The 56,155-nt window shown below is 45.3% G+C and carries 62 protein-coding genes (2 of these 62 only partly in view); 37 read left to right on the top strand and 25 right to left on the bottom strand.

Annotation, left to right across the window (positions count from 1 at the left end; all coding sequences use genetic code 11):
• A protein-coding gene (locus DK423_RS04640) for a WlaTC/HtrL family glycosyltransferase (protein WP_005555472.1) crosses the window boundary here: on the top strand, positions 1-245 show its 3' end. It extends 616 nt beyond the left edge of the window; only the last 245 of its 861 coding nucleotides appear in the window; its start codon lies off the left edge, out of view; its stop codon occupies positions 243-245.
• A 1-nt stretch (position 246) separates the two neighbouring features.
• On the opposite strand, the gene DK423_RS04645 is transcribed toward DK423_RS04640, so the two are convergent.
• Both DK423_RS04645 and DK423_RS04650 read right to left on the bottom strand, forming a co-directional pair.
• The gene (locus tag DK423_RS04645) at positions 247-1,236 is read right to left on the bottom strand and encodes a capsular polysaccharide synthesis protein (RefSeq protein ID WP_005555470.1); all 990 of its coding nucleotides are present in this window, start codon (positions 1,234-1,236) and stop codon (positions 247-249) included.
• Between the two features lie 24 nt (positions 1,237-1,260).
• On the bottom strand, positions 1,261-2,109 hold the full coding sequence (locus DK423_RS04650) for a glycosyltransferase family 25 protein (RefSeq protein ID WP_005555469.1): 849 nt from the start codon (positions 2,107-2,109) through the stop codon (positions 1,261-1,263).
• 258 nt (positions 2,110-2,367) lie between these two features.
• Here DK423_RS04650 and rpmE point away from each other — a divergent pair, with 258 nt between their 5' ends.
• The 4 genes from rpmE to DK423_RS04670 all read left to right on the top strand — a co-directional run bounded on the left by rpmE (position 2,368) and on the right by DK423_RS04670 (position 5,419).
• Positions 2,368-2,580 (top strand): 50S ribosomal protein L31, encoded by a 213-nt coding sequence (gene rpmE, locus DK423_RS04655; RefSeq protein ID WP_005542845.1) that lies wholly within the window; start codon positions 2,368-2,370, stop codon positions 2,578-2,580.
• Positions 2,581-2,641: 61 nt separating this feature from the next.
• Positions 2,642-3,334, top strand: coding sequence for a glycosyltransferase family 25 protein (locus DK423_RS04660; protein ID WP_005555467.1), 693 nt, complete (start codon positions 2,642-2,644; stop codon positions 3,332-3,334).
• Complete coding sequence (locus tag DK423_RS04665) at positions 3,335-4,357, top strand: glycosyltransferase family 9 protein (RefSeq protein WP_005555465.1); 1,023 nt, start codon at positions 3,335-3,337, stop codon at positions 4,355-4,357. It abuts the gene before it with no gap.
• 9 nt (positions 4,358-4,366) lie between these two features.
• The gene (locus tag DK423_RS04670; RefSeq protein WP_061886424.1) at positions 4,367-5,419 is read left to right on the top strand and encodes a glycosyltransferase family 9 protein; all 1,053 of its coding nucleotides are present in this window, start codon (positions 4,367-4,369) and stop codon (positions 5,417-5,419) included.
• Positions 5,420-5,421: 2 nt separating this feature from the next.
• Here the strand turns inward: DK423_RS04670 and mutM are convergent, their stop codons facing one another.
• The 4 genes from mutM to radC all read right to left on the bottom strand — a co-directional run bounded on the left by mutM (position 5,422) and on the right by radC (position 7,606).
• Complete coding sequence (gene mutM / locus DK423_RS04675) at positions 5,422-6,237, bottom strand: bifunctional DNA-formamidopyrimidine glycosylase/DNA-(apurinic or apyrimidinic site) lyase (protein WP_005555461.1); 816 nt, start codon at positions 6,235-6,237, stop codon at positions 5,422-5,424.
• Positions 6,238-6,319: 82 nt separating this feature from the next.
• Positions 6,320-6,490: a 50S ribosomal protein L33 gene (gene rpmG / locus DK423_RS04680; protein WP_005544948.1), complete on the bottom strand. Its 171-nt coding sequence runs from the start codon at positions 6,488-6,490 to the stop codon at positions 6,320-6,322.
• A gap of 11 nt (positions 6,491-6,501) precedes the next feature.
• Positions 6,502-6,738, bottom strand: a complete 237-nt coding sequence (gene rpmB / locus DK423_RS04685) for a 50S ribosomal protein L28 (protein ID WP_005542826.1) — start codon at positions 6,736-6,738, stop codon at positions 6,502-6,504.
• A 208-nt stretch (positions 6,739-6,946) separates the two neighbouring features.
• Positions 6,947-7,606: a RadC family protein gene (radC, locus tag DK423_RS04690; protein ID WP_005555458.1), complete on the bottom strand. Its 660-nt coding sequence runs from the start codon at positions 7,604-7,606 to the stop codon at positions 6,947-6,949.
• A gap of 177 nt (positions 7,607-7,783) precedes the next feature.
• Here radC and coaBC point away from each other — a divergent pair, with 177 nt between their 5' ends.
• The 5 genes from coaBC (at position 7,784) to crp (ending at position 11,030) form a co-directional block, all read left to right on the top strand.
• A complete protein-coding gene (coaBC, locus tag DK423_RS04695) occupies positions 7,784-8,983 on the top strand; it encodes a bifunctional phosphopantothenoylcysteine decarboxylase/phosphopantothenate--cysteine ligase CoaBC (protein ID WP_005555454.1) in 1,200 nt (399 codons plus the stop codon).
• A 68-nt stretch (positions 8,984-9,051) separates the two neighbouring features.
• Positions 9,052-9,507, top strand: a complete 456-nt coding sequence (gene dut / locus DK423_RS04700; protein WP_005555453.1) for a dUTP diphosphatase — start codon at positions 9,052-9,054, stop codon at positions 9,505-9,507.
• Positions 9,507-10,106: a nucleoid occlusion factor SlmA gene (gene slmA, locus DK423_RS04705; RefSeq protein WP_005555451.1), complete on the top strand. Its 600-nt coding sequence runs from the start codon at positions 9,507-9,509 to the stop codon at positions 10,104-10,106. The genes dut and slmA overlap by 1 nt, the downstream gene beginning before the upstream one ends.
• Positions 10,107-10,129: 23 nt before the next feature.
• Positions 10,130-10,348 (top strand): YheU family protein, encoded by a 219-nt coding sequence (locus DK423_RS04710; RefSeq protein ID WP_005540236.1) that lies wholly within the window; start codon positions 10,130-10,132, stop codon positions 10,346-10,348.
• A 37-nt stretch (positions 10,349-10,385) separates the two neighbouring features.
• Positions 10,386-11,030 (top strand): cAMP-activated global transcriptional regulator CRP, encoded by a 645-nt coding sequence (gene crp, locus DK423_RS04715; protein ID WP_005555449.1) that lies wholly within the window; start codon positions 10,386-10,388, stop codon positions 11,028-11,030.
• A gap of 132 nt (positions 11,031-11,162) precedes the next feature.
• Here the strand turns inward: crp and gorA are convergent, their stop codons facing one another.
• The 3 genes from gorA to DK423_RS04730 form a co-directional block, all read right to left on the bottom strand.
• Complete coding sequence (gorA, locus tag DK423_RS04720) at positions 11,163-12,533, bottom strand: glutathione-disulfide reductase (protein WP_005555447.1); 1,371 nt, start codon at positions 12,531-12,533, stop codon at positions 11,163-11,165.
• A gap of 94 nt (positions 12,534-12,627) precedes the next feature.
• Positions 12,628-13,473, bottom strand: coding sequence for a 23S rRNA (adenine(2030)-N(6))-methyltransferase RlmJ (locus DK423_RS04725; protein ID WP_005555445.1), 846 nt, complete (start codon positions 13,471-13,473; stop codon positions 12,628-12,630).
• A gap of 96 nt (positions 13,474-13,569) precedes the next feature.
• Entirely contained in the window at positions 13,570-16,134 is a 2,565-nt protein-coding gene (locus tag DK423_RS04730) for a penicillin-binding protein 1A (RefSeq protein ID WP_005555443.1), read from the bottom strand.
• 128 nt (positions 16,135-16,262) lie between these two features.
• On the opposite strand from DK423_RS04730, the gene DK423_RS04735 reads away from it, so the two are divergent.
• The 11 genes from DK423_RS04735 to DK423_RS04780 all read left to right on the top strand — a co-directional run bounded on the left by DK423_RS04735 (position 16,263) and on the right by DK423_RS04780 (position 25,497).
• Positions 16,263-17,072 (top strand): type IV pilus biogenesis protein PilM, encoded by an 810-nt coding sequence (locus DK423_RS04735; protein ID WP_032996478.1) that lies wholly within the window; start codon positions 16,263-16,265, stop codon positions 17,070-17,072.
• Between the two features lie 10 nt (positions 17,073-17,082).
• Positions 17,083-17,601, top strand: a complete 519-nt coding sequence (locus DK423_RS04740) for a PilN domain-containing protein (protein WP_005555440.1) — start codon at positions 17,083-17,085, stop codon at positions 17,599-17,601.
• Positions 17,598-18,122, top strand: a complete 525-nt coding sequence (locus DK423_RS04745) for a hypothetical protein (RefSeq protein ID WP_005555437.1) — start codon at positions 17,598-17,600, stop codon at positions 18,120-18,122. Before DK423_RS04740 ends, DK423_RS04745 begins: the two co-directional genes overlap by 4 nt.
• Positions 18,122-18,514 carry a pilus assembly protein PilP gene (locus DK423_RS04750; protein ID WP_005555435.1) on the top strand — a complete coding sequence of 131 codons (393 nt, stop codon included), beginning with the start codon at positions 18,122-18,124 and terminating at the stop codon, positions 18,512-18,514. The genes DK423_RS04745 and DK423_RS04750 overlap by 1 nt, the downstream gene beginning before the upstream one ends.
• 20 nt (positions 18,515-18,534) lie before the next feature.
• Positions 18,535-19,899 (top strand): type IV pilus secretin PilQ, encoded by a 1,365-nt coding sequence (locus tag DK423_RS04755; RefSeq protein WP_005555434.1) that lies wholly within the window; start codon positions 18,535-18,537, stop codon positions 19,897-19,899.
• A 256-nt stretch (positions 19,900-20,155) separates the two neighbouring features.
• On the top strand, positions 20,156-20,683 hold the full coding sequence (gene aroK, locus DK423_RS04760) for a shikimate kinase AroK (RefSeq protein ID WP_005555432.1): 528 nt from the start codon (positions 20,156-20,158) through the stop codon (positions 20,681-20,683).
• Between the two features lie 26 nt (positions 20,684-20,709).
• Positions 20,710-21,798, top strand: a complete 1,089-nt coding sequence (gene aroB, locus DK423_RS04765; RefSeq protein ID WP_005555430.1) for a 3-dehydroquinate synthase — start codon at positions 20,710-20,712, stop codon at positions 21,796-21,798.
• 2 nt (positions 21,799-21,800) lie between these two features.
• Positions 21,801-22,655: a Dam family site-specific DNA-(adenine-N6)-methyltransferase gene (locus DK423_RS04770; RefSeq protein WP_005555429.1), complete on the top strand. Its 855-nt coding sequence runs from the start codon at positions 21,801-21,803 to the stop codon at positions 22,653-22,655.
• 354 nt (positions 22,656-23,009) lie between these two features.
• Complete coding sequence (locus DK423_RS04775; RefSeq protein WP_196755749.1) at positions 23,010-24,785, top strand: AAA domain-containing protein; 1,776 nt, start codon at positions 23,010-23,012, stop codon at positions 24,783-24,785.
• Positions 24,786-24,787: 2 nt separating this feature from the next.
• The gene (locus tag DK423_RS11500; protein WP_267895856.1) at positions 24,788-24,919 is read left to right on the top strand and encodes a hypothetical protein; all 132 of its coding nucleotides are present in this window, start codon (positions 24,788-24,790) and stop codon (positions 24,917-24,919) included.
• Positions 24,919-25,497, top strand: a complete 579-nt coding sequence (locus DK423_RS04780) for a 4Fe-4S single cluster domain-containing protein (RefSeq protein ID WP_005555423.1) — start codon at positions 24,919-24,921, stop codon at positions 25,495-25,497. Before DK423_RS11500 ends, DK423_RS04780 begins: the two co-directional genes overlap by 1 nt.
• Positions 25,498-25,590: 93 nt before the next feature.
• Here the strand turns inward: DK423_RS04780 and DK423_RS04785 are convergent, their stop codons facing one another.
• A complete protein-coding gene (locus DK423_RS04785) occupies positions 25,591-26,070 on the bottom strand; it encodes a single-stranded DNA-binding protein (protein WP_005555421.1) in 480 nt (159 codons plus the stop codon).
• Between the two features lie 170 nt (positions 26,071-26,240).
• Between DK423_RS04785 and uvrA the strand changes: the two genes are divergently transcribed.
• Complete coding sequence (gene uvrA / locus DK423_RS04790; RefSeq protein WP_005555419.1) at positions 26,241-29,072, top strand: excinuclease ABC subunit UvrA; 2,832 nt, start codon at positions 26,241-26,243, stop codon at positions 29,070-29,072.
• Between the two features lie 67 nt (positions 29,073-29,139).
• Here uvrA and DK423_RS04795 read toward each other — a convergent pair whose 3' ends face one another.
• Together DK423_RS04795 and DK423_RS04800 are read right to left on the bottom strand one after the other, a co-directional pair.
• On the bottom strand, positions 29,140-29,550 hold the full coding sequence (locus tag DK423_RS04795; RefSeq protein WP_005555417.1) for a MerR family transcriptional regulator: 411 nt from the start codon (positions 29,548-29,550) through the stop codon (positions 29,140-29,142).
• A gap of 120 nt (positions 29,551-29,670) precedes the next feature.
• Positions 29,671-29,982 (bottom strand): DciA family protein, encoded by a 312-nt coding sequence (locus tag DK423_RS04800; protein WP_005555415.1) that lies wholly within the window; start codon positions 29,980-29,982, stop codon positions 29,671-29,673.
• A gap of 91 nt (positions 29,983-30,073) precedes the next feature.
• Between DK423_RS04800 and secM the strand changes: the two genes are divergently transcribed.
• The 3 genes from secM (at position 30,074) to mutT (ending at position 33,644) form a co-directional block, all read left to right on the top strand.
• The gene (gene secM, locus DK423_RS04805; protein WP_005555411.1) at positions 30,074-30,391 is read left to right on the top strand and encodes a secA translation cis-regulator SecM; all 318 of its coding nucleotides are present in this window, start codon (positions 30,074-30,076) and stop codon (positions 30,389-30,391) included.
• Positions 30,392-30,463: 72 nt separating this feature from the next.
• The gene (secA, locus tag DK423_RS04810; protein ID WP_109043889.1) at positions 30,464-33,163 is read left to right on the top strand and encodes a preprotein translocase subunit SecA; all 2,700 of its coding nucleotides are present in this window, start codon (positions 30,464-30,466) and stop codon (positions 33,161-33,163) included.
• Between the two features lie 76 nt (positions 33,164-33,239).
• Entirely contained in the window at positions 33,240-33,644 is a 405-nt protein-coding gene (mutT, locus tag DK423_RS04815) for an 8-oxo-dGTP diphosphatase MutT (protein ID WP_005555408.1), read from the top strand.
• 488 nt (positions 33,645-34,132) lie between these two features.
• On the opposite strand, the gene holA is transcribed toward mutT, so the two are convergent.
• The 11 genes from holA to DK423_RS04870 form a co-directional block, all read right to left on the bottom strand.
• Complete coding sequence (gene holA, locus DK423_RS04820) at positions 34,133-35,167, bottom strand: DNA polymerase III subunit delta (protein WP_005555406.1); 1,035 nt, start codon at positions 35,165-35,167, stop codon at positions 34,133-34,135.
• Complete coding sequence (locus tag DK423_RS04825; RefSeq protein WP_005555404.1) at positions 35,167-35,670, bottom strand: LPS-assembly lipoprotein LptE; 504 nt, start codon at positions 35,668-35,670, stop codon at positions 35,167-35,169. The genes holA and DK423_RS04825 overlap by 1 nt, the downstream gene beginning before the upstream one ends.
• A gap of 141 nt (positions 35,671-35,811) precedes the next feature.
• Complete coding sequence (leuS, locus tag DK423_RS04830) at positions 35,812-38,400, bottom strand: leucine--tRNA ligase (protein ID WP_005555400.1); 2,589 nt, start codon at positions 38,398-38,400, stop codon at positions 35,812-35,814.
• Between the two features lie 120 nt (positions 38,401-38,520).
• Positions 38,521-39,162, bottom strand: a complete 642-nt coding sequence (locus DK423_RS04835) for a glucose-6-phosphate 1-dehydrogenase family protein (RefSeq protein WP_005555397.1) — start codon at positions 39,160-39,162, stop codon at positions 38,521-38,523.
• A gap of 18 nt (positions 39,163-39,180) precedes the next feature.
• On the bottom strand, positions 39,181-39,474 hold the full coding sequence (locus tag DK423_RS04840; protein ID WP_005555395.1) for a nucleotidyltransferase family protein: 294 nt from the start codon (positions 39,472-39,474) through the stop codon (positions 39,181-39,183).
• Positions 39,458-39,877 carry a nucleotidyltransferase substrate binding protein gene (locus tag DK423_RS04845; RefSeq protein ID WP_061886075.1) on the bottom strand — a complete coding sequence of 140 codons (420 nt, stop codon included), beginning with the start codon at positions 39,875-39,877 and terminating at the stop codon, positions 39,458-39,460. The genes DK423_RS04840 and DK423_RS04845 overlap by 17 nt, the downstream gene beginning before the upstream one ends.
• 90 nt (positions 39,878-39,967) lie before the next feature.
• Positions 39,968-40,795: a bis(5'-nucleosyl)-tetraphosphatase (symmetrical) ApaH gene (gene apaH / locus DK423_RS04850; RefSeq protein WP_109043890.1), complete on the bottom strand. Its 828-nt coding sequence runs from the start codon at positions 40,793-40,795 to the stop codon at positions 39,968-39,970.
• A 14-nt stretch (positions 40,796-40,809) separates the two neighbouring features.
• Positions 40,810-41,673, bottom strand: coding sequence for a 16S rRNA (adenine(1518)-N(6)/adenine(1519)-N(6))-dimethyltransferase RsmA (rsmA, locus tag DK423_RS04855; protein ID WP_005555389.1), 864 nt, complete (start codon positions 41,671-41,673; stop codon positions 40,810-40,812).
• Positions 41,674-41,751: 78 nt separating this feature from the next.
• Positions 41,752-42,678 (bottom strand): peptidylprolyl isomerase, encoded by a 927-nt coding sequence (locus tag DK423_RS04860; protein WP_005555388.1) that lies wholly within the window; start codon positions 42,676-42,678, stop codon positions 41,752-41,754.
• A 72-nt stretch (positions 42,679-42,750) separates the two neighbouring features.
• Positions 42,751-43,287 carry a bifunctional pyr operon transcriptional regulator/uracil phosphoribosyltransferase PyrR gene (gene pyrR / locus DK423_RS04865; RefSeq protein ID WP_005555386.1) on the bottom strand — a complete coding sequence of 179 codons (537 nt, stop codon included), beginning with the start codon at positions 43,285-43,287 and terminating at the stop codon, positions 42,751-42,753.
• A gap of 137 nt (positions 43,288-43,424) precedes the next feature.
• Positions 43,425-43,835, bottom strand: coding sequence for a copper chaperone PCu(A)C (locus DK423_RS04870; protein WP_005555384.1), 411 nt, complete (start codon positions 43,833-43,835; stop codon positions 43,425-43,427).
• Between the two features lie 112 nt (positions 43,836-43,947).
• Between DK423_RS04870 and hflD the strand changes: the two genes are divergently transcribed.
• From hflD to DK423_RS04895, 4 genes are all read left to right on the top strand, one after another.
• On the top strand, positions 43,948-44,559 hold the full coding sequence (gene hflD, locus DK423_RS04875) for a high frequency lysogenization protein HflD (RefSeq protein ID WP_005555383.1): 612 nt from the start codon (positions 43,948-43,950) through the stop codon (positions 44,557-44,559).
• A gap of 23 nt (positions 44,560-44,582) precedes the next feature.
• Complete coding sequence (gene purB, locus DK423_RS04880; protein ID WP_061886274.1) at positions 44,583-45,950, top strand: adenylosuccinate lyase; 1,368 nt, start codon at positions 44,583-44,585, stop codon at positions 45,948-45,950.
• A 335-nt stretch (positions 45,951-46,285) separates the two neighbouring features.
• Positions 46,286-47,248, top strand: a complete 963-nt coding sequence (locus tag DK423_RS04890) for a carboxymuconolactone decarboxylase family protein (RefSeq protein ID WP_005555380.1) — start codon at positions 46,286-46,288, stop codon at positions 47,246-47,248.
• Between the two features lie 151 nt (positions 47,249-47,399).
• Positions 47,400-48,149 (top strand): SDR family oxidoreductase, encoded by a 750-nt coding sequence (locus DK423_RS04895; protein ID WP_005555379.1) that lies wholly within the window; start codon positions 47,400-47,402, stop codon positions 48,147-48,149.
• 112 nt (positions 48,150-48,261) lie between these two features.
• Here the strand turns inward: DK423_RS04895 and DK423_RS04900 are convergent, their stop codons facing one another.
• Positions 48,262-48,669, bottom strand: coding sequence for a MerR family transcriptional regulator (locus tag DK423_RS04900; RefSeq protein ID WP_005555378.1), 408 nt, complete (start codon positions 48,667-48,669; stop codon positions 48,262-48,264).
• 138 nt (positions 48,670-48,807) lie between these two features.
• On the opposite strand from DK423_RS04900, the gene DK423_RS04905 reads away from it, so the two are divergent.
• From DK423_RS04905 to DK423_RS11020, 3 genes are all read left to right on the top strand, one after another.
• Positions 48,808-49,932 (top strand): S-(hydroxymethyl)glutathione dehydrogenase/class III alcohol dehydrogenase, encoded by a 1,125-nt coding sequence (locus tag DK423_RS04905; protein WP_061886074.1) that lies wholly within the window; start codon positions 48,808-48,810, stop codon positions 49,930-49,932.
• 30 nt (positions 49,933-49,962) lie between these two features.
• Positions 49,963-50,793, top strand: coding sequence for an S-formylglutathione hydrolase (gene fghA, locus DK423_RS04910; protein ID WP_061886073.1), 831 nt, complete (start codon positions 49,963-49,965; stop codon positions 50,791-50,793).
• A gap of 258 nt (positions 50,794-51,051) precedes the next feature.
• Complete coding sequence (locus DK423_RS11020) at positions 51,052-51,219, top strand: hypothetical protein (RefSeq protein ID WP_155719834.1); 168 nt, start codon at positions 51,052-51,054, stop codon at positions 51,217-51,219.
• Positions 51,220-51,369: 150 nt separating this feature from the next.
• On the opposite strand, the gene ffh is transcribed toward DK423_RS11020, so the two are convergent.
• Complete coding sequence (gene ffh, locus DK423_RS04920; protein ID WP_005555373.1) at positions 51,370-52,749, bottom strand: signal recognition particle protein; 1,380 nt, start codon at positions 52,747-52,749, stop codon at positions 51,370-51,372.
• Positions 52,750-52,902: 153 nt separating this feature from the next.
• Between ffh and DK423_RS04925 the strand changes: the two genes are divergently transcribed.
• From DK423_RS04925 to DK423_RS04945, 5 genes are all read left to right on the top strand, one after another.
• Complete coding sequence (locus tag DK423_RS04925; protein ID WP_005555372.1) at positions 52,903-53,694, top strand: cytochrome C assembly family protein; 792 nt, start codon at positions 52,903-52,905, stop codon at positions 53,692-53,694.
• A 74-nt stretch (positions 53,695-53,768) separates the two neighbouring features.
• Positions 53,769-55,031, top strand: coding sequence for an HlyC/CorC family transporter (locus DK423_RS04930; RefSeq protein ID WP_109043891.1), 1,263 nt, complete (start codon positions 53,769-53,771; stop codon positions 55,029-55,031).
• Positions 55,032-55,200: 169 nt separating this feature from the next.
• Complete coding sequence (gene exbB / locus DK423_RS04935; protein ID WP_005555370.1) at positions 55,201-55,671, top strand: TonB-system energizer ExbB; 471 nt, start codon at positions 55,201-55,203, stop codon at positions 55,669-55,671.
• A gap of 3 nt (positions 55,672-55,674) precedes the next feature.
• Entirely contained in the window at positions 55,675-56,121 is a 447-nt protein-coding gene (exbD, locus tag DK423_RS04940; protein ID WP_005555369.1) for a TonB system transport protein ExbD, read from the top strand.
• A gap of 9 nt (positions 56,122-56,130) precedes the next feature.
• Positions 56,131-56,155: the 5' portion of an energy transducer TonB gene (locus tag DK423_RS04945; RefSeq protein WP_109043892.1), read on the top strand. It continues 758 nt past the right edge of the window; only the first 25 of its 783 coding nucleotides appear in the window; the start codon lies at positions 56,131-56,133; the stop codon falls past the right edge of the window.

Genomic DNA, 56,155 nt, shown 5'->3' on the forward strand with positions numbered 1-56,155 from the left:
TGGTAGTAAGCCATAAAAGCAACTGGAGAAAATTCTTCAAAAATATTATATCGTGCCAAAAAGAACTGCTAAGAAAAAGTATAATAGATGATGATCAAGGGATATTTCTTATGAGTATTCTAAAAGATAAAAATAACTGCAAGCTACACTATCTAGGTAAAGATAATTGGTTCCATTTTTTTAAGAGACATGATGAAACAAGTAAAATCTCTCTAAAAGACAAAATTAAAGATCTTTTCATATAATTTATTGATATTTCTGTTTTAAATACGCATAAAAGCTATTTGGTTGACAATTTTTGATATAAGTGAGTTTATGCTGGTTACACTGTGCCGTAATCTCATCTAACCTATTTTTATCAAAAGGATTATTCAATTCAGAAAATAATAAATGTGGCAAAGTGTCATCAACCAATTCAAACTCTTCAATCAAATTTTCTTTTTTTAGCTCATCGAAGAGGATTTGAAAAAAGAAGTAGTGAGGAATATTCTCCTGTGTTTTCCAATACCATAACATTAACTGAAGCAACATTATAACTGTTCTATTTCCACTTTTAGAAAACATTATGCTACTTAAGAAGTTCGCTCTATGATTTTCTTTCCAAGAAAAATAATCGCTATTTAACCTTTGCCATTTTTCTTTATTTTGAGCCAGTGGAGAACGTTGGAATACAAAAAAATCCATTGAACTAAATTTACTCGGAATTGGCGCCGTAAATAAAAATGTGGCATCAACCCAGATGCCACCATAACATTTTAATAGCGCTAACCGTAAAAGATCAGAAAAAAACACATGACGAAAGCTAGTATTCTTTCTTTTTTCAGAAACAAAATCAGGAAATTCAATATATTCAATCAAATTTTGATCATCCAGATAAATTACTTCATAATCACCTTTATTTTCTTGAACCGAACGACGACAGATTTTAACAATATCAGGCAAATTCTCACTCCCCCAACCCTGTCCCCAATATTGCCAAATAATTTTTTTATTTCCTAAATCCTTTTTAGGTTTAATCATAATTTCATCTAATTTACCATTAAGATAAAGGGAAATGACCTCTTTCCAACAATTTGCAACATTATTTTGTTGAGATAAATTAGCTTTTTTGGCGAGCCATCTACGAATCGGTTTTGGAATCAAACCGGTATAAAATATTTTGTATGGTTTATTGCTTATTTTATGAATAACATTAAAAAATGTTGCATTAGATGAAAACAAAGTTGAGAGTGACATAGGCGATATTCCTCATAAAATCGTTTATATAAGCGGAACAATTTGTTTATTTTCCATTTCTCTAGCCCGCTTCCGCTCTTCCCACTTCTTCTTATTTAACGCTCTTAACATATTTTCTTTAATCCGAACCAAGCGTTGTTTTAAAGTCCTCTTTGTATGGCACACCGTATTCTTTTTACGGTCTTGCTGTAGCCCGCTTGTTAATAAACTCTTCTCTTGATTTAATTGTAATTCCTGAACACAAATCGCCGGATTCAATTGATATACCCGATAGCCGATAGTGTTAATCTGTTGATTAAACATTATTTCATCAATCGGTTTAATTTCTTCTGCGGCAAGTTTTTCAAACAACGCAACAAGGTATTTAGCCGCCCCCTGAGAAATCACATAACCCGCCGTGCCAAAATGCTTGGACGTTAAAATATCAATATTACGTTGTTGAAAAGGAGGAATCTGCGCTTGTTTTTCAAGCTGAACGGGCATGAGAAAAGTTTCCAAACGCAGGACAAAAATCTCTTGAAAATTGAACCGCACTTTTAGCCAGTCATCTTCGGCAAGAAACTTATCGGCATTTTCACCAAGCAAAATATCATCTTCAAAAAGCGTTACGTAGTCCAAGTTTTCATCAATACATTTCTTCCACAGCATGAAGTGGCTCATTAAACAGCCTTTTTCTCCCATGGTGAGCTGAGAGGCGTTCGCAATATTGGGAAGATAGCGCTGCAAATGATCAGTCAATTTATCGGACGGCGTGAAAGCATCAAAAAATTCAAAGGGAATATTTTGATGAGTAAATTGCTCAATAATGTGGTTTCTGCGTTGTTCAGCCGTAGAAATGCTGATAACAAAATTTTTATTTTCTGTGGAATTCATAGAGATACATGAAATTATGCCTTAGGTCAGGCGCTATCTTACTATCTTAAGACAATGAAATGAATATCCCTGCTCATAAAAAAGATAATCTCGCAGCCACATGGGGCTGCTTGAATTGCGCTTTTTTTTTCTGTAAAATTCGCAACCTTACACACAAGCGTGCCATTTTGAAATGGCGTAATATTAATCTCATGCGGTGTCAGGGATTGCTTCTGCGATTGGCTTGATAGCGGCATGGCTTCAAATTTGAGGTTTTCTATGAAACAAGGTATTCATCCTGAATATAAAGAGGTTACTGCGACCTGCTCTTGCGGTAACGTGATCAAAACCCGTTCAACCTTAGGCAAAGACATCAACCTTGATGTATGCGGTAAATGCCACCCGTTCTATACAGGTAAACAACGTGTTGTTGACACCGGTGGTCGTGTTGAACGCTTTAACAGCCGTTTCAAAATTCCGGGTACAAAATAATCTGAATTTTAGCCCTCGCGATTGCGGGGGTTATTTCCATTGACCTTAAGGTAATATGTTTATGGATAGCGCACACAATCTCCCTCCAATCTTCATTATCAGCTTAAAAAACTCCCCCCGTCGTGAAGTTATAGCAAAGCGCTTAAATGGGCTTGGCTTGCAATTTGAGTTTTTTGATGCGGTTTATGGGAAAGCACTGACTGAAGAAGAGCTTGCCAAGGTGGATTATCAGTATTATCAAGATTTCGATAATAAACGTCTGACGCTTGGTGAAATTGGGTGTGCACTAAGTCATATTCGGGTATATGAACAAATCAAAACAAAGCATATTCCCGAAGCGATTATTTTGGAAGACGACGCGATTGTTTCTACCCATTTTAAAGCGATTCTACAAGCGACTATTGAGAAACTGCCTTTGCGTTACGAAATTCTCTTTTTCGATCATGGCAAAGCCAAATCTTACCCATTAATAAAAAAGTGCCTGCCTGAAGGTTATAAACTGGTTCGTTATCGTTGTCCTTCAAAAAACTCCCGTCGCTCAATCATGAAAGCAACCGCTTATATGGTGAATCTGGCGGGCATAGAAAAACTCTTAAAATATGCCTATCCTTTACGTATGCCGGCGGACTTCGTTACGGGTTTTATTCAAAAAACACGCATTCACGCTTATGGTGTTGAGCCGCCCTGTGTCTTTGAAGGCTTGGCGGTTGAAAGCGAAATTAATTCTATTGAAGATCGATACAAGAAAGCATAAATGAAAGCATTACTCCGGAAAATCCGTTTAGCCTTAGGCAAAATGTTGTTGGACAAAAACGTTCAGGGACAACCTTTGCCGACAAATCCGAAAATTATTGTGTTACAACAAGACGGAAAAATCGGAGATTATATTGTCAGTTCATTTATTTTCAGGGAATTAAAACGGCATAACCCGAAAATACAGGTTGACGTTGTATGCTCACCTAAAAATGCCAATTTATTTGAACAAAATCCATTTGTTGATCATTGTTTTATTTTAAATAGAAAAGAACGTTGTGCTTACAGCAGAATGGGAAAACAGCTTTCACATGAACATTATAATGTATTAATTAATTTACCGGTATTATTACGGAATCGTGATTTATGGCTAACCCGATTAATTCATGCAAAAAATAATATCGGCTATAAAAAACAAAACTACAAGCTATTTAATTTGAATGTTACTCAAGACCAATTACATTTTTCCCAGGTTTATGCAGAAGCCATTAAATTCTGTGGTGTAAAAAATATTAATCTTGAATATGACATTCCAAATTACAGTGATAAAAAAGAAGATATTGCAAATTTTATTCAAAAAAATCATCTTGCCGATTGCATCGCTATAAACTTTTTTGGTGCAGCCGGCACCCGAAAATTTACGGGACAAAATATTTGTCGGTTTATCGAAAAATTTAAAGCCGAAAATAAAAAAGTACTGTTACTAACGTACCCCGAAGTAACTCCTTTGTTAAAAACGATAGCAGAAAAATATACCAATGCTTTTATCTATGAAAATACTCAAACTATTTTTGATACGATCGCATTACTTCATTATACTAGTATCGTTATTTCTTCTGATACCTCTATTATTCATATTGCAGCGGGGTTAAATAAGAAAATTATTGGATTTTATAAACTCGCCGATAAAGAAAACTTTGCACATTGGAATCCAAACTGTAAAAATAAAACATATATCCTTAATTTTATCGAAAATATCAATGAAATATCTCCCGATAAAATTAAATCAGAATGGTTAAAATAAATCACTTTTATGTCAATAACAAAAAAACTCGTTGCTAAATTAGCCGGAAAACGAAAAGCAGAAAACATAGATTTAATAAAGATCAAATCGGTTTTATTGAAACCGATTGGCGATGCTATTGGCGATGCCGTCGCCCATACCTCGCATTTAAAACAATTAAAACTTGCCAATCCGGAACTGGTGATTGGCGTGATCGTCACAGAGAGAAATCGGGACATTTTTGCTTATTCCGATTTAGTTGATGTTCTCCTGGAGGACAAACCTTTAACCTATATTGCTCAATGCCGTAAATGGGATCTCTATTTAGATTTTCAGCCGACTTACACCACTAAATCTATTATTTTAGAGAAGCTGTTATCACCAAAATACATTATTGTGTTTAATAAAAAACATAAGGAAAATTATAATTTATATACAATCAAAAATTATAATTTCGCTTGTCCACAAAATGACACAACACATATCTCTGAATATTTGAATAATTCTGCTATTTCTGCTTCTTTAGATCCAAAGGCTGCGGAATATGCTTTAATAAATCAGGAAACTATTCGATTTGAAGTGCTTTGGGGAGATAAAGTGAGAATTTTATTGGCACCTGAAGGCAGCACCAGAAAAATTCCGACAAACGAATTTGCCGAATTATTAAATTCACTTTCTCCAACGATTGTAGAAAATGCACTTTTTGTGCTAACCAATACGAAAGAAAGTGCCACTTATTATGAAGAATTAATTTCATTATGTGATAACAAAATTCAGATGAAATTATCACCTAAAACCACAATTCAGGAATATATCCAACTTGTTTCTTCGGCGGATTTAATTATTGGCGTTGATAGCGGAACCATTCATCTCGCCACGGCGTTACAGAAAAAAGTCCTGGCATTTTATGCCCGAAATATTGCCAATTTTTGCCGCTGGCAACCTAAAGGCAAAGCTGAAGTACCTTATAAAGCCATTATGAGCAAAACCGAAAGCGACTCCAACAATCACACCCGCGATTTCCCTATGGAAGAAGCGGCAGATTGGGTAAATCACTTATTTCAAACACTGCCGAAGCACTAAGGTTATCCCCTCTTTTGGCACGTCGGGCAATAAAAACTATTCCGTTGCCCGATGACTAAACTCTCAATTTTTGTACCGCACTTCGGACATGATTTGCCTTTGTTGCCGTAAACCAGCAATTCCTGTACAAAATAGCCTGGTCTGCCATCGGGCTGGAGAAAATCTTTTAGTGTGGTGCCGCCTTGTTCAATAGCTTTGGCAAGCACCGATTTGATGGTACCCACCAAGCGTTCACATTGTTTTCGGGTTAGATTAGCGGCGAGCTTCAACGGGTGTAATCCGCACAAAAATAGACTTTCATTGGCATAAATGTTGCCAACACCCACCACCACGGCGTTATCCATTAAAAAGGTTTTAAGTGCGGTCGTTTTTTTGCGTGATTTTTTGAACAGGTATTCCGCATTGAATTCTTCTGATAGCGGTTCAGGTCCCAATTTTAAGAATAAATGGAATTCATCTAATTTTTCCGTCCATAACCAAGCGCCGAAACGGCGGGGATCGTTATAACGCAGTAATTTGCCGTTATTCATCACAATATCAAGATGGTCATGTTTATCAATGGGGCTGTCATGGGGTACAATACGAACCGTGCCCGACATCCCCAAATGCCCGATGATGTAACCTTGTTCGGTGTGAATAATCAGGTATTTGGCGCGACGGGTTAAATCCAGAATTTTCACATGATGCAACTCCGCCAATTCAGGCGACACAACCCAGCGCAGTTTCGGCTGGCGTACCACAATTTTTTCAATAACATAATCTTTCAGATAAGGACTCACACCGCGTACGGCGGTTTCCACTTCAGGCAGTTCGGGCATTTCTTTCTCCAAGATCCGTGGGGCGGAAAAATATTGATACAAAAAAACCCGAACAATATCGGGTTTTTCAATTCGTGCAAAATTATTTGATTTTTGCTTCTTTATAAACAACGTGCTTACGCACTACAGGATCAAACTTTTTGATTTCCATTTTCTCAGGCATATTACGTTTGTTTTTTGTTGTTGTGTAGAAATGACCTGTTTCAGCAGTAGAAACTAAACGGATTTTCTCACGAGCACCTTTTGCTGCCATTTGTTAGCTCCTTAGATTTTCTCGCCACGAGCACGGATTTCAGCTAAAACTGCATCAATGCCTTTTTTATCAATAATACGCATACCTTTTGCAGTTAAGCGTAATGTTACGAAACGGTTTTCACTTTCAACCCAGAAACGGTGCGTGTGAAGGTTAGGAAGAAAACGACGACGAGTCGCATTCATTGCGTGTGAGCGGTTGTTCCCCACTGCCGGACGCTTGCCTGTTACTTGACAGACTCTAGACATATTAATCTCCAATAATGAAATATAAGCTCGAGCTTACGGTTCGGAATACTTCAAAAATAACTTTTGAGAGTGACCTCGTCAGGTCGCAACCCGACCCGCATACTATATTAAAGGTCGTGCATTATACTCACTTTATCTTGCATTCTCAAGCCTAAATCCTGAATTTGCTTACATTAAAACTAAAATTTATCTAAAAGTGCGGTGGATTTTAAAGAAGATTTTGTTCCGCAAAGGAAAAATAGCGTCCATTGCCGATCACGAAATGATCCAGCACGCGAATATCCACCAAATCCGCCGCCTGTCTGATGGTGTCGGTAATTTGTTTATCGGAAATGCTCGGCTCCGCCACGCCGGAGGGGTGATTATGCGCCAAAATGATCGCCGCCGCATTACAAGCCAAGGCTTCTTTAATGATTTCGCGCGGGTACACCATCGCTTTATTAATGGTGCCGAGAAACAGACGTTCCTGCTTAATCAGGCGATGTTGGTTGTCCAGAAAAAGCACCATAAAAATTTCCCGCTCGGTATTTGCCAGTTCCGTCTGCAAGTACATTTGCACAATGTTGGCTGAGGTAAAACAGTGGGTTGCTTTTAATTCCGCAAACAAATAACGGCGAGTCATTTCGGTACAGGCTTGCAGTTGAATAAACTGCGTAATGCCAATGCCTTTCACGGCGCAAAACCGTTTTTGATCGGCGCTAATCAACTCACGTAACGAACCGAAATGTTGCAGCACATTTTTCGATAACTGCATCACCGGGCAATCCTTAATTCCCGTACGCAAAAAAATCGCCAGCAGTTCATCGTCCGTCAAGGCGGCAGCACCGTATTTTAATAGCTTTTCCCTTGGCATTAATGTCTCATTCATTTGCCGAACCTCTCTAAAAACAAAAGATTCGCAATTAATTCATAATGTTATTAAAAATTGGAAAACCACGTACAAAAGATGGAACCGGGATCGCAAAAATAAGATTTTTGATTGAATAATAATTCAAGTAGAATAGGCGAATTCGTTTTCAAGCCGGGCAAACCATGGGGTTTAAGCATGATAAATATAGAAAATAAACGCATTGCCGTGGGCATTACAGGCGGAATTGCCGCTTACAAAACCATTGAATTAATCCGTTTATTACGCAAAGCCAACGCGCAGGTTCGCGTGGTATTAACCCCTGCGGCGGCAGAATTTGTCACACCGCTCACCTTGCAGGCAATTTCCGGCAATGCCGTGGCGCAATCCTTATTGGATCCGCAAGCGGAGCTGGCAATGGGACACATTGAATTGGCAAAATGGGCGGACGCGATGCTGATCGCCCCTGCCAGTGCGGATTTTATTGCCCGTCTCACTGTGGGCATGGCGAATGATTTATTATCCACCCTTTGTCTTGCCACCGACGCCCCGATTCTGTTGGCACCGGCAATGAATCAACAAATGTATCACCAGGCAATAACGCAGCAAAATCTGACCGCACTTTTAAACCGAGGCGTACAACTTATCGGACCGAATAGCGGCGAACAAGCCTGCGGCGACGTCGGCGCAGGACGAATGTCCGAACCGTCGGAAATTTTCGCCGCACTTTGCGGCCATTTTGCCGCACAACAGGATTTGGCGGGCATAAATGTTGCCATTACCGCCGGACCGACCCGCGAAGCCATCGATCCCGTGCGTTATATTTCCAATCACAGCTCTGGCAAAATGGGCTTTGCCATTGCTGAGGCCTTTGCCAAACGTGGGGCGAATGTTACCTTAATCGCCGGCCTGGTCAATCTTGCTACACCGAAACATGTTTCCCGCATTGATGTGACATCTGCGCAGCAAATGTGGCAAATCGCTCTTGAACGCGCGGTGAAAAGCCAGATTTTTATTGGCTGCGCCGCCGTTGCGGATTATCGCGTTGCCGATGTTGCCGAGCAGAAAATCAAAAAATCCGGCGAGGAAATGACGTTAAAGCTCATTAAAAACCCCGACATTATTACCGACGTCGCCCATCTTGCCGAAAACCGTCCGTTTGTGGTGGGATTCGCCGCCGAAACGCAACATGTCACCGATTACGCCAAAGACAAATTGCAACGCAAAAACCTCGACATGATCTGCGCCAACGACGTGTCAGGCGGACAGGTTTTCGGCGCAGATCAAAATGTGTTACAACTATTCTGGAAAAACGGAGAAAAAGCCTTGCCGTTGGCAGACAAAAATACATTAGCGGAAATGTTGGTCGATGAAATTATTACGCGTTATGGTCGATAAAAAACGCCGTAAAAAATGACCGCACTTTAGGATAAAAATCACCGATTTCTTTAAAGGTAAACATCACAATGAAAAAAATTGACGTAAAAATTTTAGATCAACGTATCGGTACGCAATTTCCGTTGCCGGCTTATGCCACGGAAGGTTCCGCCGGTTTGGATTTACGTGCCTTAATTAACGAATCGATTGCGATTCAACCGGGCGAAGCCAAACTTATCCCGACGGGATTATCCATTTATATTGCCGATCCGAATTTGGCGGCGGTGATTTTGCCGCGTTCCGGTTTAGGGCATAAACATGGCATTGTGTTGGGCAATTTGGTGGGGTTAATTGACTCCGATTATCAAGGCCCGTTAATGGTTTCCGTGTGGAATCGCGGCGCCGAGCCGTTCAAAATTGAAGTAGGCGATCGCATTGCCCAGCTGGTTTTCGTGCCAGTGGTGCAGGCGGAATTTAATATCGTCAGCGAATTTAATGCCACGGAACGTGGCGCAGGCGGCTTTGGGCATTCGGGTAAACACTGATGGAACAGGCGAATAAACGTAGTATCAAAGAACGCCGCCAACAAGTGCTAACGGTGCTCACCCATATGCTCCATTCCGAACGCGGTATGGAACGCATGACAACCGCCCGTTTGGCGGCGGAAGTGGGCGTATCGGAAGCGGCGCTATACCGTTATTACCCGAGTAAAACCAAGATTTTTGAAGCCCTTATTGAGAACATCGAAAGCACGTTGCTTAATCGCATTTCGCAATCCATTAAACACGAAACCAACACTATGCAACGGGTGAAAGACATTATGCAGATGATCTTGGATTTTGCCCGTAAAAATCCCGGTTTAACCCGCGTGTTGACCGGTCACGCGTTGATGTTCGAGGACACCAAATTACAAGCTCGCGTCGCCACCTTTTTTGACCGCCTAGAATTGCAATTTGTGAACATTCTGCAAATGCGGAAATTACGTGAAGGACGTGGCTTTAACGTGGATGAACGCATTATCGCCGCCCACTTGGTGACCCTCTGTGAAGGGCAGTTTATGCGTTATGTGCGTTCCAATTTTCGCCACATGCCGAATCAGGGTTTTAACCAACAATGGCAGCTGATTGAAAGCTTATTTGCATAATTTATTTATTTAGGTAATATGTCGTGATTATTCCTTGGCAAGAGCTAGCCGAAGAAACGTTAGTCAATATCGTGGAAAGCGTTATTTTGCGCGAAGGAACCGATTATGGTTCACATGAACAGACTTTCGAACAAAAAAAGAAAGCATTGTTGAACAGAATCCGCCAGGGAAGCGCGGTGATTGTTTGGTCTGAATTACATGAATCTATCGACATAAAAGATAAAACGGAATTTTTTAGATAAACTGCTTAGTTTTTCACAATTTAGATGGAGGTTTAACGTGCAGGAACAAAACGCACAAGCTACGCAATCAATGGATCCGACACTTGAGTGGTTTTTATCCCACTGCCACATCCATAAATATCCGTCTAAAAGCACATTAATCAACGCCGGCGAAAAAGCCGAGACCCTTTATTATTTAATTCAAGGTTCCGTGTCTGTTTTAGTCAAAGACGAAGACGGCAAAGAAATGATCCTCACCTATTTAAGCCAAGGGGATTTTTTCGGCGAGGCGGGCTTATTTGAAGAAGGACAACGCCGTTCCGCATGGATTAAAGCAAAATCCTCCTGTGAAGTGGCGGAAATTTCTTACCGTAAATTCCGTCAACTAATTCAAGTCAACCCTGAAATCCTGATGTATCTCGCCGCCCAATTAGCATATCGGTTACAAAACACTTCACGTCAAGTAAGTAATTTAGCCTTTTTAGATGTCACCGGTCGCATTGCGCAAACCTTGCTCAATCTGGCAAAAATGCCGGAAGCCATGACTCACCCGGACGGTATGCAAATTAAAATCACCCGCCAGGAAATCGGACAAATGGTCGGCTGTTCGCGGGAAACCGTCGGGCGTATTCTGAAAATGCTGGAAGATCAACACCTCATCTCGGCACACGGCAAAACCATCGTAGTTTACGGCACCCGCTAAAAACATCTTTACAAGAGACCGCACTTTATGTTGATCGACTTAAGTGCGGTTGTTTTTTTAGGTGTTTTTCTGCCTAATGACTAAACAAAAGGTCTGAATATTCTCAGACCTTTTGTTTAATCAAGCCATCGTTTAACGCATCGTTACAAACTCTTCCGAACCTGTCGGGTGGATTGCCACGGTGTTGTCGAAATCGGCTTTGGTGGCCCCCATTTTGATGGCGACGGCAAAGCCTTGGATCATTTCATCCATGCCGAAGCCGATGCCGTGCAAGCCGACGATTTTCCCTTCTTTACCCGCGCAAACCAATTTCATGCGACAAGGTTGGCGGTGTTGGGTCACGGCGCTGTACATCGGAGTAAAGCCGGATTTATACACTTTCACGTTCTCCGCGCCGTATTGTTCGATAGCTTGCGGTTCCGTTAAACCTACGGTGCCGATTGGAGGGTGGCTGAAGACCACTGTCGGCACGAGATTATAATCCAGATGCTCATTCGGTTTATTGTTGAATAAACGTTCGGATAAACGACGCCCGGCAGCAACGGCAACCGGCGTTAATTCAATACTGCCTTCAATAATGTCACCCACCGCATAAATACCCGGCACATTGGTATTTTGGTATTTATCCACCTTAATGAAACCGCGATCGTTGATTTCCACACCGGTATTTTCCAAACCGATGTTATTCGTTGCCGGATTACGCCCGATTGCCCAAACCAAACAATCTACGATAATTTCTCTGTCGTGATCGAATTTCACGGTTAAAGATCCATCTGCATTTTTAATGACTTCTTGCACCGTGGTGTGTTTATGCAAATAAATGCCGTCTTGCTCCAACACTTCCACCAACGTTTCAACGATCAACGGATCCTGATTACGCATCGGCGCGTGACGACGCACTACCAAGTGAGTGTCGGAACCTAAACTATTGAATACGCCGGCAAGTTCAACCGCGATATAACCCGCCCCGATAATGGCAACGCGTTTTGGTAACGTATTCAAAGCGAATACCCCGTCAGAATCAATGCCGTATTCCACACCTTTAACCGGCGGATGGCTCGGACGACCACCGGTCGCGATTAAAATGTGATCGGCGGTCACCTGTTCGGTGGAACCGTCTGCAAAGGTCACTTCAATGGTGTTTTTATTCACAAATTTAGCGAAGCCGTTAATCACATCGACGTTATTTTTCGCCAATACATTGTTATAAGAAGTATGAATACGATCAATGTAGGCTTGGCGGCTTTCCACCAACTTGGCGAAATCAAATTTCTTTACCTCCACATCAAAGCCATAATCCGGCGCATAATGATTAATCGCCTCCGCAATTTGTGCGCCGTAAAACATCACTTTTTTCGGTACACAACCCACGTTTACACAGGTCCCGCCCAAATGTTTCGCTTCAATAATGGCACATTTTTTGCCATAACTTGCCGCACGATTAATGGAGGCAATACCGCCGCTACCACCGCCGATAGCAAGGTAATCATAATGTCTGCTCATAGTCTCTTCCTTAATGAATCAATTGGGCGCTATTCTGCCCAAAGGGTGTTCACAAATCAAACAAATAGGATAAATCGGTCTAATCGGTATTTTCTTATTCCGGCGTAATCCAATTCACCGACCAACTGCCGGTGCCCTGCGGTATAAGTGCGGTGGTTAAATAAGGCAAAATGGATTTCATTTGTTGCTCCAGCGTCCAAGGCGGATTCACCACAACCATCCCGCTCGCCGTCATCCCGCGTTGATCGGAATCCGGGCGCACCGCCAGTTCGATTTGCAGGATTTTACGAATCCCCGTGGCTTCCAAGCCTCTGATAATCCGCTTAGTTTGCTGACGCAACACCACCGGATACCAAATGGCATAAACGCCCGTGGCAAAACGCTTATATCCCTCTTCAATGGCTTTCACCACCAAATCGTAATCTTCTTTCAGCTCATACGGCGGATCAATCAACACTAACCCTCGCCGTTCTTTTGGCGGCAGGGTGGCTTTGACCTGCTGAAAACCGTCACCGATTTTTACCGTAACATTGTCAAATTCTTTAAAATTATTGCGCAACAACGGAAACTCGCTCGGGTGAAGTTCCATCAGCAACGCACGATCCTGCGAACGCAATAAATTTGCCGCCAACAACGGCGAGCCCGCATAATAACGCAATTCCTTGCCGCCATAATTGAGCTTTTTAATTAACGCCACATAACGTGCCACTTCTGCGGGCAAGTCCTCACGTGTCCACAAACGACCAATGCCTTCCACATATTCCGCCGTTTTCTCCGCTTCCGCACTAAACAGGCGATAACGCCCCGCCCCGGAATGCGTATCCAAATAATAAAACCCTTTTTCTTTTTGTTGCAGGCTTTCGATAATCAGCATTAATACAATGTGTTTCAATACATCCGCATGATTGCCCGCATGAAAACTATGACGATAACTGAGCATAATCCCTACTTAAAAAATGTTTGAAAAAATAACCGCACTTTTTCCCCAAAAGACGAAGCCCGACAATTGCCGGGCTTCGTTTGAGCAAATGGCGGTTTAGAACAATTCTTCCGGCTGACCGCCAGGTGAACCGCCGCCGTCGAGAAGTTCGCTCGGCACATAGTAGCCGCGTTCTTCCACATAAGCACGGGTTGGTTCCGTTCCTTTAATGAAATATTCCACGCGTCCGTCGTTAGCCAATAAGCCGGAGCGTAAATCAATGTGTTTTTCTACGATATTGGCAGGCATCGGCAATTCACGTTCCGGAATATCCTGCAAGATCGGCTTCATATAAGCAATCCACGCCGGCATCGCACTTTTCGCACCGGCTTCGCCGCGACCTAAATTAAAGCGATTATCATCAAAACCGATATACACTGCCGTCGTCAGATTCGCCCCGAAGCCGGCATACCACGCCACTTTGGAGTTATTCGTCGTACCGGTTTTGCCGCCGATGTCTTTACGTTTAATGTCATTTGCCATGCGCCAACTGGTACCTTTCCAACCAAGCCCTTGTTCGCCGTAAATTGCGGTATTTAACGCGCTACGAATTAAGAATGCCAATTCGCCGCTAATCACGCGTGGGGCATATTGCACTTCGGATCCGTTGGTTTTTGCATCCGCCATGAGGTTCAGATTTTCCTCTTTCACCGCGGCACGCGGCTGCAATTCCGGAATATCCGGCACGCTTTCGCCTTGATCCACCTCTTCGCCGTTCGTGGATTCATCGGTGCGGGCAAATTCGTCAGCCGGCGTCAAATCGGTATTTTTAAAGCCGTCCAATTTTTCCGTTTCACCGTAAATCACCGGAATATTGTCGCAGGTCGGGCACGCCACTTTCGGGTTCGCCACGAATATTTCTTTACCGCTATTATCTAAAATTTTATTGATAATATAAGGATCGACTAAGTAACCGCCGTTATCAAACACCGCGTAACCGCGCGCCATTTCTAACGGCGTGAAGGATGCCGCGCCCAAAGCAAGGGCTTCGCTGGCAAAATATTGATCCCGTTTGAAACCGAAACGTTGTAAGAAATCCGCCACGAAATCAATGCCCGCCATTTGCATGGAGCGAATGGCAATCATATTTTTAGACTGACCTAATCCCACGCGCAAACGTAACGGACCGTCATAACGATCCGGCGAGTTTTTCGGACGCCATTCTTTCTGCCCCGGTTTTTTCAGCACAATCGGCATATCCTGCAACACGCTGGATAAGGTTAATCCTTTTTCCAATGCTGCCGCATAAATAAACGGCTTAATGGAAGAACCCACTTGCACCAAAGATTGGGTGGCGCGGTTAAATTTACTTTGCTCAAAACTGAAACCGCCCACAATGGCTTCAATGGCGCCGTTGTCACTGTTTAAAGACACCAAAGCGGAGTTGGCTTGCGGGATTTGCCCCAGCATCCAGTCGCCTTTGTCATTTTTCCGAATCCAGATTTGATCACCTACTTTCACCGGATTAGCTTGTCCCGTCCAACGCATTGCGCTGCTCGGCAGCGTAATTTTGTCACCGGAAGCCAAGAGGAGCTCCGCGCCGGATTTGGTAACGCTGACTGCCGCCGCCGGAATGAAGGGGTCGGAACTCGGTAATTTTTTCAGGAAACCGATGATGGTGTCGTTATCCCAAGGTGCTTCGTCTTTTTTCCATAAAGGCGCGCCACCACGATAGCCATGGCGCATATCGTAAGCGATTAAGTTATCACGCACCGCTTTTTGTGCGGTTTCCTGATCTTTGGAAAGCACGGTGGTATAAACTTTGTAACCTTTGGTATAAGCATTTTCTTCACCGAAGCGCTTCACCATTTCCTGGCGCACCATTTCCGTTACATAATCCGCACGGAAATCCATTTGCGCCCCGTGATAACTGGCGACAATCGGCTCTTTTAATGCCGCATCATATTCTTCTTTGGAAATGTATTTTTGATCCAACATACGTCCCAGCACCACATTACGGCGTTCCAGCGCACGTTTCGGCGAGAACAGCGGATTCATTGTGGAAGGCGCTTTCGGCAAGCCCGCAATCACCGCCATTTCGGATAAGGTTAATTGATTCAATTCTTTACCAAAATAGGTTTTTGCCGCCGCCGCGACACCATAAGAACGGTAGCCCAAGTAAATTTTATTTAAATACAGTTCGAGAATTTCGTTTTTATCCAACGCATTTTCAATATCAATCGCCAAAATCGCTTCTTTGGCTTTACGGGTCAGGCTTTTTTCCGGCGTTAAGAAGAAGTTACGCGCTAACTGTTGAGTGATGGTACTCGCCCCTTGAGACGCGCCGCCTTTGCTTACGGCAACCATCAACGCACGCCCGATGCCGATAGGATCCAGCCCGTGGTGTTCATAGAAACGGCTGTCTTCCGTAGCCAAAACGGCTTGAATGAGTTTTTCCGGAATATCCGCCAGTTTCACCGGAATTCGGCGTTGCTCCCCCACTTCCCCGATAAGTTTGCCGTCGGAAGTGTAAATTTGCATCGGCTGTTGTAGCTCAACGGTTTTCAGCGTTTCTACATCCGGTAAGTCGGATTTGAGCTGGATATAGAACACACCCGCCACAATGCCGCCAAGAATAAATAAAGTTAATAGGGAACTTAATATTAATTTTGCGATCCGCATCGAAAATTTCTCACTTATTTCATTGTCGTTAAAAGAATTAAAAATATAGTTGGTTGCTAAGTATAAAGATTACGCCACAAAAGCAAAAGCGAAAACTCACTTAAATCGTGTAAATAAGGATGAATCCAATGTTTATCAGACACATTCCCACGTTGCAAATCGGTCTTTGGTGCCGTCGAGAAACCATCGACGCAGCGTGGATCGACCCGCAAAATCAACCGCACTTTTTGCGCCTCGGCGAATTGGAATTAATGGAACTGACAAGCCATTTAAACCGTCGCTTTAACCATCCGCGCAAAAAATTAGCCTACAAATTTATTACCGCCATCATGCCCCATCAAATCTGGCAAAAAACCTTGATTTTGCCCCATAACCTAAACCTTCAGGAATGTGAGCAACAGTGCCATTTTAGCTTAACCAACGAGTTGCCGATTCCCGTCGCGGAGGTGTGGTATGACTACGCCGCCACGCCGTTAAAACAGGGCTTTCGGTTAGATATTGTTGCCATTAGACAACAAATCGCCACGGAATATTTGCAACAATTTATGCCTTTACAAATTGATGTGTTGGACAACGCGGCAAAGGCGATGTTGCGTGCGGCGGAATATTTTCTAGGGCACGCCTTGCCGCCCAACGCCGTTTTTTTGTATCAAGACGAAACGGGCTTGCTGGCGGTGCAACACAAATTACAGCAAACCCAAACGCTGTTCCAAACGCAGGGAAATCTGACCGCACTTTTGGCGCAATATTGCCAACGTTATGAAGAAGAACCGACGCAGGTGTTCTATTATCAAGCCGCAAAAGACACTCAGGCGATGCCGCAAAGCTGGCACGCCATTGAAACCGAGTTGCCGTTCATCGCACTGGGTAACGCCTTGTGGCAACGGGAAACGCCGTTGAAATCCACCGCACTTTTTAGCGCCGACCACGACATTTGAGACGCTTGCCATGAAAAAAGACATCAATCTCCTGCCGTGGCGTATTCAACTGCAACGCCAGCAGAATCAAGCGTTGCTTCGTCAACTTATCCTTTGCGCGTTGGTATGTACAAGTGGCTGGTTGATCTTGGATTCTTTGGCGGAAAGCCACGCAGAAACCGCAGAAACAATACAAAGCGAACTGACTAAAATCCAACCTGAGCAACAACTCACACAGCGACACATTCAGCAACTCCGAAGTGCACAGACAGATTCGGAGGAATTGCGCCCCGTTTCAAAAGAAACCGTTTTTTCGCTGTTAAATCAATTAACTGAGTTACCGCTCACTCAAGGCGAGTTAACGGAATTGTTTCTTAAAACACCGCAACTCACCTTAACCGGTTACAGCCACAGTCAAGAAGAATTCAGCCGGTTGAATCAATTTCTCACGCAACAACCGCTTTTTGCCGAAGTAAAGCTGACGGAATTTAAACCGAACGCAGACGAACTGCAGTTTCAATTTGACTTAACCTTGCAGGGCGCGCCATGAAATTCAACAGCATAAACGGCTTTCTACAACACTGGTACCGTTTGGCGCCCGGGCAACAAAAGGCATTGCTGATTTTTGTCGGCTTATTGGTGCTCTATTTTCCCACATGGCATTATTGGCAACAGCGTTCCCGGGCGGAAACCGTGTCGCAGCAGTTACAACGCCAACAGGAAGCGCTCGCCCATCAGCAAAAAATCTTAGCGACGTTAAAAGAGAAAGCCACGAAGCAATTACTTACACCGGAATTAGCGGGTAAACTCCCGCCGATAAATCAGCAGATTCAACAATTTACATCAAAATTGCACATTGCGCACAGCCAATGGGATTTTCGCCAAAAACCGTTGCTCAAATTGCAACTGCACGGGCAGTTTACCGATTTGCGGGAATTTTTGACCGCACTTTTCAGCGCCAATGACGAACTGGCATTACTGGAATGGCACATTATTAAAAACGCCGACGCCAATGACGGGCATTCCATCCACAGCGAACTTTTATTTCAATTACACACCAAGGAAAAATAATGTTACGTCCTCTTTTCATTTTATTTGTCGGCGCGTTATTCAGCCTGTCTGTCGCCGCCAATGATCCTTTTGACAAAATCCAACGTGGTGTCGCCAGCCAGAAAACATCCATAACAGAAACGACAATCTCCGCCCCATGCTACAAAGCAACGGACGCAATTTTCTCGTCAACGCCATTTGACCAAATCAGCGTCGTAGGCGTGTTGCAACAGCAAAAAGATTGGCAATTACTCTTGCTTGCCGACAACCAAGTGAGCCTCGCCAAACAAGGGGATTTTATTGCGGCGGAAAGCCTGAAAATCGAACACATCGGCAAACAGGAAATTCGTTTTTTGCGTTGGGATAACCCGCAAAATTGCGAACTCGCCACGACATTGAACATAAAATTTTAAGAACTGTTGAAGGAAATAGCATGAAATCGATTCTTTCCCGACGGCTAAAGTGCGGTCTGTTTCTCGGGTGTTTTTTAAGTCTTGCGGTGCAGGCGGAACAAAATCCCCTGTTTTCCATTCGACTGAAACAGGCGCCGCTGGTTCCGACCTTGCAGCAGCTGGCGTTAGCGCACAATACCAATTTGATTATTGACGACGAGCTGCAAGGCACGGTGTCGTTGCAGTTGGAAAATGTGGATTTGGATCAGCTGTTCCGTTCTGTGGCGAAAATTAAGCAACTGGATTTATGGCAGGAAAATGGCATTTATTACTTCACCAAAGGCGACACCAATGCGAAATTTGCCGGCAAAATGGAAGAACCTTTTTCCCTTGCCGCCCCGATAACAGAAGAGCCCGCGTCGCTGACCACCGCGACCATAAAATTACACTTCGCCAAAGCCTCTGAAGTGATGAAATCCCTTACCGGCGGAAGCGGTTCTCTGTTATCACCTAACGGCAGTATCACTTTCGACGACCGCAGCAATTTGTTGCTGATTCAGGATGAACCGCGCTCCGTCCGCAACATTAAAAAGCTGATTAAAGAACTGGATAAACCCATTGAACAAATTGTTATTGAAGCGCGCATTGTCACCATTAACGATGAAAGCCTGAAAGAACTGGGCGTACGCTGGGGGATTTTCAGCCCGACGGAAAACGCCCATCGTATCGGCGGCAGTTTAGCGGGCAACGGCTTTGATAACCTTGCCAATCAGTTAAACGTGAATTTTCCCACGACCACGACACCGGCAGGTTCCGTGGCGTTACAGGTGGCAAAAATCAACGGGCGACTTTTAGACTTAGAATTGACCGCACTTGAACGGGAAAATAATATGGAAATCATCGCCAGCCCGCGCCTGCTGACGACAAACAAAAAAAGCGCCAGCATCAAACAGGGGACGGAGTTGCCCTATATTCTGGTGAATGAAAAAAGCGGTTCGCAAAGCGTAGAGTTCCGTGAGGCGGTATTAGGTTTGGAAGTCACGCCACACATTTCGCAGGATAAACAAATTCTGTTGGATCTCATCGTCAGCCAAAACTCGCCGGGCAGCCGTGTGGCGTACGGTTTGGGCGAAGTGGTTTCTATTGATAAACAGGAGATTAATACGCAAGTCTTCGCCAAGGACGGCGAAACCATCGTGCTGGGCGGTGTATTTAGCGATACCATCACCAAAGGCACCGACAAAGTGCCGGTGCTGGGTGACATTCCGGGCATTAAACATTTATTCAGCAAGGAAAGTGAACGCCATCAAAAACGCGAGCTGGTGATTTTTGTCACGCCACATATTTTGCGTAAAGGCGAAACCCCGAACGCTTCCAAACAAAAGCGAGTCGGAGTAAATGACTAAATCACGGCAAAGGGAGAGAATAAAAGGGACCTAAATAGGAAATAATTTTGCTTTTCCTCATAATAGATAAAATAATTGTCCTGTTTAGGTTGAAAACAGTAGCGGTTTATTGCGATAATCCCCCCCTAATTTGGGGGTGATCTTTTCAACTCTATATTCAAAAGCTTTCACACGACCATATCTGAGTATGTTACGGTCGTTTCTTATTTTCTAAAAGATCACATTCTTTTCGACGACATAATTTAAGATTATAACAATGGCAGAAAAACGTAATATTTTTTTAGTGGGGCCAATGGGGGCAGGCAAAAGCACCATTGGTCGTCAACTTGCTCAATTGCTTAACATGGATTTTGTAGATACCGACGCAGAAATTGAAGAACGCGCCGGCGCAGATATTGGCTGGATTTTTGATGTTGAGGGCGAAGCCGGTTTCCGTAAAAGAGAGGAACGTATTATTAACGAATTAACGCAACGTCAAGGCATCGTGTTATCTACCGGCGGCGGTGCAGTGTTATCTAAGGACAATCGAAACCAGCTTGCCGCGCGCGGTATTGTAATTTATCTGGAAACCACTGTTGAAAAGCAATATCAACGCACCCAGCGGGATAAAAAGCGCCCGCTTTTGCAAGATGTTGCCGATCCGCGTCAGGTGTTGGAAGATTTGGCAAAAATCCGCAATCCGCTGTATGAAGACGTAGCAGACATTACCCTCCCTACTGATGACCAAAGCGCTAAGGTCATGGCAACGCAGATTATCGACTTGATTGATAACTATAACGGTTAAGTAACGACCAAAAAGCAAAATAAATAATGTTGTGTGTAAGTGTTGAATTGAAAGAAAGAAGCTACCCGATTCATATCGGCGCCGGATTATTGACGGATCCCCATTGTTATCCGCTAAAACCGGGCAACAAAGTTATGATCGTGACCAATCCGACCGTTGCACAATATTACCTCACCACCGTCACCGACACGCTGGAAAAAATCGGTTGTCTCGTTGAGCACGTATTATTGCCCGATGGCGAACAATACAAAACCCTTGACTCTTTAAACCTGATTTTCACCGCACTTTTACAAGCCAATCACGGTCGTGACACCACCATTGTCGCCTTGGGCGGCGGGGTTATCGGCGATGTTACCGGTTACGCGGCGGCGAGCTATCAACGAGGCGTGCGCTTTATTCAAATTCCAACCACCTTACTGGCACAAGTGGATTCTTCCGTAGGCGGCAAAACCGCCGTAAACCACCCATTAGGCAAAAACATGATCGGCGCTTTTTATCAGCCGAATGCCGTCATCGTGGACACCCTGACCCTAAATACTCTGCCAAAACGCGAAGTGAATGCCGGCTTGGCGGAAGTCATTAAATACGGCGCGATTTTAGATTTCCCTTTCTTTGAATGGCTGGAACAACACATTGACGACCTGATCGCCTTAGATCAATCCGCGCTCCGGCAATGTATCGCCCGCTGCTGCCAATTAAAAGCGGACATTGTGGCACGGGACGAAACGGAAAAAGGCGATCGTGCGCTGTTAAATCTTGGTCATACCTTTGGTCATGCCATTGAAGCCCATTTGGGCTACGGCAACTGGCTACACGGCGAAGCGGTGGCTGCCGGTTGCATGATGGCGGCGGCGTTATCAGAGCAATTAGGCGATTTAACCGAAGCCGATGTGGCGCGCCTGGAGAAACTCTTGGCAAGAGCCAATCTACCTACCGTTTCACCGGACGGCATGACGGCGCAGGATTACTTACCGTTAATGATGCGCGATAAAAAAGTGCTGAACGGCAAATTGCGTTTGGTGCTGCTCAAATCCCTCGGTCAGGCTTATGTGGCAACGGATGTTAATCAAGATTTGGTCATTGACGCCATCCACCGTTGTTCTCAATTCGATTAATTATGCCTGAACCCGCCAAACCCGCTACGCCAGCCAAAAGCCGCCCGTTTCTCAAATGGGCGGGCGGTAAATATCGCCTTACGGACGAAATCAACCGCTTATTGCCGAAACGCAAACAATGCTTGGTTGAACCTTTCGTCGGCGCTGGCGCGGTGTTTCTCAACAGCAACTTCAAACGCTACATTCTGGCGGACATCAACCCCGACTTAATCAACCTCTTTAACATCGTCAAACTGGATGTGGAACGCTATATTCAAGCGTGCAAACCGATTTTCTTTCACCTGGAAGCCAACACCGAAATTTACTACTACGGCAAACGCAAGGAATTTAATCAAAGCACCGACGTTTTTCAGCGCGCCATATTGTTTCTCTATTTAAACCGCTTCGGTTTTAACGGATTATGCCGTTACAATTCCAAAAACGAATTCAACGTTCCTTTCGGCGATTACAAAACCCATTATTTCCCGGAAGAAGAACTGCGTTTTTTTGCCGCCAAAGCACAAAGTGCGGTCTTTATTTGCGCCGATTTTCAACAAACCTTTAAAATGGCGGACGAAAACTCCGTGATTTACTGCGACCCGCCCTACGCCCCGCTTTCACAAGACAGCAATTTCACCAATTACGCCGGCAATGAATTCTCCATCGCCCACCAGCGTGATCTCGCCAACCTCGCCAAACACACCATGGAACAGCGTAACATTCAAGTGTTGATCTCCAACCACGACACCCCTTTCACCCGCGAAATCTATCAAGGCGCCAAAATCCGTCGCTTAAAAGTACAACGTTTCATCAGCCAAGCGCCGCATAAACGAATTAAGGTAAGAGAATTGATTGCGATGTTTAAGCAGGGAAAATGATGTTTAACGATAAAAATGTAGTGTAATAGTAGATCAAGATCACATTTTTGAAATTTTCATATTTATATATTCTTTTTAGCATTACTTTTTAAAAAATACAGTTACAATATTTTAACTAAAAAACTAATACTTATTAATTCGTTTTTACAAGACCTAAAACCAATGAACAATAACCAACCCACTAATTCAGGTTATATTTATTTTCGTCTACCTGACACAGAAGCAAAACATCCAAATCAAGTTACACAAGAAAAACTCGGCAAAAGTATTGACCGAGTTTTCCGTTCCTATAAAAATTTGTTTCCCAAATTGTCAGGGACAAATTACGAAGACATTGCCCGAGAATTTTGTGAGATGTTTTTTCAGTTCAATTCACTTTCTGACGGCGATACAACGATCCCAGTTCATTTGGCAAATTTGTCTTTAAAAGATAAAGCCGATGAGCGCATCGCTCTTTCTATCCGCATCAACAGTCATCCGATTTTCAACGAACATATTTCACACAAGATTGCCGTTGCAGTTATCGGTTTTTGTCCGACTGCAACAAAAAATCCGATTTTTATTCCTGAAAGCGTGTTCCTGACACACGGACAGCCTGAGCCGACAAATTACGAGCAACAAGTCGAAGCTGTATTTCATCAATTAAAAGAGGGTCAATATCCCAAACGCGGTATTTCTAATCTATTAACACCGGAATTTACCAAATCCCTGCCCAAATATGCCGTAAAAACCAAAGCGCGTTTGGCGAGTTGGTTGGATTTTCTCTCTTTTAAAAACAAGCTTATCAAACATAAAACCCAAGGATTGCGCTATCTTCGTTGGCAGTTTGACGAGGAAAAAGGTCAAGTGCATTTTTTGGTGATTGCAGAAAATGAAGAGGCATTAAAAAAAGCCCGTGCCGCATTCAACCGTCAAAGCTTGCATACATTTAAAACCGAAGTTTCAACCGAGCCATTTCGTTTTGTTCTGCCGAAGAAAGAGACCTCCTCTGTGGATAGTGCATTTTCACAATTGGGGCAATTAGCGAATCAGGGCATCAAAATCATTCAAAAAAACAATTCTGATAAAGAAAAGCTGAAGGCTTGCGAACATTTCCGCCAAGTTTTGCAGAGTGAAGCCGATGAAAAGAGCAATTTTGATTTCAGCAAAGCTGTGTTTGCCGACGTATTTGTCGATATTTCCGAAGAGTTAAGCAACCGCATTGCCGGATTTGAGGACGATAGCAACAAAGACGAAGGCAAAACGCGCCAAGAGAAAATCAATGTCCTGTTCAAAAATATGCCCGAGAGTGGCTTTCTCTCTATTTCTTTAGTCGGCGATTTGGCTCTGATTGACCGCCACCGCAGAGCGGTACAAAACCTGCAGCAAAACGAAGGTTGTTATGCACCGTATCTTTCAAGTTATCTTTTTGATATTGAAAACGCTAATCAGCCGAACGAAATTCCCGAAATTACCGAATGGGAAAATAAACATCTGAACGACAAACAAAAATCCGCCGTGCAAAAAATGCTTGCCGTGCCGGACATCTGTCTGATTCAAGGTCCGCCGGGGACAGGGAAAACCACAGTAATTGCCGAAGCCTGCCTACAGTTTGCCAAGCGTGGGGAAAATGTTTTATTGGCAAGTCAGGCACATGATGCATTGGATAATGCCTTATCCCGTTTACAAAACAATCCCGAATTGCGTACCATCCGTTTGGCAAAAAATGCCAACCGTATTACAGAAGAAGGCAAACAGTTCACCGGTGAAAGCGTCTTGAGCAAACATTATGTTTCGCTGAAAAATTATATTGATGAAAAACATCTGAAACCTTTTAACGAATTGTCGTCTGAAACCGACAAACTGCGCGAATGGGTGAATCAAGCCGAATTTGTGGCACATGATTTGCAACAACTGCACAGTGAATACCGCACTAATCAAGGTCGTCTGAAACAGGCTGAACAAGCATTGACTCAGGCGAAAACCGAATTTGCCGCACAGCAAGACGCATTCAGGCAACAAAGCCGCGATGTGGAAAGTATTGTGCAGCTTATCGGTTTGCTCAACGGTGAAGATTCTGCTGAAGCCTTGCGCCACAGCGATTTTGCTTTAAACAAGTCAATCAACAGCATGGCGGACGCGGGGTGTTAAATGTGTTGACTAAATATTTGTTTGACCCGTTGGCAGAATTTTTATTTGACCAAGTCGAACAGCCGAATAAATTAAAAGGCAAAACACTAAAAGTCTTGCAAGCCGGAAGACATTTTGATTTTGAGTTGGAATAATGCACTGGCTTAACATTGCCCATATTATTGAAGCGACCGAAGCCGAAGGACCCGGATTGCGTTTCGTTATCTGGGTTCAAGGCTGTTTAAAGCGCTGTAAAGGCTGCTGCAACGGAGAATTGTTGAAAATCAAACCCGCACATCTTATGCGCTCAAACGAAATTATCCGCCTGCTCCAAAACACCCTGGAAAAATCCCCCTTGGAGGGCGTTACCTTTCTTGGCGGCGAACCTTTTTTGCAGGCAGAGGGATTAGCCGACATCGCCGAAGCAGCACGGAATCTGGACTTATCCGTCATGGTTTTTTCCGGTTATGAATACACCGAACTGCTGGAAAATAAATTTTCAGGCAGCCAAAGACTACTAAACTTCACAGACCTTCTGATTGATGGCGAATTCGATAATACGAAAATCGAAAACGTCAGAAACTGGGTCGGATCGACAAACCAAAAATTCCATTATTTGACCAACCGTTATTCGACTGAGATTGAAACCCGAGAGTTGGCGGTAACCAATGAGTGGAGGTTCAATTCAAACGGACAAATCCAAGGAAACGGACTTCCCTTTAAAATTGGATAGCAACAAAATAAATGTAAAAAAGAGAACCCTTTTAAACAAAGGGTTCTCTCGAGTTTTAAGTATTATATTTTACACTTTTAATTTATATGTAACTCAGAACGGAATATCATCATCAAAATTATCCATCGGCGCCTCAGCGGCAGGTTTACTTGCCGGCGCGCTGCGTGGGGCGCTTTGTTGTTGGCTTGGATAACTTGGTTGGGCGGACGGTGCGTAGTTTCCGCCGGATTGGCGATCGGCGCGGCTGTCTAACATTTGTAAGACATCGCCTTGGATTTCGGTGGTGTAACGATCTTGACCGTTTTGATCCTGCCATTTACGGGTTCTTAAGCGTCCTTCGACGTACACTTTAGACCCTTTGCGCAGGTATTCACCCGCGACTTCCGCCTGGCGGCGATAAAATACGATGCGGTGCCATTCGGTGACTTCGCGGCGTTCGCCGGTGTTTTTGTCATTCCAGCTTTCACTGGTGGCAACAGTGATGTTGGCGACGGCTTCACCGTTCGGCATGGTGCGGATTTCAGGATCGTTACCTAAGTTACCGACAATAATCACTTTATTTACTCCAGCCATAATATCCTCTTCTTTTATTCGATTTTACTGTAAAAAAATTTGCCCTATTCTGCCTGAAAATCAGAAAGAAATCCACGCTTTCAACAAAATTAACTGGATATTTGCACAGTTATTTAAGAATATGCGATAATTGTCGCAAATTTACACTTCTTTCATTTATAAAATCTATTATGGATACCATCGACATTCGTGGGGCACGAACCCACAATCTGAAAAATATTAACTTAACCATTCCACGCGACAAACTCATCGTTATCACCGGTTTATCCGGTTCGGGCAAGTCTTCGCTGGCGTTTGATACGCTGTATGCGGAAGGACAACGCCGTTATGTGGAATCCCTTTCCGCCTATGCGCGCCAGTTTCTATCATTAATGGAAAAACCCGATGTGGACCACATTGAAGGGCTTTCACCGGCGATTTCCATTGAGCAAAAATCCACCTCCCACAATCCGCGTTCAACGGTGGGGACGATTACCGAAATTCACGATTACCTGCGCCTATTGTTTGCCCGCGTGGGCGAACCGCGCTGTCCGCACCATCATGTGCCGCTCACCGCGCAAACCATCAGCCAGATGGTGGATAAAGTGCTTTCCCTGCCGGAAGACAGAAAAATGATGCTGTTGGCGCCGGTGGTGAAAGAACGTAAGGGCGAACACGTTAAGCTGTTGCAACAAATTGCCGCACAAGGTTACATTCGCGCCCGTATCGACGGAGAAATTTGCGATTTATCCGATCCGCCGAAACTGGAATTGCAGAAGAAACACACTATTGAAGTGGTGGTGGATCGCTTTAAAGTGCGGTCGGATTTAGCCACAAGATTGGCGGAATCCTTTGAAACCACGCTGGAATTATCGGGCGGCACGGCAGTGGTTGCCTACATGGACGATCCGAAAGCGGAAGAATTGGTGTTCTCCGCCAACTTTGCCTGCCCCCATTGCGGCTACTCCGTGCCGGAACTGGAACCGCGCCTGTTCTCTTTTAATAACCCGGCGGGCGCTTGCCCGACCTGTGACGGCTTGGGCGTACAACAATATTTTGATGAAAAACGCGTGGTGCAAAATCCGGGCATTTCTCTCGCCAACGGCGCCATTAAAGGCTGGGATCGCCGTAATTTCTACTATTATCAAATGCTCACTTCCCTGGCGAAACACTACCATTTCGATATTGAAACGCCGTTTGAAGCATTACCGAAAAAAATCCAACAGATTATTTTGAACGGTTCCAGCAAAGAAGAAATCGAGTTTCAATACATGAATGATCGCGGCGATGTGGTGCTGCGCCGCCATGCCTTTGAAGGGATTTTGAACAACATGGCGCGCCGTTATAAAGAAACGGAATCCATGTCGGTGCGCGAAGAACTCGCCAAACACATCAGCAACCGCCCGTGCGCCGATTGCGGCGGTTCACGGCTACGCCCGGAAGCGCGCAATGTATATATTGAGCAAACCAACCTGCCGGATGTGTCGGAAAAAAGCATTGGTGAAGCATTAGATTTCTTCGGCGATTTACAACTCAGCGGGCAAAAAGCCCAAATCGCGGAAAAGATCCTGAAAGAGATAAAAGAGCGGTTACAATTTTTGGTGAATGTGGGCTTGAATTATCTTTCCCTTTCCCGCTCCGCCGAAACCCTTTCGGGCGGTGAAGCGCAACGAATTCGCCTCGCCAGCCAAATCGGCGCGGGATTAGTGGGCGTGATGTATGTGTTGGATGAGCCGTCCATCGGCTTGCACCAACGGGACAACGAACGTCTGCTTAACACGCTGATTCATTTACGAAATTTAGGTAACACGGTCATCGTGGTGGAACATGACGAAGACGCCATTTTAAGCGCCGACCACATCATCGACATCGGACCGGGCGCGGGCGTGCACGGCGGTAGCGTCATCGCCGAAGGCACCGCACAACAAATCATGCAAAATCCGAATTCCCTCACGGGTAAATTTTTATCGGGCGCCGAAAAGATCGAAATACCGAAAAAACGCACCGCACTTGATAAGAAAAAAATGCTCAAGCTGTTCGGCGCTTCCGGTAACAACCTGAAAAACGTCAATTTAGACATTCCCGTGGGCTTATTTACCTGCATCACCGGCGTGTCCGGCTCGGGCAAATCCACACTGATTAACGACACCCTGTTCCCTATTGCACAAAACGCCTTGAATCGTGCGGAAAATGCCGAGGTATCGCCGTACAAGTCGATTAAAGGTTTGGAATTTTTCGATAAAGTCATTGATATTAACCAAAGCCCGATTGGGCGCACGCCGCGCTCCAACCCGGCGACTTATACGGGCGTATTCACGCCGATTCGCGAACTGTTCGCCGGCGTGCCGGAAGCCCGTGCGCGCGGTTACAACCCGGGGCGTTTCAGTTTCAACGTACGTGGCGGGCGTTGTGAAGCCTGCCAGGGCGACGGCGTGATCAAAGTGGAAATGCACTTCCTGCCCGATGTGTATGTGCCTTGCGACCAATGTAAAGGTAAACGCTACAACCGCGAAACCCTGGAAATTCGCTACAAAGGCAAAACCATTCATCAGGTGCTGGACATGACCGTGGAAGATGCGCGCGAGTTTTTCGACGCCATTCCGATGATTGCGCGTAAATTGCAAACGCTGATTGACGTGGGCTTGTCCTACATTCGCTTGGGGCAATCCTCCACCACCCTGTCCGGCGGGGAAGCGCAACGGGTGAAACTGGCGACGGAACTCTCCAAACGGGATACGGGCAAAACCCTGTATATTCTGGACGAACCGACTACGGGGCTGCATTTTGCCGACATCAAGCAATTGCTTTCCGTGTTGCACCGTTTACGCGATCAAGGCAACACCATCGTGGTTATTGAGCATAATTTAGACGTGATTAAAACCGCCGACTGGATTGTGGATCTTGGCCCTGAAGGCGGTAGCGGCGGCGGGCAGATTATCGCGACCGGCACACCGGAGCAGGTCGCCAAGGCGGAAGGATCGCACACCGCCCGCTTCCTCAAAGGCATTTTGGCAAAAGGCTAAAAACGCTTCGTTTTCCGACCGCACTTTTTGTGGCAAGACAAAAGTGCGGTCGGTTTTGGCGGCGTTTTTACTTCAACGGCCTAAACTTTACCTGACTGTATTGCAGGATTCGCAGTAAGTTTTGTTGCTGATTCACTTCGCCGCATTGTTGTTTCAATTGGATGAGATTCATGCGTAAATGTTGCAGGCGGTAGATATGTTTGGCGATGTCTTGGATATGTCGGTCGAGCAATTGATTGATTTCCGCTTTTTGTTGTTCGGAAGCGCTTTCCAGGCTCAACAGCAATTTGATTTCGTCAAGGGACATATCCAAGGAACGACAGTAACAAATAAACGACAGGCGTTGCAGATGTTCGTCCGTGTATAAACGGAAACCGCCGGCGGAACGGGGCGGGCGCGGCATTAAGCCTTTTTGTTCGTAAAATCGGATGGCTTCCACGCTGCATCCTACGGCTTTGGCTAACTTCCCTATTTTCATGTTATCTCCGCAAAAACGTCCGTGAAAACGACCGCACAAAAAGCAACGCTTTTTGAACGTCTGCTCTGCCGACGGCCCCGAAGAGGTGAACAATCAAGCCGGTCTTGATTGTGAATACTTTTAGGCGCCGAGGCGAAATTCGGGGTTGATGTAAAAGGTTAATTGCGTAATTTCCGGCAAATGTTGCTGAATTAACCGCAATAATTCCTGCTGACGAAACAAAAAACTTTGCCGCACCATGGCATTCGCCACTTCAATGCGCAAGCTGTGTTGTTCTATATTGGCAATGCGATACAAGCCCTTGAACTCAGGTGAAAAAAATCCGTTAACCTGTTGATTTAATTCATTTAGACGAATACCTTTTTGCATGATTTTTGCCAACGGCGAATCCTGTAATAATGTTTGAATATTTACCGGTTTTTGATAACGCATCGCCTTGTTTTCCGCCTTTTCGTCCTAATATTTATGACATTGTAGCGAATTTCCGCTACAATACCGACAATTTTTTGATATTGAAATCCTTATGATAATTTCTCACAAAAGCAAACATCATTTTTGGTCGCAACTGCTGCTTGGCATGCTTGCGATTTTTGTTTTGCCCGCTGGTCAGGAACTGAATTATTCTTCTTCCGTCGGCAGTGAAAATTATCAAAACGCTCAGCAGCAAAATGCGCCGCAGATTTTGATGACCGTTGCGTTGCTGCAACAAACCCGTCAGTTGCAACACCAACCGCAACATACGCCATTGAATGTTGAAATTCTCCCGCAAAATGAACCGCACTTTGCGCGTTCGCCTTTCGTTCCCAATGCGCCGATTCGTGCCGGACCTCAATTTATTTAACTTCGATCTTTATCTATTCCGTCGTTTACTTCGTTAAACGATTTCATTTATCTGTTTTTAAAAGAAAAAATTATGCTTAGAACTATTGCAACTAAAATCTTCGGCAGCCGTAACGATCGTATCTTACGCCGCCTCAATAAAATCGTCGTTAAAATTAATAAATTAGAACCGGAATTTGAAGCCTTAAGTGATGAACAGCTGAAAGCCAAAACTGCCGAATTCCGTGAGCGTTTAGGCAAGGGCGAAACCTTGGAAAGCCTGATGCCGGAAGCCTTTGCTACGGTGCGTGAAGCCAGTAAACGTGTGCTGGGTATGCGTCACTTCGACGTGCAGCTTATCGGCGGCATGGTGCTTAACGATCGTTGTATCGCGGAAATGCGTACCGGTGAAGGAAAAACCTTAACCGCCACTTTGTCTTGCTACCTGAACGCCTTGCCGGGCAAAGCGGTACACGTGGTGACCGTGAATGACTACTTAGCGCGCCGCGATGCGGAAACCAATCGTCCGTTATTTGAATTTTTGGGCATGACCGTGGGCGTAAACATTCCGGGCTTGTCACCGGAAGAAAAACGTGCGGCATACGCAGCGGACATTACCTACGCCACCAACAGTGAATTAGGTTTCGACTATTTACGTGACAACCTGGCGCACTCGCCGCAAGAACGCTTCCAAAAGGATTTATATTATGCCTTGGTGGATGAAGTGGACTCCATCTTAATTGATGAAGCACGTACTCCATTGATTATTTCTGGTCAGGCGGAAGACAGCTCCGAGCTTTACATCGCCATTGATAAATTGATCCCGAACTTGATTAAACAAGACAAAGAAGATACGGAAGAATATCAAGGCACCGGCGACTACACCTTAGATTTGAAAACCAAACAGGCGCACTTAACCGAACGCGGTCAGGAAAAATGTGAACAATGGTTGATTCAACAAGGTTTCATGAAAGACACCGAATCCCTTTATTCACCGTCAAAAATCACCTTACTGCACCATGTTATGGCGGCATTGCGTGCTCGCACGCTGTTTGAGCGCGATGTGGATTACATCGTCAAAGACGGCGAAATCGTCATCGTGGACGAACACACCGGTCGTACCATGGCGGGTCGTCGCTGGTCCGACGGCTTACACCAAGCCATAGAAGCCAAAGAAGGCGTGCGCATTCAAAGCGAAAACCAAACCGTCGCCTCCATCACTTACCAAAACTATTTCCGTTTATACGAAAAATTGGCGGGCATGACTGGCACAGCGGATACGGAAGCCTTTGAATTCCAAAAAATTTATGGTTTAGAAACGGTGGTCATTCCAACCAACCGTCCGATGATTCGTGACGACCGCACCGATGTCATGTTTGAAACTGAAGAATACAAATTCAACGCCATTATTGATGACATCAAAGATTGTGTAGCACGTCAACAGCCGGTGTTGGTGGGGACGATTTCTATCGAAAAATCCGAATTGCTTTCCAACGCATTGGATAAAGCGGGCATCAAACACAACGTGCTGAACGCCAAATTCCACGCACAGGAAGCGGAAATCGTAGCAAATGCGGGTTATCCGGGTGCAGTAACTATCGCCACCAACATGGCGGGGCGTGGTACCGACATCGTGTTGGGCGGTAACTGGAAAGCGGAAGTGGATAAACTGGAGAACCCGACAGCAGAACAAATTGAAGCCATTAAAGCGGCATGGCAGGAACGCCATGACATCGTGAAAAATGCCGGCGGGTTACACATTATCGGTACCGAACGCCACGAATCCCGTCGTATCGACAACCAACTGCGCGGTCGCTCCGGACGTCAGGGCGACCCGGGTTCTTCCCGTTTCTACCTGTCTTTGGAAGACGCGTTAATGCGTATTTACCTCAATGAAGGCAAACTCAACATGATGCGTAAAGCCTTCAGTAATACAGCCGAAGCCATGGAATCCAAGCTGCTGGCGAAAGTAATCGCTTCCGCGCAAGCGAAAGTAGAAGCGCATAACTTCGACGGGCGTAAAAACCTGCTTGAATTTGACGATGTGGCAAACGATCAACGCCACGCCATTTATGAGCAGCGTAACGAATTGCTGGAAAATGACGATATTTCGGAAACTATTGATGTGATTCGCCAGGATGTGTTCAACAGCGTGATTGATCAATATATCCCGCCGCAATCCTTGGAAGAACAATGGGATGTTCCTGCCCTGGAACAACGTTTGAAACAAGATTTTGCCTTGGATCTGCCAATCAGAAAATGGCTGGATGAAGACAATCATCTGCATGAAGAAACTCTGCGCGAGCGCATTATTCAATCTGCCGTGGACGAATACAAACGCAAAGAAGAATTGGCGGGCGAACAAACCATGCGCAACTTTGAAAAAGGCGTCATGTTGCAAACCTTAGATGAACTTTGGAAAGAACATTTATCCGCTATGGATCATTTGCGTCGTGGTATACATCTACGTGGTTACGCACAAAAAGATCCGAAACAGGAATACAAAAAAGAGTCCTTCCAAATGTTTACGGAAATGTTGGATGCCTTAAAATTAAGCGTGGTTACCACCTTAAGTCGCGTTCAGGTTCGCACCGCGGAAGAAATGGAAGAGGCGGAACATTTGCGTCAGGAACTGGCACAGCGCGAAGCCGCCGCCATGCAGTATAACAACGAAGAATCACAAGGCGCGCAACAGGGCACGGAAGAACATCACAAAATCGGTCGTAACGAGCCTTGCCCGTGCGGCTCCGGCAAGAAATACAAACATTGCCACGGCAGCCGTGCCAGACATTAATGTCGTGAGATAAAGTGCGGTAAAAAACACGGAAATTTTTGACCGCACTTTTCGCTTTCAATTTAAAGGAAACCGCATGAGGAAACCGCTTGTACAGGTTGCAGCCGGGATTATTCGCAACGAATTCGGAAAAATTTATTTAACCCAACGTCTGGAAGGGCAGGATTTCGCGCAAGCTCTGGAATTCCCCGGCGGTAAAGTGGATAAAGGGGAAACACCGGAACAGACGCTCAAACGTGAACTGGAAGAAGAAATCGGCATCGTGGTGCTAAATGCCCAATTGTTTGAACGCTTTGAATTTGAGTATCCCACCAAAGTCATTTCGTTCTTTTTTTATCTGGTGGAAGAATGGGTCGGTGAACCTTTCGGACGCGAAGGACAAGACGGTTTCTGGTTAGCGCAAAACGAACTGGATGCCGAACAATTTCCGCCGGCAAATGCTAAATTAATTCAACGACTGTTGGCGGAAAGTGGAGATTAATTATCCGTAGAAGATCAGACCAAATCTGACAAATCACAAATAAAAAGAGAGAATTTCGCGTTTAGAAACAGCAGCAACTATTTTTACTGGAGAACCGCCAAAAACTAAAGATAAATTATCGATTTCTCTCATTTTTTCCTCGTATTTTACTAAATAAATTATTTATTTTTTCTTTAAATGAATATAAAAATAGTATTCCCCAATAGATATAAAATATTTGCAAGCCAAATATATCTGATAGGATTTTTGCTATAAAATATATTAACAGGCAAAAAAGAGTAAATTGTATGAAATTTTTCACTTGTTTTCCTCAATATAAGTAATATTGTATTTAATGATCATCTATATTCTAATTTAAGATATTCCATCTGAGCTTTTATTGATGCCAAATTAATTCGACGACTGTTGGCCGAAACTACAAAAGCAAACATCGCAAATGCAGATAATAAAGCAGCTAATGACACAATGAAATCCCTATCGATTGGGGACTAACAGGCAAATCTCACCGATAAATCTTCCAGTTGCTGCCAAATATCATCGCTAAATTCCTGCTTGGCGCAGCGTTCCACATCGGCAAGTTGCTGAAAAAAAAGGTAGAGTTTACGGTAGGTTAAACGTTGTACCGCCTGAGTAAATAACGGGCGGCGATTTTGCCACACTTTCAGGCGATCAAACTGCTCACGCAGTTGTGCGGTGGGTAAAGGTGAGTCGAGGGATTGAGGTTGTTCCGGTTTGCTGATGTCCAGCAATGTCATTAAATCGCGCTGCAATGTGCGCAGAAGAATAATCGGCTGAACATCTTCATCTTTTAAACCGATGAGAATTCGACGGGCGCGATTCCCTTTTCCGCCTAAAATCGCATCAACCCATTGGAACGGGGTAAACACCGAGGACTGTTCCACCACGCTATTTACGCGGGCAAAGGTGAGTTTGCGATCGGGGTAAAGCAAATCCAGTAATTGCAATGTTTGCTTCAGCGCCAACAGGTTATTTTCGTAGCTATAACACAGTAACTGTACCGCTTCTTGCTCAATGCTTAGCCCAAGCATTTTTGCCCGATTCGTCACCCAGCGGGGCAACTGCTCCGCATTAGGGGTTTGACAGTTTACCAATACCGCCTGCGGTTCATATTGGTTTGCTGCCGTAAACCACGCTTGTTTTTCGACGGCTTTGGTGAGTTTGGCTAACCGGAAAATCGGCAACACATCGGAGTGAAGCAACGAAATGAATTCGGATAAATTTTTCTGCAAAAGTGCGGTCGGATTTTCAGGTAAATCTAAAATAATGAGCTGTTTATTGAAAAATAAGCCCATGGACTGCGCCCGCTCGAATAAATCATTCCAATCGGTGGAAGCGTTAATCTCCAGTTCAACTTTTTCATCAAAGCCCTGCTGAAGCGCCGCTTGGTAAATTCCGTCGGCGCTTTCATTAAGCAGTAACGGATCCTCCCCCACCAGAAAATATACGCGGGCTAAGTGCCGTTCCAGTGAAGCAGTAAGCTGTTCGGGAAATAACCGATTCATTATTTCCCTTGAATTTGGTGCTGCAAGGCAACCATTTTGTTAATTAACTGGCGCGCCGCCTGCTCGTGCATATCCTGCCAGATTACGTCTTTTTCTGCCGATTTCGCCAACGCCGCACGGGAGTTATCAAAGAATGTACGATTCACACGGGTGGAAATCGGGAAACTGTCCTGATTCGGCAGTTTTACGCTGGCGTCCACTTCCAGAATCAGTTGTTTTTCCGCCTCACGTCCCTGTTTGAAAATGGACACCACTTGGTCTTTGGTGGAAATGCCGTTTAAACGCAACACCGGCACGTTTGTCTGATCTTCCACCAACGTCACGTTATTCAGTTGCAACTGGCGACGCATGACGCGTGCCATATCGCTATAAGGATCGCTGCTTTCCAAACGCAGGGTTTGTAATTCTTTCGGAATCAATTCGCCGTTTTGGAAATGAAATCCGCAAGCGGAAAGCCCGAAAACGGCGGCGGTCAGAAATAAGGTTTTGACGTGTTTAAGCATAAAATCACCTTAAAGATTATTTATAAGCGCATTTATTCGCTTATTCTCCCCTTCGGGACAGATTGGCAGAGCCAATGTTCTAAAAACGTTGTTTTTGCCAGCCGCACTTTGCTGTAAAGTGCGGTCATTTTTTTGATTAAATTATTGCGGTTTCACTACCACGTTAAGCAATTTGCCGGCAACGTAAATCACTTTCACAATTTGCATTCCGTCGGTAAAACGTTTGACGTTTTCATCGGCAAAGGCAACGGTTTTCACTGTGTCTTCATCAGCGTCCGCCGCCACGGTGACTTTGCCGCGCACTTTACCGTTCACTTGCACCACGATGAGTTTTTCATCTTCGATCATCGCCTCGGCATCGGCTTCCACCCAAGGGGCGAAATCAATGATGTCCTGATTGCCGAGTTCTTGCCACAAGCGGAAACAAATATGCGGGGTAATCGGGTAAAGCATACGCACCACGGCGCTCAAGGCTTCCGCCATCACGGCGCGATCTTGTTCGTCGTCCAACGGCGCACGGGTGAGTTTGTTCATCAATTCCATAATTGCCGCAATGGCGGTATTGAAGGTTTGACGGCGACCGATGTCATCGCTCACTTTCGCGATGGTTTTGTGTACGTCACGACGCAAGGCTTTTTGGGCAGCGGAAAGTGCGGTCGGATTTAACGGCGTTTTTGCCGGATTTTTGTTGTATTCAAACACCAAATTCCACACGCGCGCCAAGAAGCGTTTCGCGCCTTCCACGCTGGATTCCTGCCATTCTAAGGCCATTTCCGCCGGGGAAGCGAACATCATGAATAAACGCACGGTATCCGCGCCGTATTTTTCCACCATTTTCTGCGGGTCGATACCGTTGTTTTTGGATTTTGACATTTTGGTCATACCGGCGTGTACCAGATCATGTCCTTCGTCATCCGTCGCTTTGACGATACGCCCTTTGTCATCACGTTCTAATATGACCTTGGTCGGCGAAACCCAAATGCGCTCGTTGTTCGAGCCGGTGTAATAGAAGGCATCCGCCAACACCATGCCTTGGCAGAGCAACTTGTTCACCGGTTCGTCGCTGGTGACAAAGCCTGCATCGCGCAGCAATTTATGGAAGAAGCGGAAATACAACAAGTGCATGGTGGCGTGTTCAATACCGCCGATATATTGATCTACCGGCAACCAGTAATTGGCTTCTTCGCTGTTCAACATGCCTTGTTGGTATTCCGGGCAGGTGTAACGGGCATAATACCAGGAAGACTCCATGAAGGTGTCAAAGGTGTCCGTTTCTTTCAACGCCGGTTTGCCTTGATAGGTGGTTTTCGCCCACTCGGGATCCGCTTTAATCGGACTGTTCACGCCGTTCATCACCACATCTTCCGGCAGGATAATTGGTAAATCCTCCATCGGCGCCGGCACCACATCGCCGTTTTGCAAGGTCAACATCGGAATCGGTGCGCCCCAATAACGCTGACGGGACACGCCCCAGTCACGCAGACGGTAATTCACTTGGCGCTTGCCCACGCCTAACTGTTCCAGTTTATCGGCAATGCCGTTGAACGCCGCGTCAAATTCCAAGCCGTCAAATTCGGCGGAATGAATAAGTTTGCCGTGTTCGGTAAAGGCTTGTTTGGTTAAATCGATTTCTTCGTCGTGAATCGGTTCAATAACCTGTTTTAAGGCTAAACCGTATTTTTGTGCGAATTCGTAGTCCCGCTGATCATGCGCCGGTACCGCCATTACTGCGCCGGTGCCGTAGTGCATCAACACAAAATTCGCCACCCACACCGGCAACGATTCGCCGGTTAGCGGGTGCACCGCATACAAACCGGTTGCCATGCCTTTTTTCTCCATGGTGGCAATGTCTGCTTCGGCAACTTTGGTATTTTTCGCTTCCTGAATGAATTGCGCCAACGCCGGATTATTTTGCGCCGCCAGCGTGGCTAACGGATGGGCTGCCGCCACCGCCACATAGCTCACACCGTAAAACGTGTCAGGGCGGGTGGTATAAACTGCGAATTTCTCATTGGTATCTTTAATGTCAAAGGTGATTTCCACCCCTTCGGAACGCCCAATCCAATTGCGTTGCATAGTTTTCACCGTTTCCGGCCATTGCGGCAACTCGTCTAAGCAATTGAGCAGCTGCTCGGCATAATCGGTGATTTTGATGAACCATTGCGGAATCTCTTTTTGCTCCACCGGCGTATCACAACGCCAGCAACAGCCCTCATGTACCTGTTCGTTTGCCAACACGGTTTTATCGTTCGGGCACCAGTTCACGGTAGAGGTTTTTTTATACACTAATCCTTTTTTGTATAACTCGGTGAAAAACCATTGCTCCCATTTGTAATATTCCGGACGGCAAGTGGTCACTTCGCGATCCCAATCGTAACCAAAACCCAACATCTTGAGCTGTTTTTTCATATGGTCAATATTTTCATATGTCCATTTTGCCGGTGCCGTTTTATTTTTGACTGCCGCCCCTTCCGCAGGTAGCCCGAACGCATCCCAACCGATTGGCTGTAATACATTTTTACCATTCATGCGTTGATAACGGGACACCACATCACCAATGGTGTAATTACGCACATGCCCCATATGCAGGTAGCCTGATGGGTAAGGAAACATTGTCAGACAGTAATACTTTTCTTTTGATGTGTCTTTAATCGCTTTAAAGATTTTATTCTCAGCCCAATATTGTTGTACCTCAGGTTCAAGCAAATCAGGACGATATTGTTCTTGCATAGAAAATCACCTTAAAAATAGACCGCACTTTTCGGCAGGTTTTAACTTGGAAAACACGGCATAGAATAGCCTAAAACGGGGAAAAATAACAGAAAGTGCGGTGGGAATTTTGGATATTTTTCATGGCTTAACTTGATGACAAGCCTCATACAACGGCAATAAATCACGAATGCTTTCAACGATAAATTGCGTCACGTCCAATTTGTCCAGTTCGGCTTTTTCCGCATTACGTCCGATACACCAAAAATCCTCGTCGGAACGCAAAGTTAAATCCTGCGGCGTGAATTGATTCACTTTGCGAAAATCATCGTATTCGCTTTCATCGCCACGCCAAATATCGAAATCGGCAAAACGGGCGAAATCAAAATTCTCCAGCCATTGATTATATTGCTGTACATTAATTTGCGAGCGATCGGCGCGATAACAATGCCAATCCAGACTCACCGATAACCGACGACGATTCAACAACACCGACAAAATCGCCGCAGAATTAAGATGATATTCATATTTAAAATGGGCGAAAAAATGCCCGCGCACCTGCCAGCCGTTCGTCCAGCTTTCAATATGCGGTTTGGCAAAGGGCCAACCAAGCGCCGCGGAAACCTGCAAAATAGTCGCTTTCCAGTTGTCCCAATGGGCTTTGTAATCCGCCTTAATGCGCGGAATCTCCTCCGGGCAGAATTTTTTCATTTTGGCGAATTGGAAGAAAGGAATGTTGAAAAGATCGCAGGCGTTGGCGTTAATTAGATTCACTAAGATCATCCTTTTTTATTTAATTGCTTACTGAATAACCTCAAAACACTGCAGAATAATCTGTTTAAAGGCATCATTCGTCACCGCCCAATCCACAATATCCACTTTCCACGGCAAATCCGATTCGGAGAAAGCCTCCGTTAAATTTGCCAAGGTATTCAGCGAAAGCGGGGATTCGCCAATAATTGCCAAATCCAAATCGGAATACATTTTGGCATTTCCTTTCACGCGCGAACCGAACGCCCAAACCGAATGATTCGGGACATGTTGTTGTAAAATCGCTTTAACGATTTGAAGTTCTTGTTCAGTGATGGTGAGCATGTAAACGTTCTTGTAAAGATTGCTGTAAAAATTGCGCTTCCCGCAAAAAATCCGGAATGCCGGATACCACGAGAATTGCGGTTTCTTCATTATAAGTATGACTGGTGCGACCACGCATTTCACGATATTGCTTCCAGTTTTGCCAATTTCCCAGCAATAAACCTCTTTCATTGCCCGTACGAATCAGATCTTGAAACGTCATAACGTCAATTTGCGCGGGATTCGCTTCGGTGTATTCCAGAAAGCGCTTAAGCATTTTATGGCTGATTTCGTAAGTAAATTCAAAACGTTGAATCAACCCGTCGCGAATTTGTATATCTGTAATATCCGATTTATAACGCACTAACCCTTCAGCTAAACGGTTAATCGCATTAGTCAATGGTGTCAAATCCAGTTCCGTCATCATACTTTCCTAAAAAACACGGTAATTTTTATTCATAAGCTCACCCGTTCGCTTATTCACCCCTGAAGGGGCCGTTGGCTGAGCCAACGTTTAAAAAGCGTTGCTTTTTTTCACCGCACTTTGGGTGAAATATTGCTTGTCTTCCCAACGTAGCATGGTTAAGCGGTTGCCCCAGACGCAGCCGGTATCGAGGGCGTAAATGTTCGGCGGGGTGGTTTCATCCACTAAACTTGCCCAATGTCCGAAGATGATATTTTCCTTCTGATACAACGGATTATCCAAGGCAAACCACGGTGCGAGATCCGTCGGCGCCTCCTTGATAGGGAGCTTGCAGGCGAAATTCAGCCGATGATCGAGATAACAAAAACGCATACGGGTGAACACGTTGATACTGTAACGCAGTCGGTCGAGCCCCTGCAAATCGGGCGACCAGCGATCGGGCTGTTCGGCATACATATTTTCTACCAGATGGCGATAATTGCCGTGGCGTAACACCTTTTCCACTTCGTTGGCGCAGGCTTTGGCGGTGGTTAAATCCCAATCAGGCGAAATCCCCGCGTGCACCAGCACGAAATTCTGTGCCGGATTGTGAATCAACAAAGGCTGGCAACGCAACCAGTTCACCAGCTTGAAAAAGTCCGGTACGGCAAAAATGGCATCCACGCGATCGCGCGGTTTGATTTTTTTCACCCCAAGTGCGGTGGAAATAAAATGTAAATCGTGGTTACCTACCACGGTGTGCGCCGCATTTCCCAAGGATTTCACCAAACGCAGGCACGCCAACGAGTTATCTCCGCGCGCCAGCAAGTCGCCCGTTAAATACAGCGTATCCTGCGCGGGATCAAAGCACACCCTTTCCAACAGCATTTGAAATTCATCATAGCAACCGTGTAGGTCGCCGATTAAATATGTCGCCATTTTTGACCGCTCTTTTATTCGTCCGAATCCGTCACATCATCTTTATTCACATCTGCCGGCAGATTGTCCGCCAACCAGTTCGCCAAACGGGCATAATCGGCGATACTGAGATTTTCCGCACGGGCGTTTACATCAATTTCAAGTGCGGTCAGATTTTCCGTTGAAAATAATCCCGATAAGGCATTACGCAAGGTTTTACGGCGCTGATTGAAGGCTTGTGAGCACACCCGATTAAGCCAATATAAATCTTTCACCGGGTGCGGCAATGTCTTATGCGGAATCAGACGCACCACCGCCGAATCCACTTTCGGCGCCGGTTTAAACGCGCTCGGCGGCACTTCCAGCACCGGCATAACCTGACAGAAATATTGCGCCATAATAGTCAGTCGCCCGTAAGCCTTACTGTTCGGTGCGGCACACAGGCGTTTCACCACTTCTTTCTGCAACATGAAATGCATATCCTGAATAATGTGGTGATAGTTAAACAAATGGAACATTAACGGCGTGGAAATGTTGTAAGGCAGGTTACCGAACACACGCAATTTCTGCCCTTTTTCCGCCAACTGTTCCTGTGCATAAAGAGAGGAAAAATCAAACTGCATTGCGTCGGTTTCAATAACCGTAAGTTTTTGATGTAAAAACGGATGGTGGCGCAAACGTTCCGCCAAATCACGGTCAAGCTCCAGCACGGTCAGATGTTCCACCTGTTCTGCCACAGGCTCCGTCAAGGCGCCCAAACCGGGTCCGATTTCCACTAAAAACTGATTCGGCTGCGGATAAATTGCCGCCACGATATTCTGAATAACGTTGTTATCATGCAGGAAATTCTGCCCGAACCGCTTACGCGCCGTATGGCCTAAATGCTTTTTTGAATTCATTGAATAGGATCTTATAAAAATAACGAAAAGTGCGGTGTATTATAAAGCAAAAACCCGACCTTAGGGTCGGGATTTCGGTTAATTTATGTATTTAATATCCGCTCGTTTACGCAGTGCCTGCACCCAGTCGCGGGCGGAATCCTGCAGTTGTTGATTGACAATTTGCTCGTAGGCTTTTTGGCGGTAGGCATCTTCCGTGCGGTCGGCCTGACGGGTGTTGGTCACCTCCAAAATGTGCCAGCCGAATTCAGTTTTAAATGGTGCGCTGATGACACCCTGTGTGGTTGTACGTACCGCTTGGTTAAACGGGCCGACGTACATTTCAGGGAAGGCATAACCTAAGTTACCGCCGTTGGCGCCGGATAAATAATCTTTGGAATATTTCAACGCGGCATCGGCAAAGGTGGTTTTACCGGCAATGATGTCCGCACGGATTTGCTCAAGTTGCGCCTTGGCTTGTGTATCATTTAATAACGGGTTTAGTTTCAGTAAGATATGACGTACTTCATATTGCGTGTCGGAGATCTGCGCCACACTGCCCTTGGCTTTGGCTTCATCCAGCATTTTCTTGGCAAGCGCTTCAACCTGTTCGCGGGACACATCCACACTTTGGCTGATGGCGTGATTACGCACTTCGGACATCATCACCTGTTGTGCGATTTGCTGGCGATAGGCGCGATAGCTAATGCCCTGATAATCCAATGCGTCCAATAATTGACCGAAAGTTAAGCCGTTTTGCGCCGCAATGCCTTCAATGATTTGATCGATTTGCGCGTTATTTACTTTCACATCAGATTCTTTCACCGCCTGATCCACCAGAATATCGTCAATGACTTTATTCAATGCCGCCTGACGATCATTGGTTTTCTTATTGATCGCACTCTTCACCTGACTTTCCAATATGGGAATGCCATTAACGGTAGCGACCACTTTTTCCTCGGCGTGAACATGGGCAGCTAACACAAAAAAACCGATTGCGGCAAACAAAACAGATTTTAAATTCATCTTCATTAATATTCCGTTATAAGGTTTAAAATTATTGGTTAGATTATTAATTTAGCTAAAGGTTCACAAACTTTATTTGGACAGCAGCGCTACTTCATAGCATTGGTCGAACTTCATGGTGCGCACCTGAATATTTTCGCTTCGGCTGGTCGGCACGTTTTTCCCCACATAATCGGCGCGAATCGGCAATTCACGATGACCACGGTCCACAAAGATCACCAATTCCACTTTCGCCGCCCGCCCGAAATCCACCAAGGCATCCAATGCTGCGCGAATCGTGCGTCCCGTAAACAGGACATCATCCACTAAAATCACTTCTTTGTGTTGAATATTAATAAAATCCGACGCACCACTGTAAACCGGCACTTGTTCTTCCCCTACGTGTTCAAGATCATCGCGATAAAGGGTAATATCCAAATCAAAGGCGGGAATGTCGGTTTGCGTTAACAATTTAATTTTATTCTTAATCAGTTCGGCAATTTCCGCTCCCCGCCGTTTAATCCCGACAATCACCAAATTATCTAAACGTTGGTGTTTTTCAATGATTTCATGAGAAATACGGGAAATGGTTCGAAGGAACTGATTTTCGTCAATAATGATTTTTTCCATAAGGTTTGGGAATGTGTTGTGCTGAAGACTAAGATGCGGGCTACAATATCACAAATATGATAAGTTTTCTTTACTTATCTAAAGAAAACCACCAAAAGAAACGCAATAAAAACCGACCGCACTTTTCCAAAGAAAAATCAGTGTCCCACCACATTCGCCTCAACCTCCACCCGCTCGCCGTTGTCAAACATCAATTCCAACGGAAACTTTTCTCCCGCCCGTAACGTTTTCGCGGCTTCAAACACCATAATATGCAAGCCGCCGCGCTTTAATTGCACGTTGCCGTTGGCAGGGATTTCAATGCCGGACAAAGTAAGCATTTTGCCATGTTGCGTACCGTGCAATTCAAGGCGTGCCGCCCGGGTGCTTTGTGCAAAAGCGAGATTAACGGGTTCCTTGCCGTCATTGTGTAAATTCATGAAAATTGCCGAAGGTTCATCGGGGCTTTGGGTGGCGAAGACAGTGGCGTTTTCTACGCTGATTTTTGCGCTCACACAGAAGGGCAAAAGTGCGGTTAAAATTAACGGCGTTTTTAAAATAGCTTGCATGGTTTTCTCCTTTTTCATGTTGGTCGGCGGTGCCGATTACTTTTAAACTATAACAGAAAAATGCTATATTAGCGCCCGATTTTCCGATGACTCAATTCAATTTAAAACCCCAATGGCAAATTATTACGACATTACCCTCGCCCTTGCCGGCGTATGCCAGGCGGCAAAATTAGTTCAACAACTGGCATTAAACAACAAAGCCGATCAGCAGGCGCTGGAAACTTCCCTGAACAGCTTATTGCAAACCGTACCGCAAACCACCTTAGACGTCTTCGGTGGTGCCGAAAGCAATCTGAAACCGGGTTTAACCACCCTGTGTGAGCAACTTAACGGCAGCGAGCCGGAACTTGGGCGTTATTGGTTAAGTCTGTTGGCATTGGCGGGAAAATTGAATAAAACCCCGGCAGCCAAGCAGGAACTGGCACGTCGCGTGCAATATTTACCGACACAACTGGAACACTATCATTTGCTGGACGAACAAATGTTATCCAACTTTGCCGGCATTTATGTGGATGTGATCAGCCCGCTGGGTCGTCGTATTCAAGTTACCGGCGTCACGCAATATTTACAGCAAGTAGGCACGCAAAATCGCATTCGTGCCGCGTTGTTAGCCGGCATTCGCGCGGCGATTTTATGGCAACAGGTGGGCGGCACCAAATGGCAGTTGTTGTTCTTTCGGGGCAAAATCGCCGCCACCGCACAGCAAATTCTCTCTTCTCTTTAATTTAACTCATGGAGCTTCACGCGATGCAACTCAGCGCATTAACCGCACTTTCCCCCATTGACGGACGTTATCAGGATAAAACCGCCGATTTACGCAGTATTTTCAGCGAATTCGGTTTATTAAAGTTCCGTGTGACGGTCGAAGTTCGTTGGCTACAAAAACTGGCAGCGACCGCACAAATTACGGAAGTTCCTTCTTTGTCGCAGGAAGCAAACGATTACCTTGACAGTATTGTAGAAAATTTCAGCATAATTGATGCACAACGCATTAAAGACATCGAAAAAACCACCAATCACGACGTAAAAGCGGTGGAATATTTTCTCAAGGAAAAAAGCGCGGCATTACCGGAATTGGCGGCGATCAGCGAATTTATTCATTTCGCCTGCACATCCGAGGACATTAATAACCTGTCCCACGCCCTGATGTTAAGCACTGCGCGGGATAATGTGTTGTTACCGGCATGGTTAAATTTAATCGAAAAAATCACCGCACTTGCCGAGCAATATAAACGCATTCCATTGCTTTCCCGTACGCACGGACAACCTGCCTCACCGACCACCGTGGGCAAAGAAATGGCAAACGTGGTATATCGTTTAAGACGTCAATACAAACAATTACAAACGCTTGAAATCCTAGGCAAAATCAACGGCGCGGTAGGCAACTACAACGCCCATTTATCCGCCTATCCGAACATTGACTGGCACAAATTCAGCGAAGAATTCGTGACTTCCCTGGGTGTGACCTGGAACCCGTACACCACCCAAATCGAACCCCATGATTACATCGCCGAACTGTTTGATTGCGTGGCGCGATTCAACACCATCATCATTGATTTCGACCGTGACCTGTGGGGCTACATCGCCTTAAATCATTTTAAACAACGCACCATCGCGGGCGAAATCGGCTCCTCCACCATGCCGCACAAAGTCAACCCGATTGACTTTGAAAACGCCGAAGGCAACCTTGGTTTGGCAAACGCCGTGATGGCGCACTTAGGCAGCAGACTACCGATTTCCCGCTGGCAGCGAGATCTCACGGATTCCACCGTGTTACGTAACCTCGGCGTGGGCTTGGGCTATTGCTTAATCGCCTATGCGGCGACGCAGAAAGGCATTAGCAAACTGGAAGTGAATGAAGCCCATTTGCGCGAAGAGTTGGATCAAAACTGGGAAGTACTTGCCGAGCCGATTCAAACCGTGATGCGTCGTTACGGCATTGAAAAACCATACGAAAAACTGAAAGAGTTGACCCGAGGCAAACGCGTGGATGCCCAAGCCATGTTTGATTTCATTGAGAAATTAGCCATCCCGGCGGAAGAAAAAGCCCGCCTGCAACGACTCACTCCTGCCGGCTACATCGGCGCCGCTGTGGAGCTGGTGGAAAAACTGTAAACAGCAAACAGGGCGTATTCAATACGCCCTTAAAAAACACCACAGAAAATGACCGCACTTTATGGCATGAAGAATGAATAATAGATGGTTTTAGAAGAAGAGTATGTGAAATTAAAATGAGTGCGGTTGTTTTTTCCGGCGTTTTTGCAAATGGATTATTAGTCTTTTCCTAATTCTATTTTTACGATTTAATGACTAATCATCTTTCAGCAAATACAATAAAATTTCCCTAAATTTAAAAAGGATATAAGCATGAAGAAAAAATTACTTACCCTTCAGGTATTTCAGTATTAGGATCCGGCTTGCCTGGTTTCAGTTATGCAGAGGACAAAACGATGGAATTAACACAACGTCAGCAGGCATTAGCCGCGATTGGGGCGTTTACCGCAACAGGTAATCAAGCAGAACTCAAAACCACCTTAAACCATGCCTTAGATGAAGGTTTAACCGTGACGGAAGCCAAAGATGCGATGGTGCAGCTTTATGCTTATACAGGCTTTCCGCGCAGTTTAAATGCGCTTTTCACCTTGGCGAAAACGGTGAAGGAACGTCAAGAAAAAGGGTTGAAAACAGAACAAGGCAGAACGGCAACCGCCTTGCCAAAAGGCATGAATATGTTGGAAGTCGGCACCAAAACCCAAACGGATTTAGTGGGACAAGCGGTCGACTTATCCGCCCTTTCACCTGATATTGATCGCTATTTAAAAACCCATTTATTCGGCGATATTTTCGCAAGCGACCTACTCAACTGGCAAGAACGCGAAATTATTACCATCGGGGCGTTAAATCAATTAAACGTACCAAGCCAACTTAACGCACATATCGGTATCGGCAAAAAGCACGGTTTGACCGATGCCCAAATTCAAGAAATTCAACAAATTGGAGTACAAAAAGTGTCTGAACCTAGCCAATTTCCACTAGGAAAATCTAACGATACGTACGCCCAATATTTCAGCGGTCAAAGCTATTTAGCGCCGCTCTCCACCGAGCAAGTGGGCGTGTATAACGTCACTTTTGAGCCAACGGTGCGTAACAATTGGCATATTCATCACGCCACCAAAGGCGGCGGTCAGATTCTGATCGTGACTGCAAGGCGCGGTTATTACCAAGAATGGAGCAAACCTGCACGGGAATTAAAAGCGGGCGATGTGGTGAATATTCCGACGAACGTGAAACACTGGCATGGTGCGGCGAAAGATTCGTGGTTTCAACATTTAGCCATTGAAGTACCGGGCGAAGGCATCAGCAACGAGTGGTTAGAACCGGTTTCTGACGAAGAATATTCAAAATTGAAATAAAGTGCGGTTGGTTCTCGGCGCGTTTTTATAAAATCTGTAGGGTGGGCATTCTTGCCCACCAAAATGTATGGTATGAAATAGTGGGCAGGAATGACTGCCCTACAAATAATATAACGATAGAATAACGACATTCAGACAAGAGGAAAAGAAAATGAACAACATTCAAGGTAAAGTCGTGATTATTACAGGTGCATCATCAGGCATTGGTGAAGCCACCGCATACAAATTAGCCGAAAACGGTGCAAAATTGGTGTTAGGCGCGCGTCGTGAAGCGAAGCTGCAAGCCATTGTGGACAACATCAAGGCAAAAGGCGGCGAAGCGATTTATCGTGTCACCGACGTGGTGAAAGCGGAAGATAACGCCGCATTGGTTGATCTTGCAAAATCGATCTTTGGCAAAGTGGATGCGATTTTCTTAAACGCGGGCTTAATGCCGAACTCGCCACTTTCTGCCCTGGAAACCAACAATTGGAATGCCATGGTGGACGTGAACATAAAAGGTGTGTTAAACGGTATCGCGGCGGTATTACCAACCTTCGAAGCACAAAAATCAGGGCATATCTTGGCGGTGTCTTCCGTGGCGGGTTTGAAAGTATACCCGGGCGCAACGGTTTACTGCGGCACCAAATGGGCGGTGAAAGCGATTATGGAAGGTTTGCGTATGGAATCCGCGCAAGCAGGCACCAACGTTCGCACGGCAACTATTTATCCTGCGGCGGTGCAATCCGAATTGGTGGATCACATCACCAACGAAGATACTTCAAAGGGTTACCGTGAGCTTTACGACACCTTTGAAATCCCTGCCGAACGCGTGGCAAATGTAGTGGCATTTGCACTTTCACAACCGGAAGATACCAATATCAGTGAGTTTACCTTAGGGCCGACCACGCAGCCTTGGTAATCGCTTAAAATATCGAAAAAATTAACCGCACTTTAGTAACCTTCATAATGGAGACTCAAAGTGCGGTTTGTTTTTGGAGAGTTTTAACATCTCTTTAACTCGCGCCGCACTTTTATTTTGGAATCTCCGGCATCATTTTCGCCACAGCCTGTACAGAACCTAAGGCTTTTGCTTGTTGGTAAAAGGCAACTTTGTATTCCAATAAATTCAAATAACGTTTCAATTCCGAAATTTGTTGCTTCACGTTTTGGGTTTGATTTTCAAAGAGGGCGAGACGTTCTTCAATGGTGCCATCGCCAATAGTCGTACATTCAGCAAAGCGTTTTATATCTCTTAAACTCATGCCTGTGTTTTTTAAACATTGCAGCAGGCTAAGCCATTGTAAATCGTTGTCGGTGAAGCGGCGATTACCGTGTTCATCTCGCCCAACATTAGGCAATAAGCCTTCTTTATCGTAAAAGCGTAATGTATGGGCTGAAATGCCCATTTTTTGGGCGGTTTGTGCGGTGGTGTAGCTCATTTTTTCTCCTTTAAGGCTAAAAATGTGAAAAAAGTGCTTGCCTTAGAGTAAGCTCTAAGGTGTAAACTGCCCGCCATCTTGATGAATCAAGCGGATTGCGTCAAGTTTATTTTATGAATTATTTATGAAGGAATTACGATGGAAATTAAAAGTATTAAATCTCGTGCCGCAGTGGCGTTTGCGCCAAATCAACCGTTACAAATTGTAGAAATTGACGTAGAAATGCCGCGCAAAGGCGAAGTATTAATTCGCAACACGAACACGGGTGTTTGCCATACGGACGCGTTCACCCTCTCAGGGCAAGATCCTGAAGGCGTATTCCCTGTGGTGCTCGGCCACGAAGGCGCGGGCGTGGTGGTGGCTGTGGGGGAAGGTGTGACCAGCGTGAAAGAAGGCGATCACGTGATTCCACTTTACACCGCAGAATGTGGCGAATGCGAATTTTGCCGTTCAGGAAAAACCAATTTATGTGTGGCGGTTCGCGATACCCAAGGCAGGGGCTTAATGCCCGATGGCACCATGCGTTTTTCTTACCAAGGTCAGCCAATTTATCACTACATGGGCTGCTCAACTTTCAGTGAATATTCGGTGGTGGCCGAAGTGTCTTTAGCCAAAATCAACCCGGAAGCCAACCACGAACACGTTTGTTTGCTCGGTTGTGGCGTGACCACAGGGATCGGCGCGGTGCACAACACGGCGAAGGTGCAAGAAGGCGATTCAGTTGCGGTATTCGGTTTAGGCGCGATTGGTTTGGCGGTGGTGCAAGGCGCTCGTCAAGCGAAAGCAGGTCGCATTATTGCCATTGACACCAACCCCGCTAAATTTGAATTGGCAAAACAATTCGGCGCGACCGATTGTTTGAACCCGAACGATTACGATAAACCGATTAAAGATGTGTTGTTAGACATCAACAAATGGGGTATCGACCATACCTTTGAATGTATCGGCAACGTGAACGTGATGCGCCAAGCGCTTGAAAGCGCACACCGCGGTTGGGGTCAGTCCATCATTATCGGCGTAGCAGGTGCGGGGCAGGAAATTTCAACCCGTCCATTCCAATTAGTGACAGGTCGTGTATGGAAAGGCTCGGCATTTGGTGGCGTGAAAGGCCGTACTCAGTTGCCAAAAATGGTGGATGATTCCATGAAAGGCGACATTGATTTAAAACCGTTCGTCACGCACACCATGACGCTGGATCAAATCAACGAAGCGTTCGATCTTATGCACGAAGGCAAATCCATCCGCACCGTGATTCATTACTAAGCAGCGCGAAACCAAGAAGAGCGAAACATTATGAAAAAAATTGAACAACACCAAAGTTTTGGTGGCGAGCAGCAAGTTTGGACGCATTTCGCCCAAAGTTTGCAATGTGATATGAAGGTGGCGGTGTTTTTGCCGCCTAATCCCGAAAATCGACCGCTTGGCGTGATTTATTGGCTTTCCGGTTTAACCTGCACCGAGCAAAATTTCATCACCAAATCAGGCTTTCAGCGTTATGCTGCAGAGCATCAAGTGATTGTGGTCGCACCTGATACCAGCCCGCGTGGCGAAGAAGTGCCGGACGATGCGGCGTATGATTTAGGACAAGGCGCGGGATTTTACCTCAATGCGACCCAATCGCCTTGGAACACGCATTATCGTATGTATGATTACATTTTAAACGAACTGCCAAGCCTGATTGAGCAACACTTCGCAACCAATGGCAAACGCGCCATTATGGGACATTCCATGGGCGGACATGGGGCATTAGTGCTGGCGTTACGCAATCCTGATCGTTATCAAAGCGTATCGGCGTTTTCCCCGATTCTTGCGCCGAGCCTCGTACCTTGGGGAGAAAAAGCTTTTTCGGCATATTTAGGCGAAGATCGTAAAAAATGGCAGCAATATGATGCCAACTCACTCATCAAACAAGGTTTTAAACTTAAAGAGATACGGATTGATCAGGGGCTAGACGACGAGTTTTTAGCAACACAATTACGCACCGAAGAGTTTATTGAAACCTGCCGTAAGGCCAACCAACCTGTGGACGTACGTTTCCACAAAGGCTACGACCATAGCTATTATTTCATCGCCAGTTTTATTGGGGAACATATTGTCTATCATGCGCAATGTTTAGCTGATTAATCAGTTCTAGCGAGGCTAAATTTTCCATCAAAGTGCACTGAAATGAAGCGTCCATATGCCTTGTTATTTAAATTTAAGGAATTTTAATGAGTCTATTCATGAAAATCATCAAATGACTCATGATTTTCAGCGCAGCGGGCCGGGTATTTTTAAACTATCACCCTGTTTGGTAGCAAACCTGATGCCGCAAGCTTTGCTAAAATGTAGGCTTTAAAACACGTTGACGGCACTAAATTTAACAATCCGGAAGTAATTCCTGTGCGTACTGCCACAGAAGAAGAGCCTGCCTCATTGTTCGGTTGGGCATGGAAAATGATCAACCCACCCGCGGGCAAAGATCCAAGTGAACCTTTACCCACGGCGCAGCTCGACAATAGCCAATGGCAAAACGATTCCGTGGCGTGGGCATTCCACCACCCTACTTAAAACTGGCGATGTAGCGATTACCTTTGTGCCGACCCGTTTAAGTGGTAGAACGCTTGGCGCAGACAACTCCACCCTTTGGGGCGGTCATTCTAAAAAACGTTTTTTAAAATGACCGCACTTTTTTGCTTTTTATGATGGCTGAAAGGAAGATTAACGTCTGAACATTCCGCCTAACCCGCCAAGTCCACCGCCCATTAAACCTTGCATGCCGCGCATCATTTTCGCCATGCCGCCTTTGCGCATTTTCTTCATCATGCGTTGCATTTCGTCGAATTGTTTGAGCAATTTGTTGACATCTTGCACCTGCGTGCCGGAGCCGAGGGCAATACGACGACGACGGGAGCCTTTGATAATGTCGGGATTGGCGCGTTCTTTTAAGGTCATGGAATTGATGATGGCTTCCAGCTTATTGAACATTTTGTCATCCACTTGATTTTTTACATGATCCGGCAGGTTTTTGGCACCCGGTAATTTTTCCAGCATGGACATCATGCCGCCCATTTTCTTCATTTCGCGTAACTGTTCGCGGAAATCTTCCAAGGTAAAATCGTCGCCTTTCTTGAATTTTTGCGCCATTTTTTCCGCTTTTTCGCGGTCAACGGAACGTTCTAAATCTTCAATTAAGGAAAGCACGTCCCCCATGCCGAGAATGCGTGATGCCACGCGATCGGGATGGAAAGGCTCCAATGCATCGGTTTTTTCGCCCACGCCAAGGAATTTAATCGGTTTGCCGGTAATTTGACGAATGGATAACGCCGCCCCGCCGCGCGCATCGCCATCCACTTTGGTGAGAATCACGCCGGTCAGCGGGAGCGCTTCATTAAAGGCTTTTGCCGTATTCGCCGCATCCTGACCGGTCATGGCATCCACGGTGAACAGGGTTTCGACAGGGTTTAACACCACATGAACCTGTTTGATTTCGTCCATCATTTCGCCGTCAACGTGCAAGCGACCCGCCGTATCCACGATCAGCACATCGTAGAATTTCAGTTTGGCCTCCGCCAATGCCGCTTTGGCAATATCCACCGGATTTTGTTTAACATCGGACGGGAAGAAATCGGCATTGACCGCTTGAGCAAGGGTTTCCAATTGCTTGATTGCCGCCGGGCGATACACGTCGGCAGAGACCACCAGCACTTTTTTCTTGTGGCGTTCGCGCAGGAATTTCGCCAGTTTCCCCACGCTGGTGGTTTTCCCCGCCCCTTGCAAACCCGCCATTAAAATCACCGCCGGCGGTTGCGTGGCTAAATTCAGGCTTTCGTTGGCTTCGCCCATCGCCGCTTCCAGTTCGGCTTGTACGATTTTGACGAACTCCTGCCCCGGCGTGAGGCTTTTGTTGACTTCAACGCCGATGGCGCGTTCTTTCACTTTATTAATAAAATCACGCACCACCGGAAGCGCCACATCGGCCTCCAGCAACGCCATGCGTACTTCGCGTAAGGTGTCTTTAATATTATCTTCGGTTAAACGCCCGCGTCCGCTAATGTTGCGCAGGGTTTTGGAAAGACGATCGGATAAATTTTCAAACATAATATTGCCTGTGGTTAAATCGGAAAGAGGTTATCGGTAAAATGCCGTTCATTATACTGAAATTCGGCGCGTTTTCACCCTTGAAATAAAGTGATGGCGATTTTAACCCGATATAGCTAGAATAAAACGCCAACGAAACATGGGATAATATTTATGTGGATTGCTGTTTTATCAATTATTTTTTATTTAATCAGCGTGTTGTTTATCACGCCGATGTTATTAACCTCGCAGGTCAATGGCGGGCAAACCCAACCTAAAAAAACACCGTTTTTTCTGACCGCACTTTTTGCCATTATTTGCCATGTTTTCACCACGTTGCCGTTGCTTAATGATTTAGCAAACGGGCAAACTTTCACCCTGATGGAAATGGCGTCATTGATGAGCGTGATTATCGCCTCGTTAGCCACACTTGCCATGTTGCGGGTAAACAGCATGTGGTTTGTGTTGCCTATCGTGTATTGTTTTTCCATGGTTAATCTGGTTTACGCCACCTTTATTCCAAGCCATATTATTCAACTGTTGAATCAAAACGGTTCCATGTTATTTCATATCGGCTTGTCTATTTTTGCTTATGCGGTGTGTTGTATTGCCACGCTATACGCCATTCAACTGGGCTGGATTGACCGTCGCTTAAAAGCCAAAAAAATGCACTTTTCGCCGATGGTGCCGCCATTGATGACGGTGGAACGCCATTTTTTTCGTTTACTGGTGAGCGGTGAAATATTGCTGACGCTGACCTTGATTTCCGGTTCCTACCATTTGATGCACGCCATGACACCTGACAACCTGCAAGGGGGATTTTCATTACTTGGCTGGATCGTGTTCGGCATTGCGATTCTGGGGCATAAGAAATACCGCTGGCGTGGGAAAAAGATGATTATTTATGCAATTTCGGGTATGATTTTGCTCACGATTGCTTACTTCGGTAGCCGATTGATTGTGTAAAATCAAAGGATGAGAGAAAAGTGCGGTGAGTTTTTCCCGCATTTTTTATTTTCAATTAATGCAAGGATTTCCCATTGGACAGTATTCCCCTTAGTACGTTATTTATCATTTTAATTGTGTGTTTGGTGCTTTCCGCCTATTTTTCCGGTTCCGAAACCGGGCTGCTTTCTCTAAACAAATACCGCCTGCGCTTCTTATCCGAGCAAGGAAATAAAGGCGCGCAAAAAGCGGAAAAACTGTTGACCAAACCGGATAACCTATTAAGTTTTATCCTTATTTTCAATAATCTTGTTAATGTCTGTGCTTCCGCCATCGCCACCGTGATCGGAATACGTTTATACGGCGATGCAGGCGTGGCGATTGCCACCGGGCTACTGACCTTTGTCATGCTGATTTTCTCCGAAATTTTTCCGAAAACTGTGGCGGCAATGCACCCGGAAAAAGTGGGCTTGACCACCAGCCATTTATTAACCCCGCTGATCAAAATCTTTTCTCCGTTAGCTTGGGTCATGAACCTATTCACCAAAACCTTAATGCGTTTGGTGGGCTTAAAACCGGCGCTGAAAAAACAGGTTATCAGCCGTGAAGAATTACGCAGTATCGTAAGCGAAGCGGGCGAAGCCACGCCGGACGAGCAACATCCGCAAATGCTGCTGTCTATTTTGGATATGGATACCGTCACCGTGGACGACATTATGGTACCGCGCAATGAAATCGGCAGTATTGATATTGATGATGATTGGAAGGCGATTATGCGCCAGCTCAACCATGCGGCGCACAACCGCGTGGTGTTATACAAAGGCAGCATGGACGAAAATATACTCGGTATATTGCGGGTGCGCGAAGCCTTCCGTTTATTATTGGAAAAAAATGAGTTCACCAAAGAAACGCTGATCCGTGCCGCCGACGAAGTGTATTTTATTCCAGAAGGGACGCCGTTAAAAGCGCAATTGGCGAATTTCCGCCAACGTAAAGAACGTATCGGTTTAGTGGTGGACGAATATGGTGATATTAAAGGCTTGGTGACACTGGAAGACATTTTGGAAGAAATCGTGGGCGAATTTACCACTTCCAACACACCGACCATTGATGAAGAGGTTACCCAACAATCGGACGGTTCCATTATTATTGATGGTTCTGCTAATTTACGCGACTTAAATAAAATGTTCCACTGGAATTTGGATACGGATGAGGCTCGCACATTTAACGGTTTGATTTTAGAGCATTTGGAAGAAATTCCACACGAAGGTACAATCTGTGAACTTAATGGCTTGCAGGTTACCGTGTTGGAAGTGAGTGAGAATATGATTAAGCGGGCGAGGGTCATTAAATTATAATAATTTGTGTTTACGTAATCTGAAACGATGAAGTATTCTTATCGCTTTTTGTTTTAAAAATAAGCACAGATTTTTACAATAAATGAGATTGATTATCAGTTGTGGAAGGGGTATGATCTGCCCCCTCTCTCTACTATTTAAGCAGATCACATTTAAAAAGGAAAAGCAAATGCCACAAATTTTTGAATTCTTACAAAATTATAGTGACTACATTATTATCGGTTTATTACTGTTTATGAGCGTATTAATGCTCGCCATGGTCATCGAACGTTTCTTCTTTTTATCCCGTGTTAAAGTGAGTCAATATTCCACCATTTATGCACTTGAAATTGATTTAAACCGTAACCTCACTATAGTTTCTACTGTGGGAGCAAATGCACCCTATGTAGGTCTCTTAGGCACCGTTATCGGGATTTTGCTGACCTTCTACCAAATCGGTCAATCCGGTGGTGAAGTAGATGCCGGTGAAATCATGCTGCACTTATCCTTGGCCTTAAAAGCCACTGCACTAGGTATTCTGGTGGCGATTCCTTCCATGATTTTCTATAATGCCTTGGGACGCAAAGTCGAAGTGAACCGTTTGAAGTGGAAAGTACTAAATTCTCAACAACATAAAAAAGAAGAACAGGATAAGGAATAACCTGTGAAAAAGTTTGATGAAATCAACATTATCCCGTTCATTGATATTATGTTGGTGCTACTTGCGATTGTGCTGATTACGGCATCTTTCATTTCCCAGGGGAAAATCCAAGTGAATGTACCGAAAGCCAGTTCTTCCGTCGCATTCAAATCCAATGAGTTGGCAAAATTGTTAACGGTAACGGCAAAAGGTGAATTATATTTCAACGATAAACCTACCAATCTTGAAAGCTTAGAGAGTGAAATCGCCGGTTGGGATAAAAAGCAAAAAGTGACGCTAAAAATTGATTCCGAGGCATCTTTCCAGGATTTCGTTTCCGTCACCGATTTACTGGCAAAAAATGAAATTAAAGATGTAGCGATCGTGGCAACCAAAGACAATGGCGCCGCCAAACCGAAACCTGCCGATGAACAATCCGCCAAACCTGCAGAGCAGCCGGCCGGCAACTAGGAGAATGTTATGCAAACAGCAAAGCGTTCACTCT

This window comes from Aggregatibacter actinomycetemcomitans (assembly GCF_003130205.1).
GTDB classification, from domain to species: domain Bacteria; phylum Pseudomonadota; class Gammaproteobacteria; order Enterobacterales; family Pasteurellaceae; genus Aggregatibacter; species Aggregatibacter actinomycetemcomitans_A.

What these genes read in the sequence shown, in the direction of transcription:
- DK423_RS04645 (WP_005555470.1), bottom strand. Translation starts at nt 1,236, where the DNA reads ATGTCACTCTCAACTTTGTTTTCATCTAATGCAACATTTTTTAATGTT.
- DK423_RS04650 (WP_005555469.1), bottom strand. Translation starts at nt 2,109, where the DNA reads ATGAATTCCACAGAAAATAAAAATTTTGTTATCAGCATTTCTACGGCT.
- rpmE (WP_005542845.1), top strand. Translation starts at nt 2,368, where the DNA reads ATGAAACAAGGTATTCATCCTGAATATAAAGAGGTTACTGCGACCTGC.
- DK423_RS04660 (WP_005555467.1), top strand. Translation starts at nt 2,642, where the DNA reads ATGGATAGCGCACACAATCTCCCTCCAATCTTCATTATCAGCTTAAAA.
- DK423_RS04665 (WP_005555465.1), top strand. Translation starts at nt 3,335, where the DNA reads ATGAAAGCATTACTCCGGAAAATCCGTTTAGCCTTAGGCAAAATGTTG.
- DK423_RS04670 (WP_061886424.1), top strand. Translation starts at nt 4,367, where the DNA reads ATGTCAATAACAAAAAAACTCGTTGCTAAATTAGCCGGAAAACGAAAA.
- mutM (WP_005555461.1), bottom strand. Translation starts at nt 6,237, where the DNA reads ATGCCCGAACTGCCTGAAGTGGAAACCGCCGTACGCGGTGTGAGTCCT.
- rpmG (WP_005544948.1), bottom strand. Translation starts at nt 6,490, where the DNA reads ATGGCAGCAAAAGGTGCTCGTGAGAAAATCCGTTTAGTTTCTACTGCT.
- rpmB (WP_005542826.1), bottom strand. Translation starts at nt 6,738, where the DNA reads ATGTCTAGAGTCTGTCAAGTAACAGGCAAGCGTCCGGCAGTGGGGAAC.
- radC (WP_005555458.1), bottom strand. Translation starts at nt 7,606, where the DNA reads ATGAATGAGACATTAATGCCAAGGGAAAAGCTATTAAAATACGGTGCT.
- coaBC (WP_005555454.1), top strand. Translation starts at nt 7,784, where the DNA reads ATGATAAATATAGAAAATAAACGCATTGCCGTGGGCATTACAGGCGGA.
- dut (WP_005555453.1), top strand. Translation starts at nt 9,052, where the DNA reads ATGAAAAAAATTGACGTAAAAATTTTAGATCAACGTATCGGTACGCAA.
- slmA (WP_005555451.1), top strand. Translation starts at nt 9,507, where the DNA reads ATGGAACAGGCGAATAAACGTAGTATCAAAGAACGCCGCCAACAAGTG.
- gorA (WP_005555447.1), bottom strand. Translation starts at nt 12,533, where the DNA reads ATGAGCAGACATTATGATTACCTTGCTATCGGCGGTGGTAGCGGCGGT.
- DK423_RS04725 (WP_005555445.1), bottom strand. Translation starts at nt 13,473, where the DNA reads ATGCTCAGTTATCGTCATAGTTTTCATGCGGGCAATCATGCGGATGTA.
- DK423_RS04730 (WP_005555443.1), bottom strand. Translation starts at nt 16,134, where the DNA reads ATGCGGATCGCAAAATTAATATTAAGTTCCCTATTAACTTTATTTATT.
- DK423_RS04735 (WP_032996478.1), top strand. Translation starts at nt 16,263, where the DNA reads ATGTTTATCAGACACATTCCCACGTTGCAAATCGGTCTTTGGTGCCGT.
- DK423_RS04740 (WP_005555440.1), top strand. Translation starts at nt 17,083, where the DNA reads ATGAAAAAAGACATCAATCTCCTGCCGTGGCGTATTCAACTGCAACGC.
- DK423_RS04745 (WP_005555437.1), top strand. Translation starts at nt 17,598, where the DNA reads ATGAAATTCAACAGCATAAACGGCTTTCTACAACACTGGTACCGTTTG.
- DK423_RS04750 (WP_005555435.1), top strand. Translation starts at nt 18,122, where the DNA reads ATGTTACGTCCTCTTTTCATTTTATTTGTCGGCGCGTTATTCAGCCTG.
- DK423_RS04755 (WP_005555434.1), top strand. Translation starts at nt 18,535, where the DNA reads ATGAAATCGATTCTTTCCCGACGGCTAAAGTGCGGTCTGTTTCTCGGG.
- aroK (WP_005555432.1), top strand. Translation starts at nt 20,156, where the DNA reads ATGGCAGAAAAACGTAATATTTTTTTAGTGGGGCCAATGGGGGCAGGC.
- aroB (WP_005555430.1), top strand. Translation starts at nt 20,710, where the DNA reads ATGTTGTGTGTAAGTGTTGAATTGAAAGAAAGAAGCTACCCGATTCAT.
- DK423_RS04770 (WP_005555429.1), top strand. Translation starts at nt 21,801, where the DNA reads ATGCCTGAACCCGCCAAACCCGCTACGCCAGCCAAAAGCCGCCCGTTT.
- DK423_RS04775 (WP_196755749.1), top strand. Translation starts at nt 23,010, where the DNA reads ATGTTTTTTCAGTTCAATTCACTTTCTGACGGCGATACAACGATCCCA.
- DK423_RS04780 (WP_005555423.1), top strand. Translation starts at nt 24,919, where the DNA reads ATGCACTGGCTTAACATTGCCCATATTATTGAAGCGACCGAAGCCGAA.
- DK423_RS04785 (WP_005555421.1), bottom strand. Translation starts at nt 26,070, where the DNA reads ATGGCTGGAGTAAATAAAGTGATTATTGTCGGTAACTTAGGTAACGAT.
- uvrA (WP_005555419.1), top strand. Translation starts at nt 26,241, where the DNA reads ATGGATACCATCGACATTCGTGGGGCACGAACCCACAATCTGAAAAAT.
- DK423_RS04795 (WP_005555417.1), bottom strand. Translation starts at nt 29,550, where the DNA reads ATGAAAATAGGGAAGTTAGCCAAAGCCGTAGGATGCAGCGTGGAAGCC.
- DK423_RS04800 (WP_005555415.1), bottom strand. Translation starts at nt 29,982, where the DNA reads ATGCGTTATCAAAAACCGGTAAATATTCAAACATTATTACAGGATTCG.
- secM (WP_005555411.1), top strand. Translation starts at nt 30,074, where the DNA reads ATGATAATTTCTCACAAAAGCAAACATCATTTTTGGTCGCAACTGCTG.
- secA (WP_109043889.1), top strand. Translation starts at nt 30,464, where the DNA reads ATGCTTAGAACTATTGCAACTAAAATCTTCGGCAGCCGTAACGATCGT.
- mutT (WP_005555408.1), top strand. Translation starts at nt 33,240, where the DNA reads ATGAGGAAACCGCTTGTACAGGTTGCAGCCGGGATTATTCGCAACGAA.
- holA (WP_005555406.1), bottom strand. Translation starts at nt 35,167, where the DNA reads ATGAATCGGTTATTTCCCGAACAGCTTACTGCTTCACTGGAACGGCAC.
- DK423_RS04825 (WP_005555404.1), bottom strand. Translation starts at nt 35,670, where the DNA reads ATGCTTAAACACGTCAAAACCTTATTTCTGACCGCCGCCGTTTTCGGG.
- leuS (WP_005555400.1), bottom strand. Translation starts at nt 38,400, where the DNA reads ATGCAAGAACAATATCGTCCTGATTTGCTTGAACCTGAGGTACAACAA.
- DK423_RS04835 (WP_005555397.1), bottom strand. Translation starts at nt 39,162, where the DNA reads ATGATCTTAGTGAATCTAATTAACGCCAACGCCTGCGATCTTTTCAAC.
- DK423_RS04840 (WP_005555395.1), bottom strand. Translation starts at nt 39,474, where the DNA reads ATGCTCACCATCACTGAACAAGAACTTCAAATCGTTAAAGCGATTTTA.
- DK423_RS04845 (WP_061886075.1), bottom strand. Translation starts at nt 39,877, where the DNA reads ATGACGGAACTGGATTTGACACCATTGACTAATGCGATTAACCGTTTA.
- apaH (WP_109043890.1), bottom strand. Translation starts at nt 40,795, where the DNA reads ATGGCGACATATTTAATCGGCGACCTACACGGTTGCTATGATGAATTT.
- rsmA (WP_005555389.1), bottom strand. Translation starts at nt 41,673, where the DNA reads ATGAATTCAAAAAAGCATTTAGGCCATACGGCGCGTAAGCGGTTCGGG.
- DK423_RS04860 (WP_005555388.1), bottom strand. Translation starts at nt 42,678, where the DNA reads ATGAATTTAAAATCTGTTTTGTTTGCCGCAATCGGTTTTTTTGTGTTA.
- pyrR (WP_005555386.1), bottom strand. Translation starts at nt 43,287, where the DNA reads ATGGAAAAAATCATTATTGACGAAAATCAGTTCCTTCGAACCATTTCC.
- DK423_RS04870 (WP_005555384.1), bottom strand. Translation starts at nt 43,835, where the DNA reads ATGCAAGCTATTTTAAAAACGCCGTTAATTTTAACCGCACTTTTGCCC.
- hflD (WP_005555383.1), top strand. Translation starts at nt 43,948, where the DNA reads ATGGCAAATTATTACGACATTACCCTCGCCCTTGCCGGCGTATGCCAG.
- purB (WP_061886274.1), top strand. Translation starts at nt 44,583, where the DNA reads ATGCAACTCAGCGCATTAACCGCACTTTCCCCCATTGACGGACGTTAT.
- DK423_RS04890 (WP_005555380.1), top strand. Translation starts at nt 46,286, where the DNA reads ATGGAATTAACACAACGTCAGCAGGCATTAGCCGCGATTGGGGCGTTT.
- DK423_RS04895 (WP_005555379.1), top strand. Translation starts at nt 47,400, where the DNA reads ATGAACAACATTCAAGGTAAAGTCGTGATTATTACAGGTGCATCATCA.
- DK423_RS04900 (WP_005555378.1), bottom strand. Translation starts at nt 48,669, where the DNA reads ATGAGCTACACCACCGCACAAACCGCCCAAAAAATGGGCATTTCAGCC.
- DK423_RS04905 (WP_061886074.1), top strand. Translation starts at nt 48,808, where the DNA reads ATGGAAATTAAAAGTATTAAATCTCGTGCCGCAGTGGCGTTTGCGCCA.
- fghA (WP_061886073.1), top strand. Translation starts at nt 49,963, where the DNA reads ATGAAAAAAATTGAACAACACCAAAGTTTTGGTGGCGAGCAGCAAGTT.
- ffh (WP_005555373.1), bottom strand. Translation starts at nt 52,749, where the DNA reads ATGTTTGAAAATTTATCCGATCGTCTTTCCAAAACCCTGCGCAACATT.
- DK423_RS04925 (WP_005555372.1), top strand. Translation starts at nt 52,903, where the DNA reads ATGTGGATTGCTGTTTTATCAATTATTTTTTATTTAATCAGCGTGTTG.
- exbB (WP_005555370.1), top strand. Translation starts at nt 55,201, where the DNA reads ATGCCACAAATTTTTGAATTCTTACAAAATTATAGTGACTACATTATT.